Source organism: Paraburkholderia sp. 2C (assembly GCF_054589215.1).
Window position 1 is genome coordinate 110,896 of record NZ_BAAILL010000042.1, and the last position, 53,405, is coordinate 164,300.

54 protein-coding genes are annotated in these 53,405 nt (G+C 62.2%); 21 read left to right on the plus strand and 33 right to left on the minus strand.

Annotated elements, in window-relative coordinates:
• The 9 genes from ACYPXD_RS20530 to ACYPXD_RS20570 form a co-directional block, all read left to right on the plus strand.
• A partial coding sequence (locus tag ACYPXD_RS20530) for a hypothetical protein (protein WP_459715182.1) occupies nucleotides 1-234 on the plus strand: 234 nt, incomplete at its 5' end.
• 92 nt (nucleotides 235-326) lie between these two features.
• On the plus strand, nucleotides 327-1,943 hold the full coding sequence (locus ACYPXD_RS20535; protein WP_459715184.1) for a M85 family metallopeptidase: 1,617 nt from the start codon (nucleotides 327-329) through the stop codon (nucleotides 1,941-1,943).
• Between the two features lie 355 nt (nucleotides 1,944-2,298).
• On the plus strand, nucleotides 2,299-3,195 hold the full coding sequence (locus tag ACYPXD_RS20540) for an IclR family transcriptional regulator (protein ID WP_459715186.1): 897 nt from the start codon (nucleotides 2,299-2,301) through the stop codon (nucleotides 3,193-3,195).
• On the plus strand, nucleotides 3,188-4,513 hold the full coding sequence (locus ACYPXD_RS20545) for an MFS transporter (protein ID WP_459715188.1): 1,326 nt from the start codon (nucleotides 3,188-3,190) through the stop codon (nucleotides 4,511-4,513). The genes ACYPXD_RS20540 and ACYPXD_RS20545 overlap by 8 nt, the downstream gene beginning before the upstream one ends.
• A 42-nt stretch (nucleotides 4,514-4,555) precedes the next feature.
• The gene (locus ACYPXD_RS20550; protein ID WP_459715190.1) at nucleotides 4,556-5,581 is read left to right on the plus strand and encodes an amidohydrolase family protein; all 1,026 of its coding nucleotides are present in this window, start codon (nucleotides 4,556-4,558) and stop codon (nucleotides 5,579-5,581) included.
• Nucleotides 5,582-5,682: 101 nt separating this feature from the next.
• Nucleotides 5,683-6,366, plus strand: a complete 684-nt coding sequence (gene ligK, locus ACYPXD_RS20555; RefSeq protein WP_459715192.1) for a 4-carboxy-4-hydroxy-2-oxoadipate aldolase/oxaloacetate decarboxylase — start codon at nucleotides 5,683-5,685, stop codon at nucleotides 6,364-6,366.
• A gap of 109 nt (nucleotides 6,367-6,475) precedes the next feature.
• Nucleotides 6,476-7,243: a 2OG-Fe(II) oxygenase gene (locus ACYPXD_RS20560; RefSeq protein ID WP_459715195.1), complete on the plus strand. Its 768-nt coding sequence runs from the start codon at nucleotides 6,476-6,478 to the stop codon at nucleotides 7,241-7,243.
• Between the two features lie 225 nt (nucleotides 7,244-7,468).
• Nucleotides 7,469-8,680 carry an MFS transporter gene (locus ACYPXD_RS20565; RefSeq protein WP_459715198.1) on the plus strand — a complete coding sequence of 404 codons (1,212 nt, stop codon included), beginning with the start codon at nucleotides 7,469-7,471 and terminating at the stop codon, nucleotides 8,678-8,680.
• A 264-nt stretch (nucleotides 8,681-8,944) separates the two neighbouring features.
• Nucleotides 8,945-9,598: a CGNR zinc finger domain-containing protein gene (locus ACYPXD_RS20570; protein ID WP_459715200.1), complete on the plus strand. Its 654-nt coding sequence runs from the start codon at nucleotides 8,945-8,947 to the stop codon at nucleotides 9,596-9,598.
• Between the two features lie 37 nt (nucleotides 9,599-9,635).
• Here ACYPXD_RS20570 and ACYPXD_RS20575 read toward each other — a convergent pair whose 3' ends face one another.
• From ACYPXD_RS20575 to ACYPXD_RS20610, 8 genes are all read right to left on the minus strand, one after another.
• Entirely contained in the window at nucleotides 9,636-10,226 is a 591-nt protein-coding gene (locus ACYPXD_RS20575; protein ID WP_459715203.1) for a CGNR zinc finger domain-containing protein, read from the minus strand.
• Between the two features lie 489 nt (nucleotides 10,227-10,715).
• Nucleotides 10,716-10,895: an ester cyclase gene (locus ACYPXD_RS20580; RefSeq protein WP_459715205.1), complete on the minus strand. Its 180-nt coding sequence runs from the start codon at nucleotides 10,893-10,895 to the stop codon at nucleotides 10,716-10,718.
• Between the two features lie 55 nt (nucleotides 10,896-10,950).
• Entirely contained in the window at nucleotides 10,951-11,721 is a 771-nt protein-coding gene (locus ACYPXD_RS20585) for an SDR family oxidoreductase (protein WP_459715207.1), read from the minus strand.
• Between the two features lie 257 nt (nucleotides 11,722-11,978).
• Complete coding sequence (locus tag ACYPXD_RS20590; RefSeq protein WP_459715209.1) at nucleotides 11,979-12,878, minus strand: LysR family transcriptional regulator; 900 nt, start codon at nucleotides 12,876-12,878, stop codon at nucleotides 11,979-11,981.
• A gap of 206 nt (nucleotides 12,879-13,084) precedes the next feature.
• The gene (locus tag ACYPXD_RS20595; protein ID WP_459715212.1) at nucleotides 13,085-13,972 is read right to left on the minus strand and encodes an alpha/beta fold hydrolase; all 888 of its coding nucleotides are present in this window, start codon (nucleotides 13,970-13,972) and stop codon (nucleotides 13,085-13,087) included.
• Nucleotides 13,973-14,243: 271 nt separating this feature from the next.
• Nucleotides 14,244-15,209 (minus strand): LysR family transcriptional regulator, encoded by a 966-nt coding sequence (locus ACYPXD_RS20600; RefSeq protein WP_459715215.1) that lies wholly within the window; start codon nucleotides 15,207-15,209, stop codon nucleotides 14,244-14,246.
• Between the two features lie 44 nt (nucleotides 15,210-15,253).
• Entirely contained in the window at nucleotides 15,254-15,928 is a 675-nt protein-coding gene (locus tag ACYPXD_RS20605) for a haloacid dehalogenase type II (RefSeq protein ID WP_459715217.1), read from the minus strand.
• Between the two features lie 275 nt (nucleotides 15,929-16,203).
• Nucleotides 16,204-16,788: a CGNR zinc finger domain-containing protein gene (locus tag ACYPXD_RS20610; RefSeq protein WP_459715220.1), complete on the minus strand. Its 585-nt coding sequence runs from the start codon at nucleotides 16,786-16,788 to the stop codon at nucleotides 16,204-16,206.
• A 178-nt stretch (nucleotides 16,789-16,966) separates the two neighbouring features.
• Here ACYPXD_RS20610 and ACYPXD_RS20615 point away from each other — a divergent pair, with 178 nt between their 5' ends.
• From ACYPXD_RS20615 to ACYPXD_RS20635, 5 genes are all read left to right on the plus strand, one after another.
• Complete coding sequence (locus ACYPXD_RS20615; protein WP_459715222.1) at nucleotides 16,967-17,569, plus strand: TetR/AcrR family transcriptional regulator; 603 nt, start codon at nucleotides 16,967-16,969, stop codon at nucleotides 17,567-17,569.
• Nucleotides 17,570-17,578: 9 nt separating this feature from the next.
• On the plus strand, nucleotides 17,579-18,415 hold the full coding sequence (locus ACYPXD_RS20620; RefSeq protein WP_459715224.1) for an alpha/beta fold hydrolase: 837 nt from the start codon (nucleotides 17,579-17,581) through the stop codon (nucleotides 18,413-18,415).
• A 419-nt stretch (nucleotides 18,416-18,834) separates the two neighbouring features.
• A complete protein-coding gene (locus tag ACYPXD_RS20625) occupies nucleotides 18,835-19,422 on the plus strand; it encodes a CGNR zinc finger domain-containing protein (protein WP_459715226.1) in 588 nt (195 codons plus the stop codon).
• A gap of 465 nt (nucleotides 19,423-19,887) precedes the next feature.
• Nucleotides 19,888-20,625: a LysR family transcriptional regulator gene (locus ACYPXD_RS20630; protein WP_459715228.1), complete on the plus strand. Its 738-nt coding sequence runs from the start codon at nucleotides 19,888-19,890 to the stop codon at nucleotides 20,623-20,625.
• 229 nt (nucleotides 20,626-20,854) lie between these two features.
• Nucleotides 20,855-21,568, plus strand: coding sequence for a response regulator transcription factor (locus tag ACYPXD_RS20635; protein ID WP_459715788.1), 714 nt, complete (start codon nucleotides 20,855-20,857; stop codon nucleotides 21,566-21,568).
• Here the strand turns inward: ACYPXD_RS20635 and ACYPXD_RS20640 are convergent.
• On the minus strand, nucleotides 21,529-22,107 hold the full coding sequence (locus ACYPXD_RS20640) for a hypothetical protein (protein ID WP_459715230.1): 579 nt from the start codon (nucleotides 22,105-22,107) through the stop codon (nucleotides 21,529-21,531). The genes ACYPXD_RS20635 and ACYPXD_RS20640 overlap by 40 nt on opposite strands.
• A 107-nt stretch (nucleotides 22,108-22,214) precedes the next feature.
• On the opposite strand from ACYPXD_RS20640, the gene ACYPXD_RS20645 reads away from it, so the two are divergent.
• Together ACYPXD_RS20645 and ACYPXD_RS20650 are read left to right on the plus strand one after the other, a co-directional pair.
• Nucleotides 22,215-23,207: a helix-turn-helix transcriptional regulator gene (locus tag ACYPXD_RS20645; RefSeq protein WP_459715232.1), complete on the plus strand. Its 993-nt coding sequence runs from the start codon at nucleotides 22,215-22,217 to the stop codon at nucleotides 23,205-23,207.
• Nucleotides 23,208-23,342: 135 nt separating this feature from the next.
• Nucleotides 23,343-25,184 (plus strand): flavin monoamine oxidase family protein, encoded by a 1,842-nt coding sequence (locus tag ACYPXD_RS20650; protein ID WP_459715234.1) that lies wholly within the window; start codon nucleotides 23,343-23,345, stop codon nucleotides 25,182-25,184.
• Nucleotides 25,185-25,202: 18 nt separating this feature from the next.
• Here ACYPXD_RS20650 and ACYPXD_RS20655 read toward each other — a convergent pair whose 3' ends face one another.
• The 7 genes from ACYPXD_RS20655 to ACYPXD_RS20685 form a co-directional block, all read right to left on the minus strand.
• A complete protein-coding gene (locus ACYPXD_RS20655; RefSeq protein ID WP_459715237.1) occupies nucleotides 25,203-25,577 on the minus strand; it encodes a DUF59 domain-containing protein in 375 nt (124 codons plus the stop codon).
• A gap of 8 nt (nucleotides 25,578-25,585) precedes the next feature.
• Nucleotides 25,586-26,035 carry a Fe-S cluster assembly sulfur transfer protein SufU gene (gene sufU / locus ACYPXD_RS20660; RefSeq protein WP_459715240.1) on the minus strand — a complete coding sequence of 150 codons (450 nt, stop codon included), beginning with the start codon at nucleotides 26,033-26,035 and terminating at the stop codon, nucleotides 25,586-25,588.
• A complete protein-coding gene (locus ACYPXD_RS20665; protein WP_459715243.1) occupies nucleotides 26,032-27,276 on the minus strand; it encodes a SufS family cysteine desulfurase in 1,245 nt (414 codons plus the stop codon). The genes sufU and ACYPXD_RS20665 overlap by 4 nt, the downstream gene beginning before the upstream one ends.
• A gap of 35 nt (nucleotides 27,277-27,311) precedes the next feature.
• Nucleotides 27,312-28,646, minus strand: a complete 1,335-nt coding sequence (gene sufD / locus ACYPXD_RS20670) for a Fe-S cluster assembly protein SufD (protein WP_459715245.1) — start codon at nucleotides 28,644-28,646, stop codon at nucleotides 27,312-27,314.
• Nucleotides 28,643-29,431 (minus strand): Fe-S cluster assembly ATPase SufC, encoded by a 789-nt coding sequence (gene sufC, locus ACYPXD_RS20675; protein WP_459715247.1) that lies wholly within the window; start codon nucleotides 29,429-29,431, stop codon nucleotides 28,643-28,645. Before sufC ends, sufD begins: the two co-directional genes overlap by 4 nt.
• Nucleotides 29,432-29,479: 48 nt before the next feature.
• Complete coding sequence (gene sufB / locus ACYPXD_RS20680; RefSeq protein WP_459715250.1) at nucleotides 29,480-30,928, minus strand: Fe-S cluster assembly protein SufB; 1,449 nt, start codon at nucleotides 30,926-30,928, stop codon at nucleotides 29,480-29,482.
• Nucleotides 30,929-31,171: 243 nt separating this feature from the next.
• A complete protein-coding gene (locus tag ACYPXD_RS20685) occupies nucleotides 31,172-31,606 on the minus strand; it encodes a hypothetical protein (protein WP_459715253.1) in 435 nt (144 codons plus the stop codon).
• 93 nt (nucleotides 31,607-31,699) lie between these two features.
• On the opposite strand from ACYPXD_RS20685, the gene ACYPXD_RS20690 reads away from it, so the two are divergent.
• The gene (locus ACYPXD_RS20690) at nucleotides 31,700-32,053 is read left to right on the plus strand and encodes a DUF4148 domain-containing protein (RefSeq protein WP_459715256.1); all 354 of its coding nucleotides are present in this window, start codon (nucleotides 31,700-31,702) and stop codon (nucleotides 32,051-32,053) included.
• A gap of 57 nt (nucleotides 32,054-32,110) precedes the next feature.
• The gene (gene rclC, locus ACYPXD_RS20695) at nucleotides 32,111-32,731 is read left to right on the plus strand and encodes a reactive chlorine resistance membrane protein RclC (RefSeq protein ID WP_459715258.1); all 621 of its coding nucleotides are present in this window, start codon (nucleotides 32,111-32,113) and stop codon (nucleotides 32,729-32,731) included.
• A gap of 124 nt (nucleotides 32,732-32,855) precedes the next feature.
• On the opposite strand, the gene ACYPXD_RS20700 is transcribed toward rclC, so the two are convergent.
• The 4 genes from ACYPXD_RS20700 to ACYPXD_RS20715 all read right to left on the minus strand — a co-directional run bounded on the left by ACYPXD_RS20700 (nucleotide 32,856) and on the right by ACYPXD_RS20715 (nucleotide 36,406).
• Entirely contained in the window at nucleotides 32,856-33,392 is a 537-nt protein-coding gene (locus ACYPXD_RS20700; RefSeq protein WP_459715262.1) for a DUF3455 domain-containing protein, read from the minus strand.
• Between the two features lie 221 nt (nucleotides 33,393-33,613).
• Nucleotides 33,614-34,243, minus strand: coding sequence for an MlaC/ttg2D family ABC transporter substrate-binding protein (locus tag ACYPXD_RS20705; RefSeq protein ID WP_459715264.1), 630 nt, complete (start codon nucleotides 34,241-34,243; stop codon nucleotides 33,614-33,616).
• A 244-nt stretch (nucleotides 34,244-34,487) separates the two neighbouring features.
• Nucleotides 34,488-35,726 (minus strand): cytochrome P450, encoded by a 1,239-nt coding sequence (locus ACYPXD_RS20710; RefSeq protein WP_459715266.1) that lies wholly within the window; start codon nucleotides 35,724-35,726, stop codon nucleotides 34,488-34,490.
• A 161-nt stretch (nucleotides 35,727-35,887) separates the two neighbouring features.
• Nucleotides 35,888-36,406, minus strand: a complete 519-nt coding sequence (locus tag ACYPXD_RS20715) for a ProQ/FinO family protein (RefSeq protein ID WP_459715269.1) — start codon at nucleotides 36,404-36,406, stop codon at nucleotides 35,888-35,890.
• On the opposite strand from ACYPXD_RS20715, the gene ACYPXD_RS20720 reads away from it, so the two are divergent.
• Nucleotides 36,299-36,910 carry a hypothetical protein gene (locus ACYPXD_RS20720; protein WP_459715811.1) on the plus strand — a complete coding sequence of 204 codons (612 nt, stop codon included), beginning with the start codon at nucleotides 36,299-36,301 and terminating at the stop codon, nucleotides 36,908-36,910. The genes ACYPXD_RS20715 and ACYPXD_RS20720 overlap by 108 nt on opposite strands.
• 103 nt (nucleotides 36,911-37,013) lie before the next feature.
• Here ACYPXD_RS20720 and ACYPXD_RS20725 read toward each other — a convergent pair whose 3' ends face one another.
• From ACYPXD_RS20725 to ACYPXD_RS20740, 4 genes are all read right to left on the minus strand, one after another.
• Nucleotides 37,014-38,456: an aldehyde dehydrogenase family protein gene (locus ACYPXD_RS20725; RefSeq protein ID WP_459715271.1), complete on the minus strand. Its 1,443-nt coding sequence runs from the start codon at nucleotides 38,454-38,456 to the stop codon at nucleotides 37,014-37,016.
• A 117-nt stretch (nucleotides 38,457-38,573) separates the two neighbouring features.
• Nucleotides 38,574-40,226 carry an acetolactate synthase large subunit gene (locus ACYPXD_RS20730; RefSeq protein ID WP_459715274.1) on the minus strand — a complete coding sequence of 551 codons (1,653 nt, stop codon included), beginning with the start codon at nucleotides 40,224-40,226 and terminating at the stop codon, nucleotides 38,574-38,576.
• 281 nt (nucleotides 40,227-40,507) lie between these two features.
• Nucleotides 40,508-41,188 carry a type 1 glutamine amidotransferase domain-containing protein gene (locus tag ACYPXD_RS20735; protein ID WP_459715276.1) on the minus strand — a complete coding sequence of 227 codons (681 nt, stop codon included), beginning with the start codon at nucleotides 41,186-41,188 and terminating at the stop codon, nucleotides 40,508-40,510.
• Between the two features lie 128 nt (nucleotides 41,189-41,316).
• Nucleotides 41,317-42,219, minus strand: coding sequence for a LysR family transcriptional regulator (locus ACYPXD_RS20740; RefSeq protein ID WP_459715791.1), 903 nt, complete (start codon nucleotides 42,217-42,219; stop codon nucleotides 41,317-41,319).
• A gap of 133 nt (nucleotides 42,220-42,352) precedes the next feature.
• On the opposite strand from ACYPXD_RS20740, the gene ACYPXD_RS20745 reads away from it, so the two are divergent.
• Both ACYPXD_RS20745 and ACYPXD_RS20750 read left to right on the plus strand, forming a co-directional pair.
• On the plus strand, nucleotides 42,353-42,805 hold the full coding sequence (locus ACYPXD_RS20745) for an SRPBCC family protein (protein WP_459715278.1): 453 nt from the start codon (nucleotides 42,353-42,355) through the stop codon (nucleotides 42,803-42,805).
• A gap of 244 nt (nucleotides 42,806-43,049) precedes the next feature.
• Nucleotides 43,050-44,159: a helix-turn-helix transcriptional regulator gene (locus ACYPXD_RS20750; RefSeq protein WP_459715281.1), complete on the plus strand. Its 1,110-nt coding sequence runs from the start codon at nucleotides 43,050-43,052 to the stop codon at nucleotides 44,157-44,159.
• Here ACYPXD_RS20750 and ACYPXD_RS20755 read toward each other — a convergent pair.
• From ACYPXD_RS20755 to ACYPXD_RS20795, 9 genes are all read right to left on the minus strand, one after another.
• Nucleotides 44,114-44,341 carry a hypothetical protein gene (locus tag ACYPXD_RS20755; RefSeq protein WP_459715283.1) on the minus strand — a complete coding sequence of 76 codons (228 nt, stop codon included), beginning with the start codon at nucleotides 44,339-44,341 and terminating at the stop codon, nucleotides 44,114-44,116. The genes ACYPXD_RS20750 and ACYPXD_RS20755 overlap by 46 nt on opposite strands.
• A gap of 308 nt (nucleotides 44,342-44,649) precedes the next feature.
• The gene (locus ACYPXD_RS20760) at nucleotides 44,650-45,822 is read right to left on the minus strand and encodes an NADH:flavin oxidoreductase/NADH oxidase (RefSeq protein WP_459715285.1); all 1,173 of its coding nucleotides are present in this window, start codon (nucleotides 45,820-45,822) and stop codon (nucleotides 44,650-44,652) included.
• A gap of 73 nt (nucleotides 45,823-45,895) precedes the next feature.
• The gene (locus tag ACYPXD_RS20765; RefSeq protein ID WP_459715288.1) at nucleotides 45,896-47,377 is read right to left on the minus strand and encodes an amidase; all 1,482 of its coding nucleotides are present in this window, start codon (nucleotides 47,375-47,377) and stop codon (nucleotides 45,896-45,898) included.
• Nucleotides 47,378-47,603: 226 nt separating this feature from the next.
• Complete coding sequence (locus tag ACYPXD_RS20770) at nucleotides 47,604-47,792, minus strand: hypothetical protein (protein ID WP_459715290.1); 189 nt, start codon at nucleotides 47,790-47,792, stop codon at nucleotides 47,604-47,606.
• The gene (locus ACYPXD_RS20775; protein ID WP_459715292.1) at nucleotides 47,770-49,128 is read right to left on the minus strand and encodes an alkaline phosphatase family protein; all 1,359 of its coding nucleotides are present in this window, start codon (nucleotides 49,126-49,128) and stop codon (nucleotides 47,770-47,772) included. The genes ACYPXD_RS20770 and ACYPXD_RS20775 overlap by 23 nt, the downstream gene beginning before the upstream one ends.
• Nucleotides 49,125-50,423 carry an ABC transporter substrate-binding protein gene (locus ACYPXD_RS20780; protein ID WP_459715294.1) on the minus strand — a complete coding sequence of 433 codons (1,299 nt, stop codon included), beginning with the start codon at nucleotides 50,421-50,423 and terminating at the stop codon, nucleotides 49,125-49,127. Before ACYPXD_RS20780 ends, ACYPXD_RS20775 begins: the two co-directional genes overlap by 4 nt.
• 65 nt (nucleotides 50,424-50,488) lie before the next feature.
• A complete protein-coding gene (locus ACYPXD_RS20785; RefSeq protein WP_459715296.1) occupies nucleotides 50,489-51,328 on the minus strand; it encodes a carbohydrate ABC transporter permease in 840 nt (279 codons plus the stop codon).
• Nucleotides 51,325-52,329: a carbohydrate ABC transporter permease gene (locus ACYPXD_RS20790; RefSeq protein ID WP_459715300.1), complete on the minus strand. Its 1,005-nt coding sequence runs from the start codon at nucleotides 52,327-52,329 to the stop codon at nucleotides 51,325-51,327. The genes ACYPXD_RS20785 and ACYPXD_RS20790 overlap by 4 nt, the downstream gene beginning before the upstream one ends.
• The coding region (locus tag ACYPXD_RS20795) for an ABC transporter ATP-binding protein (RefSeq protein ID WP_459715302.1) at nucleotides 52,322-53,405 on the minus strand (1,084 nt) is incomplete at its 5' end. The genes ACYPXD_RS20795 and ACYPXD_RS20790, both read right to left, overlap by 8 nt.

Below are 53,405 nucleotides of genomic sequence, written 5' to 3' on the forward strand. Positions count from 1 at the left end.
AAGTATCCGTACGATCGCATCTGGCAAGGCTACGACCTCAAGTACTACAACAAGGGCGAAACAAAGCCCTTCTACACCCAGTACATGTACGCGTGGGACAGCGAATGGAGCAGGGTCGGCCTGCTATCCCGGCAGCCTGATTCAAACCTGTGGCCCGATTACGCGGACGCGAAACCCGATAAGAACTGGAACTGGTGGACATGGAAAACCGGTGACGCGCCGGCAAGAACGTAACCGGGTTAGACGACGGGCGACCTATTCACTACCCGTCGCACAACAATGCGCAGGATGATTGGCTATCCGATTCGAATGTGTCAGGACGGTATATGGACACGCTACACACACGGTCAGGTGGCTGGTCTGCTGCATCCGCTTATGGCATCAAGCCAGACAATTCCCGGCCGGAGAACCGGCCACTCCCGCAAAGCGGAGGCCTGGTGAAATCGCGTGTCAAGCGCGACGACGCCAGCCCGCCAGACCGATCAGCCGACGAATTCGCCGACTATGTGCTGCGTGCCGGCACGCAGGCGCCACTGAGCGAGGAACAGCTGTCTTCCGCGCGCATCGGTACCATGCGTTCTGTCGTGGCAAGCCGTCCGAGACTGGCAGATCGGCAAACGGCCGATATGATCAGCAACACCCTGATCGATGCCACGAATCGGTCGCCGACGTTCCGCGCGGTCATCAGTTACAGCGTAAATCGCGGTGGCGAACGTATCGAGAATCTCACCTACAGGAACGGATACAGCCGCAGGCCTTCCTACACCCGCGCATGGACACCCATCGGCCGAATGACGGTTTCCTACCTGCAATCGCAAAACGGAACTGAGCCAACACCCATCTTTCCCCTAACCCAGGCGACGCCCAGATGGAGAAACATCGGGCCGTTTGTGAATCTCGGCGCGGCACCGAACCCGGACACCCCCGCTTTCCAGGCGTGGCAGCAAACATTGATGCATGAAGTCACTCACCATCTGGCGGGTTCAGCCGATCCGACCGTAAGTACGGACAGCCACATGGGGCCTACCGAGATTATTGCGCAACGCATAGCAAGCGAGATGGGCTGGGACTTGCCGTCATTCCGGGGCTACGCTGATCCGGCTCGCACCGCCTGGTGCACGCAAGTAAACCGGACAGGGCTGCTCGACACCGCACAGCGCCACGCCGGGCATGAGCGCGCGTTTTTTGAACGACTCGAAAACATTAGCGATGCCCGGAACGCCAGCGACGATTTCCATGAACTCGATGCCCCCGGTGCAAGCGGCAGCGTGCCTCATAACACCTCGCTCGGGGTGCCGAATGGAATGCAGCCGGACGATGTCGCGCGTTTGCGCTTCCATGACGGCGAGGTATCGTTTTTCCCCTTCGCCGACAGCGCCCCTTTGGGCAAGCCCGAGGGATACCAGAGCGCGTACGCGGCCAGCAGCGCGGATTGGGACACGCAGGGCCGGTTCTTTCAGTATGGCGAACCGGTGGGCGGCAATCCGCACGTCCGGCAGTTCGATTTTACGGACGGCAGCAAGGCCGTCATTACCGCGCATCAGCCAGTACTGGCCAGCAGCGATCTGACCGGCTTCGAGAAGGCCATGACGGTCGGCGGTGCGACGGCCGCCGGCGCCGTCATCGGCTTTGTCGGCAGCGGCGCCAATCCGGCCGGCGCATACCTTGGCGGCACGGCCGGCGCCGCCGCCGGCGCGGCCATCGCCGCGCAGTATCCGTACGATCGCATCTGGCAAGGCTACGACCTCAAGTACTACAACAAGGGCGAAACAACGCCCTTCTACACCCAGTACATGTATGCGTGGGACAGCGACTGGAGCAGGGTCGGCCTGCTGTCGAGGCAGCCCGATTCAAACCTGTGGCCCGATTACGCGGATGCGACACCCGACACGAACTGGAACTGGTGGACATGGAAATCGGGGGATGCACCGGCACGAACGTGATCAGAATTTCCACGCAAGCCGCCTGAAATCGCGCTGTCGTGGCCGCGCGCGCTCAATGCGGTGATCGCAATCGGGCTCGCGTTTGCGTCGCTGCTCGTCGACCCGGACGCCGCAAGAGGCGTCGCACGGGTGCGAATCGCATCGCCCGCCGGACGATCGTTTTTCGGCCCGGCTGCTGAAGCGCGCTTAACGCGCTTTCGTCCGCCCCTCACCCCTCACTCCCGCCCTGCCTGATTGCCCTGAAAACGCGCGCGAGCGCGTTTGACACTGGCCAAAAGCGTGTATTAGCATTGTTCCATCCAATGAATTCTGGTTCTATCTGATAGAACATCCGGAAAATAAACGGGAGACCGATATGCCTCGTAGCAGCGAGACCGCGCGTACGCCGCAAGGCGTCACCGCCAGCGGCATCGATGTGCTAGATCGCGCGGCATCGATTCTTTTTGCGTTCCGGCGCGACGACGAACCGCTGACGCTCACTCAGTTGTCGGAGCGCACAGGGCTCTACAAAAGCACGCTGTCGCGGCTCGCGCAGGCGCTCTGTCATCATCATCTGCTGAACCGGCGCGACGACGGCCGCTACTGGATCGGCCCGTCGATCATGCATTTAAGCGCGATCTACGAGGCCGGCTTCGATCTGCGCGACGTTCTGCTGCCCGTCATGAAGGCGCTCAACGTCGAGACCGGCGAAGCGGTGTCGTTTCATGTGCGCGAGCGCGACCACCGCGTGTGTCTCTATCGCATCTCGTCACGCCACTCGATTCGCGCCGAAGTGCATCCGGGCGATGTGCAAGCGCTCGATCGCGGCGCCGGCGGCCGCGTGCTGCTCGCGTTTTCCGGCGAGCCCGGCGCGCCGTACGACGAGGTGCGCAGACGCCATGTGTATCTGTCGATCGGCGAGCGGGACCCGGAAACGGCCGGCATTTCCGCGCCGGTATTTCGCGTCGGACAGGAACTCGTCGGCGCGCTCGGCATTGTCGGGCCGATCACGCGCATGGGCATCGACGAAATGGAGCGCTATCGTCCACGGCTTTTGCAGTGCGCGGCGCAAGCCACGGCCGCGCTCGGCGGCGACCCTGCGCCGCTGCTCGCCGCCGCGGCGGTGCCGGCCACCGCCGCCGCGCGGTCCGCCGCATCTGCCGGCGCATCGCCCCACACAGGCGCCGACGCGCGAAAGCCGCGCGCGCGTCCTTCATCGAAGACAAGGCCTTCCTCGCCATCGGGGAAGCCGGAGGAGAATGAGCATGCTTAGCTGGTACAAGGATCTGACGAAGCCCGAGAAGCGCACATACTGGGCATGTTTCAGCGGCTGGGGCCTCGACGCGATGGACACGCAGATGTACGCGCTCGCCATCCCGACGCTGATCGCCCTGTGGGGCATGACGCGCGGCGAGGCGGGGCTGCTCGGCACGACGGTGCTGATCATGGCGTCGCTGGGCGGCTGGATCGCGGGCATTCTGGCGGACCGCTACGGCCGCGTGCGCGTGCTGCAAATTACCATTTTGTGGTTCTCGCTGTTTACGCTGCTTTCGGCGTTGACCCATTCGTTCGAGCAACTGATGATCACGCGCGGCCTGCAAGGGCTCGGCTTCGGCGGCGAATGGGCCGTCGGCGCGGTGCTGATCAGCGAGACGATCCGCCCGCAGGTGCGCGGCCGCGCGGTCGGCTCGCTGCAGGCGGGCTGGGCGATCGGCTATGGCCTCGCCGTGCTGCTTGCCACGCTGCTGTTCAGTTCGTTCGCACCGTCGCTTGCGTGGCGCGTGCTGTTCGCGGTCGGCATCGTGCCGACGCTGCTCGTGTTGTGGATTCGCCGCCATATCGAGGAAGCGCCGGTGTTCGCGCAGAACCTCCGCGCGCATGCGGCCGATCGCCCGAGCATCTGGGCCGTGTTCGAAGGCCCGACGCGCATGACCACGTTCAAGGCGATTTTGCTCACGTTCGGCATCTACGGCGGCAATTACGTGATGATCACGTGGCTGCCCGCGTATCTGAAGCTCGTGCTGCACCTGTCGATCACCAACGTCGGCGGCTATCTCGCGATCAATATTCTCGGCTCGTTCGCCGGCGCGTTTCTCAACGGCTGGATGGCCGACCGTTTCGGCCGCCGCCGCACGTTTATCGTGATCGCCTGTCTGCAGGCCGTTGCGGTCGCAACCTATACGCTCGCGCCGATTACGCTGCCCGTCACGCTCGTACTCGGCTTCGTGCTCGGCACGCTGCAATCGGGCACGGCCGCGGGCACCGGCGCCTATATCGCCGAACTGTTTCCGACGCGCATCCGCGGCTCGGCACAAGGGCTCTGCGGCAACGCGGGCCGCGCGATCGGCGCGATCATGCCGACCATGGTTGGCGTACTGAGCGCAAAGCTCGAGCTCGGCGCGGCGATGGGGCTGTGCGCGTGCGTATCGTATCTGCTCGTCGTGACCGCTGCGCTGATGCTGCCGGAGACGCGCGGACGCGATCTTACGCAGGTCAGCGATGACGCGACGCCGTCCGCCGATCATGTCGATCACGCGAGCCTGACGGCAAACCGCGCGGCTAACCGTGCGGACAATGCGGTCTCGCGCTAACAACATCCATGCAGCGTTAACAAGGCTAACAGGGTTAAGCGGATGATTATCGATGTACACGGGCACTATACGACCGCGCCGAAAGCGCTGGAAGTGTGGCGCAACCGCCAGATTGCCGCGCTCGGCAATCCGGCGGAGATGCCGAAACCGTCGGAGCTGCACATCAGCGACGACGCGCTGCGCGAATCGATCGAGACGAACCAGTTGCGCCTGATGCGCGAACGCGGACTGGACCTGACCGTGTTCAGCCCGCGCGCGAGTTTTATGGCGCATCACGTCGGCGACTTTGCCGTGTCGAGCACATGGGCCGCGATCTGCAACGAACTATGCTATCGCGTCAGCCAGCTGTTTCCCGCGCATTTCATTGCCGCGGCGATGCTGCCGCAAAGCCCCGGTGTCGATACGGCGACGTGCCTTCCCGAACTCGTCAAATGCGTCGAGCAGTACGGCAACGTCGCGATCAATCTGAACCCCGATCCTTCCGGCGGGCACTGGACGAGCCCGCCGCTCTCCGACCGCTACTGGTACCCGATCTACGAAAAGATGGTGGAGTACGACATTCCCGCGATGATTCACGTGAGCACGAGCTGCAACGCGTGTTTCCATACGACGGGCGCGCATTACCTGAACGCGGACACCACCGCGTTCATGCAATGCCTGACGTCGGACCTGTTCCGCGATTTCCCGACACTGCGCTTCGTGATTCCGCACGGCGGCGGCGCGGTGCCCTACCACTGGGGACGTTTTCGCGGGCTCGCTCAGGAGATGAAGAAACCACCCCTGCAGGAACACTTGCTGAACAATATCTTCTTCGACACCTGTGTCTATCATCAGCCCGGCATCGATCTGCTGACACGTGTGATTCCCGTCGACAACATTCTGTTCGCCAGCGAAATGATCGGCGCGGTGCGCGGCATCGATCCGGAGACTCACCATTACTTCGACGATACGAAGCGCTATGTCGAAGCCGCGGAGGTGAGCACCGAACAGCGCTACAAGATCTATGAGGGCAATGCGCGGCGCGTCTATCCGCGCCTGCATGCCGCGCTTCTCGCTCAGGGACGTTAGACGGGAACGTTGAGCGGGAACGTTGAGCGGGAACGTTGAGCGGGACGTTGAGCGGGAACGTTAACCGGACGTTGAGCAGGACGCTAAACAGGATACTGACCATGGAAGAACTCGGAGTCGTTTACCGTAACATCGCGCGCGCGGACAGCCGTGTCGCGGACGGTCTCGGCGCGCTCGGCAGCGCCACGGTGCATGAAGCGATGGGTCGCACGGGCCTGATGAAGCCTTATATGCGCCCGATTTACACCGGTGCGCATGCGTGGGGCACGGCGGTCACGGTGTTGCTGCATCCCGGCGACAACTGGATGCTGCATGTCGCGGCCGAACAGATCCAGCCCGGCGATCTCGTCGTGGCCGCCGTCACGGCCGATTGCACCGACGGCTATTTCGGCGACCTGCTTGCGACGAGTTTCAAGGCGCGCGGCGCACGCGGGCTTATTATCGATGCGGGCGTGCGCGACGTGACCGTGCTGACCGAGATGGGCTTTCCCGTGTGGAGTAAGGCGATTTCCGCGAAGGGCACGATCAAGGCGACGCTCGGGTCCGTCAACGTGCCCGTGGTATGCGCAGGCGCGCTCGTGAACCCCGGCGATGTGATCGTTGCCGATCAGGATGGCGTAGTGGTCGTGCCGTCCGCAAAGGCGCTGCAGACACTCGAAAAAGCAGACGCGCGAGAAGCAAACGAAGCCGAAAAGCGCGCAAAGCTCGCATCGGGCGTGCTCGGTCTCGATATGTACCAGATGCGCGAACCGCTCAAAACGCTCGGCCTGCGCTATATCGACTGAACCGTTTGCGCCGAATTGGAGCGCAAGACCCGGAGTGTGCGCACCTCACGGCATCGGTATACCAGGCTTTCGACAGTGAAAGTCTGGACAACGATACGGAAGGTACACGATGAACGTCGTTATGCAGGGGGCGCGGCGCGCCACTCGCGCCGCGGCAAACGTTTCAGGCGGGACCATCGACGAGCGCATCGCTTCGCTCGACTGGCCGCGCATCGAAGATGAACTCGACCGCTTCGGCTGCGCGACCGCCGCCGGCCTGCTCGACCCACGAGAATGCGATCGGCTCACTGCGCTTTACACACAAGACGATCTGTTCCGCTCGCGCATCGTGATGGAGCGGCACGGCTTTGGGCGTGGCGAGTACAAATACTTCGCGTACCCGCTGCCCGAGATCATCGGCAAGCTGCGCGGCGCGCTCTATCCTCACCTCGTCGACGTCGCGAATCGATGGAACGAGGCGCTGCGTATCGGCGTGCGCTATCCGTCATCGCATCGCGACTTTATCAGGCGCTGCCACGATGCCGGGCAGACGCGGCCGACGCCGCTGCTGCTGCAATACGAGGCCGGGGATTACAACTGCCTGCACCAGGATCTGTACGGCGAGCATGTCTTTCCGATTCAGGTAGCCATCCTGTTGTCGGAACCCGGCAAAGACTTCACCGGTGGTGAATTCGTGATGACCGAGCAGCGTCCGCGTATGCAGTCGCGCGCCGAAGTCGTGCCGCTTGGCAAGGGCGATGCCGTGATCTTTACGGTCAATAGCCGGCCCGTGCAAGGCACGCGTGGCATTTATCGCGTGAATTTGCGCCATGGTGTCAGCCGACTTCGCTCGGGGCATCGGCACACGATTGGCGTGATCTTTCACGACGCACAGTGAATGCGGGGTTCAGCATGCGTTTCCTCGCGCGAAACGCCTACACATTTTCTGCTATCGGGAGGAATGCGATCGGCAATAATTGACCACGACGATCGACCATCGCGCTTTGCGGTTCAGCCTGGGAATAGAACAGGGCCTTCGCCCGTTCGGCACTTAATACACGGAAAACGTGTTTTAACTGGAGCACCCCGCATGTCGAACGCTCCGCTCAGTCCCAGGAACAGAATGGCTCAAGTCACAGAAACACCCGCGTTCGATCGCCGCGTATGGCTATTGGCGCTTGCCTTTTTCGCAATCGGCACGGATTTCAATGTCGTTTCAGGCATTTTGCCGGCCCTTGCGCGAAGCCTCGATGTCAGTGTGCCGGCAGCCGGCCAGGTCGTCAGCGCTTACGCGGTGTTTTACGCGGTATGCGCACCCGTGCTCGCCGGACTCACCGCACATATCCCGCGCAAACCGCTCATCGTTATCTCGCTGACTGCGTTTGCTCTGGCCAACGCGGCATCCGCGCTGTCTCCAGGCTACGCATTCCTGATCGGCACGCGCATCGTCGCGGCCTTTGCGGCGAGCGTGTTCTCGCCGGCGGCTTACGGTCTGGCCGCAACACTCGCGAGACCGGACCGAAGAGGCGCCGCGTTGTCCGCGGTCTTGTCGGGTATCACCATCTCGCTCGTGGTGGGCGTGCCGATCGGCACGTACGTCGGAAACCGCTTCGGCTGGCCCAGTACCTTCTGGTTTGTCACGGCGCTCTCTCTGATCGGCGCAGCGGGACTCGCGATGCGGCTACCGCACGTCGACCCGCCCGCCGCAGCGCAAGCACCCGGTTTCGCCGCACGCTTTGCGCCTTTAGCCAATCGCGAGGTGCTGCTCGGCATGGCGCCTTCGCTCGTCTGGTATGTGGCCATGTTCTCGCTTTTCACGTATCTCGGCGCCGCGATGACCGAGCGCGGCATGAACAAGGAAGGGCTTAGCGCCATCTACGGCGCGTTCGGCGTGGGCTGCCTGCTGGGCAACCATGTCGGCGGCAAGCTAAGCGACCGGTTCGGATCGCAACGCGTCATCGCCATCGCACTCGTCTTGCAGATTGCGAATCTTGTGTGGTTAGGCCTTGCCGGTTCGTCGATTGTCGCAAACGCCTGCTCCGTGGCGATTTTCGGCATGAACATGTGGTTCCTGTTTCCGGCGCAACAAAGCCGGCTGCTCTCGATTGCGCCGCAGCATGGGCCGCTCGTGCTCGCCTTGAACAACTCCACGATTTATCTGGGCGGCGCGATCGGATCGGCGGCCAGCGCGCTGCTGATTCGACACGGCATTGCGACCGCGCATTTGCCCTGGGTGTCGTGTGTGCTTTTCTTTGCGGCGCTCGTGCTATTTGCGCTGTGCGCGTGGGCGCTGCGGCGCGACGCGTTGCGTGACCGGCGAGGCATGAGTGCATGAGCGGCCGCGAATCGCCGAACCAGTCGGTGCGTAACTAGCGAGTTTTCCGCTCCCTACCTGATCGGGCGCCGGGTGCCGGCGTTCTTCACCCCCCTCGTCTACTTCCCTTATGGCGCGGTTCGCGTTCCCGGCCCCTCCGCGAAGCACCGTCTGTGCGAAGACCCGCGCTTGCCTGCGGGCCGCAGTCCTTGCCGGTATCCTGGTCATGGAAAATCTTCAGCCCTGAGCCATTTTCACATCTGCGATGATCGAATATGCGCATCTATGAGTAACTTGTCATATCAACATTTAACAGTTACTCTTTACGGATGGCCTGTTACTGGAGAACCTGTTATGTCTACCCCATTCCTGGCGCTATCCGACCACACAGTGCTCGATTTCCTGAACACCTCCGCATCCGACGACACGCGTTCGTACGAGTATTTTGCGAGCGATCGGCACGTGGTCGAATGGATGCAGGCCAATCGGCTTGTCAGCACCACGAAGCTGCCGCCCTTTGCTGAAGGCACGTTGGTCGACGCCGCGCGCTCGCTTAGGGAGGCGATCAGAAAAGCGCTATTCGAGCGGAAAGCAGGTGCGAAAGTCGGCGTGGAATCGCTGAATGCGTTTTTGACGCAAGGTCACTACAGGCTCAATCTGGTCAGGCAGCCGAACGGCCAGGTGCGGCTCATGCATGAATACGATCATTCGACGCCCGAGCAGTTTCTGGCGCAAATCGCCAACGCGGCAGCCGAGTTGCTCGCTGCCGGCAACTTTACGTTAATCAGGAAATGCGAGTCCGATGCCTGCTCGCTATGGTTCTACGATCGAACCAAGGCCCACCGCCGCCGCTGGTGCAGCATGGCGAGATGCGGCAATCGCCGCAAGGTGGCGGCGTATCGCGCGCGCCGCAAAGGCCACGATGGCGGGGTTGCGTAACTTCTCTTTGCGGGCTCCCCAGCAAGAGCCCGCCCATTCATTGCTCGACGAGGCCGCCGCAAAGCAGCCGCGTGCGAAAGCGGGCCGCTTTCTGACGGTTCCCGCAAATCGTCATGTTGCACCAGCGGCGCCGATGCGATTTCGTTCTGTCGTAAAACCACAGAGGACAATCCGGCGATTCGCACTGACGAATCAGCAAGAAATCGCCTCGCGTGAGCAGTTCCGCTGCCGCGATCGCGACAGGCAACAGCACCTGTGTCGAGGTTTGCGCCGCAAACCGGTATAGCGCATTCAAATTGCCCTCGCTGTCCTCCACGAGTTCCATCTGATAACTGCCGGCGCTCAACACCGGGTTGAGCAACTCCGCATCCACGAGTTGGCCCAGCTTTCGCTGCAACACCAGCTGACGCACGTTCTCCCTCAATTGCCGCGCCTCGATCGCGAGGTCGCGATACATGACGTCTTCGCGCATGACGATCATATCGAGAAAACCAGCCCGTTCGAGCCAGGCAAGCACATCTTCGTCGGATTGAAAAAGATCCAGCAACTGCCCGTGACGCGGTACAACGGTATTCAGGAATTCGAGCACCGCGTCCTGGGCGCGTACTGATGCCAATGGCGAAGCCATTGAATCCTCCAAAAAAATGAATCGTGACTGTAACTGTTAACCATATATTTGACAAGTTACGCCTGAAATGAATCACTACCCATGCGCATCATTTCTTTAGCATAGGTCGGCGGTTCATCTCAACATAAAGATTCGAATCGGCTAATCAGGTATGAGTGCCCGCTCATACCTTGTGCTCATACCTCGTCGTCCTTCACAGCGACAAATGGTTGCGCTCTTCCAGAGGGCAATGAAATGACAACAATTAGGGAATCGAATGGATGTCGTTAGATAGAATGCGATAACGTGGAAATACCGGAGGGAAGCGATGGAGGGAAGAACACGGGGCCACGCGTATCGCCCCACAGAAAAGTACCTCTCGCATGCCGTATCTTCATCGCTGCGCGACGGCGACAAAACCGGCATGCGATTTCGAACGCGAGTTCAAGCGCGAGTTCAAGCGCTATTTCAAGCGCTAGTTCAATGCGACACAATCGTGACCGGCATTCACTACTGCCTGATTACACCGAGCTGTTTGAGCAGCGTCAGATTGTCTTGCAGGTGCCAGTTCTCGACGATCTGCCCGTCTTTCACGCGGCAAAGATCGAAGGCCTGAAAATCGATTGCCCGTTTCATACCTCGTGATCTCGCCATACTGGCTTCGAAACCCGACCGCGAATGGCAATGCATCCGCGACTCGGCCGTTGCGATAGCTAAGCGTCGATGTATCCTGACGCTTGCACTTTCAAAGACCCTTCACTTCGCCGCCATCCATCCGCAACGCCGCGCCGATCAGCCATTCGCCTGCGGGAGACAGGATGAAGGCCATCAGTTCCGCGATATCGTCCGGCTTGCCGTAGCGCGTAATACCCGCCAGTTCCGGGAATTTCTGCAGTGCCTCTTCCACCGCCATGCCGTGAGAAGCCGCATATTTCTCCATGTACGAGCGGCGGCGATCGGTCATCACCGGGCCGGGAAGCACGCTATTCACCCGCACCCCGTCGCCGATGCCGCGGTCCGCGAATGCCTTTGCCATGGCGACGATCGCCGCGTTGACCGTCGCGACGGCCGCAAAGCCCGACTTCGGCGCTTCAGCTGAATTGCCCGACGTAAAAATGACCGCACCGCGTGTCGCCTTCAACGCATCCCACGCACGAATCGCCAGCCTTCTCGCGCCGTGCAGCTTGAGCGCGAATCCGTCGTCCCATTGCGCGTCGGTCATTTCGAGCACGTCGACTTGCGGTACCGCGCCGGCGATGTTGACCACGGCGTCGATTCGACCGAACCGGTCAAGCGTCTTCGCGACCATGGCGTCGGCTGCCGCCGGATCGCGCAGATCGACACAGACCTCCAGCGATTCCGCACCAACCGCGATGATGTCTTTGGCCGTTACCTTCAACAACTCCGCATCGCGCGCTGCAATGACCACACCGCCGAAGTTTTGCGCGAGACGAATCGCCGTCGCGCGCCCGATGCCACGGCTCGCGCCGGTCACAATCGCAATTTTCCTTTCCATTTCTCATTACCTCCGCAAGTTCAGTGGTTGGGTTCGAATTGACCGATCTTCATATTGGTTCGCATGCCATATCGTTCTATATGGAGATCGTCTTATTTCGACGACATGAGGATATCTGAATGCTGCATGGTTGAATCGAGTATCGGAGAATCCCGCCGGACAAGCCATGAAGCCGGCGAGATAGCTGCTATGAACTGGCTGCTATGGCGGCTCAGTGTAGTCCGCTCAGTGAAGTCCGCTCCGTTCTGCGCCGCCAGCTAGGCCACGCTCATCACTTTCGATGCGCTTTCACGCGCGATTTCGAGCATCAGCGCGGTCATGCCCGACAGCGGGCGTCCGCGCCGCGTCACCGCCACGATCAAGCGGCGCATCAACGGCTGCTCGATCTTCACGCGCACGAGCTGATATTCCTGAAGAAGCTTTTCGGGAATCAGGGCCGGCAGGATGCATTGTCCGTTTGTCATTGACACGAGCTTGAGCATCGCATCGACGGTTTCGACCTCCGCCGCGACGGTCGCGTCGAATTCCTTCGTGTGCAGCATCTTGCGTAACGCGTAGCCCATCGGAAACGCAACGAGCGGCATGGACTCCGCGCGCAAGTCGACACTCGCTCTCGAAGCAAAGCGCGAACGCTCGTGTACGACGAGACACATCGTGTCTTCGAATAGCGGTGTGATTTCGAGCTGGTCGGATGCGACCGCCGAGTCGTACGCAAAACCAATCTCCGCCCTCCCACTCTCCACCAGTTCCACGACGCCCGTCGAACTGCGCCCCAACAACGCGAGGCTCGCGCTCGGCCTTTGCGCCATGAACTTCGCGGCGACTTCAGCCATGAAGTAATAGCTCAGCGTGTGGATCGTCGCGATATGAATGCTGCCGTCGGTCACACCGTGTTCGTTACGCAATTGCAGAATGGTGTTGTCCACGAGTTGATACGCAGCGCTGACCACTTCAAGCAGCTTGCGCCCTGCTTCAGTCAACTCGACCCCGCGCCCATGGCGAATGAACAACGGCTGCCCGATAAATTCCTCAAGGCTCGCCAGATGTCGACTCAACCCGGATTGCGTCAGCGACAAGGCTTCCGCCGCCGCGGACAGGGATTTGTGAGCCGCTATTTCTATGAAAAGTCTGGCCTGATAGTCAACGTTGGTTTTCATGGTTGCAGGTGCGTTGCTGTGTCGGTCGGCCAGCAGCCGAATTCTTATAAAAATAGTTGCACGAACATATTTAACTTGTCAAATCCATCATTACCGGTTACGCGATGTTGTATGCCTCATCCATCCGTCCCGTACATGCGTTGCCGCCTTCGCCCACGGGTTGCCTGACCGCGATGCGCGGGTCAGGCAATTCGCGGCGTCCAGCCTCAGGCCTTCAGGCTCTCCGCCAGAAAATCACGCATCGTCGACGCGATTTCGTCGACGTGGGTCTCCAGTGCGAAGTGCCCTGTATCGAGCATCCTAACCACCGCTTTCGGATTGTCGCGACGATAGGCTTCGGCGCCGGGCGGAATAAAGAACGGGTCGTTTTTCCCCCATATAGCTAGCGTGGGCGGCAGCTTTTCCCGGAAGAACTGCTGGAATACCGGATAAAGCTTCAGGTTCGACTGATAGTCGAGGAACAGGTCGAGCTGAATATCTTTCTGGCCGGGACGCTCGAGCAGCGCCGCATCAAGCGTGTACGACTCCGGCGCGACCGAATCGGGGTTCGAAACACCGTGCAAATATTGAAAGCGCGTCCCCTCGAAGTTAAGGATCGCGTCGTGCACGGTCTTGCGGTGAGCCGGCGTCGGCTGCGCCCAGTATTTGCGAATCGGGTCCCACGCATCGCCGAGGCCCTCTTCGTACGCATTGCCGTTCTGCGAGATCAGTGCACTGACGCGCTCCGGAAACTTCACGGCGAGCCGCAAGCCGACCGGCGCGCCGTAATCGAATACATAGACCGCGTAGCGTTTCAACGCGAGCTTGTCGACAAACGCCGCGATCGTCTGCGCGAGCGCATCGAATGAATACTTGTAGCCGCGCGCATCGGGAACATCGGTAAAGCCGAATCCAGGCAAGTCCGGCGCAATCACCCGGTAGCGATCCGCAAGGCGCGGAATCAACTCGCGATACATATGTGACGAGGACGGAAAACCATGCAACAGCAAAACCACCGGCGCCGTTGCAGCCCCCGCTTCCCGATAAAAGACATCGACGCCATCCGCCTCGATACGCTTGACGGAAACGGCTGGGACGTTATGACCTTTCGACATTGAAATCTCCATGAACGATGATCGACGGGTTGGCCGCCTCGCTTCAGGATCGATCGCGGCCAACCTGGCTAACTACTGATTTCTATTTTTATTAGTTACATTCCTGGATAATTTTCGTGGCACCCGATGCTGGATTCCGCGTTTCAAATCCCGTCGGTATCCTATCGAATCCAATGTATTGCAAAGTGCGGGGCGTACTTGTTCAAAACGCCCGCCAGGATGGCTTACGGTTCCTGCCGCGCAACGAGCGACGCGCGACAACGCGCAGGGGTTATGTCGCGGCTGCGCCCGAGTCCGACTGTGCGGTCACGCCACTGATCGAATCGATCGCCTGGTGCAGATCGTCGAGTGCCGGCGCGATATAGTCCTTCAAAGAATCGATCAGCTTCGACACCTTCGCATCGAGATATCGACGAGCCGGATACAACGCGACAATATTGAATGCGTGCAGACGGTACTGCGGCAGCACCCTGACGACTGCGCCACTGCGTAGATCGTCGATCACCGTGTAGGTGGCGAGCGTCCCGATCCCGATGCCCGAATGCAGCGCATAGCCGAGCGCCTTGGCCGAGTTCGCCTGAAACGGTGAAACCGGTACCGGTACGCTGACCTGGCCATCCGGACCGTCGAGAATCCATTCGTCCGTCGGACCCAGCGGACTCTCGAGCCTGAGCAGCCTGTGCTTCCTCAAGTCGGCGACATCCTTTGGTATGCCATGGCGCATCAGATAATCTTCCGACGCGACCAGAATTCCGTATGTCTCGCCGAACACGCGCGACACGTAACCGGAATCCGGCAATTTCGGCGCAGCGAGCAACGATACGTCGAATCCTTCTTCCACGAGATTCGGCATACGCTGCTCAACCCTGAGTTCGACGGAAACGTCGGGATTGGCGGCCTGATAAGCGACGATCGCGGCCGTCATATGGCTTTCCGCGAGCCCAGGCATCGAGTGGATGCGGATACGCCCCTGGGGAACCGTTGTCGCGTTACTCGCCTCGGCATTCGCATGGTCGATGTCCGCCAGAATCGCCTTGATGCGGCGGTAGTAGCGCTCGCCGACGTCGGTCATCGAAAGATGGCGCGTGGTCCGGTGAATCAGCGCGGCATTCAGATGTTCCTCGAGCGACGTGACGGCTCGCGAGATCTTGCCTGCTGTGGTGCCGAGCTCGTTTGCGACGGCCGTAAACGAACCGGACTCGACCACGCGCACAAAAATCCGGACGTTGTGAAGCATCTCAACCACACCGTTCTCCCGAGGTTCGCGGCCGGACCGCCCCCTTACCGGATCAGCGTCGCGAGTTCGACAAGCGACCGATGCTCGCTATGCAGCTTCGCGAACTCGTATTCGGGCGGCGACTGTGTCCGGTTGATACGCGCAGCCTTGAAGCCGAACGACGATGCGCCTGCCAGATCCCACGTATTGCTCGATACGAACACCACCTCACGCGGCTCGACGTTCAACGTGTCGCACGCGTACTGATAGACGCGCGGGTCCGGCTTATAGACTTTCAGATCGTCAACCGATAATGTCGCATCCATAAATTCCAGCAATCCGCCGGCTTCGAGCGCAGCCCTGATCATCTGATTCGTCCCATTCGACAGCACGGAAATTTTGACTTGCGAAGCTTTCAAACGGGTGAGCGCTTCACGGGCGTCCGGATGAGCGTCGAGCACAAAATACGCGCTTAGCAGGCGTTCTTTCAGATCCGTGTCGTGATCGATCCTGAACGTGCGCAACGTGTAGAGCAGCGCTTCTTCCGTCACCGTCCAGAAATCCTCGTAGCGATTCATCAGCGTGCGCGTCCAGCAATACTCGAGCTGGCGCGATCGCCACATCGCCGCGAAGGCGTCGGCCTTCTCCCCCACCGACACCGCGTTGCGTTTGACTGCCGCGTTGACGTCCAGCAGCGTTCCATATGCGTCAAACACAAAAGCCCGAATACCGTCCGACATATCCCGCTCCAGTTCATAGGTCAAAGTGCAATCCATATTAACCGGTTGATCCGGTTTATCCAAACGCAGACTCGCCCGCGTCCGAAGAAAACACTTTTCTATTTCCGTCCTGAATCGAGGCAGACGTGTCGAGCGCGGAGCGCGTCGTAGAACGATAAGGACTACCTTGGTCCGGTGAGCGGCGACAAAACTTCCCGCCGCCCAAACGCGGCTTCGGGCGGGATCCGGGAAACCTCATAACAGATATGCGCTCGCCGGATGGCTGAGCGTGACATTCAATGCGAACGCAACATCGCCGCCTGCTTGCGCTTGAACGCATGGACTTTCGCGCGGCTGCCGCAGCGCTGCATGGAACACCAGCGGCGCTGGCCGCTCGGCGATGTATCGACGAAGAGCATCCTGCAATCGGGCTGGTCGCAGTGCTTGACGCGCATTTTCAGTGGCCCCGTTACGAGGTCGATCGCATCTCGCGCGATGATCGAAATGGCCGTTGCCAACGGATCGTCGGAAACCACCGATACCGTACCGGTCGTGCTATCGAGTTGCGGCATGCCGAGCGGGTATTTCGCCGCGCGATTGACGATGCTCACGGCACGCTCCGGCAGTTTGCCGTGCATCGACCCCGTGACCATCTGCCAGATCGCTTCGCGCAGTTCGACAAGGCGAGCCTCTTCGTTTCTGGAAAGCGCCGGAACATCGGAGAATAGACCTGCGGCTTTGAGCCATCTGCCGCTCGCGCCCGTCGACGCCATCACATCGACCGGTTTGGACGCACGCCGCCGGATTGTCGCAGCGAGGTCCAGTGAGACGCGGCCAGAATTAAAACGGAACTCCGATTCCATCGCTCTCGCAATCGCCATACGAATACACCTTCCAGAACTGAAATAACGGTGCAACCAGTGTATCCGGTTATACCGGTTTCCACGCAACGTCAACCGAAGGCGATCCAGGCGCGCCTTGACCCTACCGGCTGTACTCAATAGTATGTACGCAGCAAGCAGACGGACATCATGCAGATCGATCAGGAGGCGCGTGGCGATGGGGCGGCGGGAAGACATCATCGAGGCAGCGAAGGATCTGCTTTGGGACAAAGGGTACGAAGCAACGAGCCCGCGCGATATTCAGCTGAAGAGTCATTCGGGCCAAGGCAGCTTTTATCACCACTTCCCGAGCAAACAGGCGCTGGCGCGTGCCGCAATCGTCGAAGTCGTCGACGAGCGCATAGCGGATTTCGACGAGGCGATGTCGCAGAGCGGAAGCTTCAAGGATCGGCTGCTGGCCTTTCTCGAGCAAAACACAAGGCCGTTGTCGGGTTGCCGCGTTGGCCGGCTCGTCTGGGATTCGGCGATTCAGGACGACGCACTACGGCTTCCTTTATCGCGCTACTTCGAACACCTCGAAATGCGGCTGCAGGCGATCCTCGAAAGCGAACAGGCAGCAGGATCGATCAGATTGACGCTGCCCGCGGCCCACATTGCGCTCACCATCGTCACCGTCGTTCAGGGCAGTTTCGCGATTAGCCGCGCCATGAACCGCTCACGCGCCGACGATTCGCGCACGGCGCTGATTGCCTGTCTCGACCTTGCGATTGTCCAATGCGGTGACGCACAGGGCGCATTTGCAGACTCATCCCATCACTGAAGGCCGGCCATGCACACGGCGCTCGAAGGCTCAATCAGCGTTGAAGGCCAGCGGATCGCCTATACGCGCTCCGCTCAAACGCCTACCGTCGTATTGCTGCACGGCATTCCGACGAACCGCCACCTTTGGCGCCACGTCGCACCGGAGCTGTCCGCGCAGCAATGCGGCTGGATTGCATTCGATCTGCTCGGATACGGCGATTCGTCGAAGCCCGAAGCGCTCGACATCGGTGTGCGTGCACAGGCGCATTTCGTGGCCGCCGCCATGCGTGAAACGGGATGGCAACGCGGCGCCGCGGTCGGCCACGATATCGGCGGCGGGGTCGCACAGTTGCTTGCGCTCGATGCGTCGCTGTCGATCGATCGAATGGCATTGGTCGACAGCGTCGCTTACGACTCGTTTCCCGAGCCGGGCATTGCACGCCTGAAAGACCCCGCATGGGATGCGATCCTCGGCGCGGAAGATTTCGACCTGAAGCGCGGCTTTGCCAAGGGCTTGAAGCAAGGGCTCGTGAAAAGCGAACTCGTCACGCCCGAACTCGTTGCCGGATACGAACGGCCTTTCCAGGGCGTTGCCGGGCGTCTCGCCTATTTGCGCGCGGCCCGCGCGCTGCGCAGCGAGGACCTCGCGGCACGAATCGCCGACATTGAAGCGCTCGACATTCCGGTCTTGCTGATCTGGGGTTTGCACGATCATTTTCAGCCCGTCGAATACGGCCATCGGCTCGCGAACGCGTTGCAAAACGCGAAGATCGAGATCGTGGAGACCGCTGGACACTTTTTGCCCGAAGACGAGCCCACGCTGTTAGGCAAACGGTTGGCCGATTTCGTATCGGAAGCGCGTTGAAGTGACGCGGGCGGCCTATTCGCTCCTTTCGTCATAGCGCCTACTCTCAGAAGCGAATGAACTTCGCACAGATGCCTTAGCGCGCCCATCATCACCCGTTACGCATTCATACCCGCTTCTGCGTCGCGCATGCTTGACATCCCACTTGCACTGGCATTCACTTATGTCATCAACCGTAAGCCGATTCGCCCGTCAAGGCGTTTGCTTACTGCGCCGCGTATATGCAACGCCTATTGCGCGCTTGCCTGAGCGCTGTTGGCAAAAACGCCGATCGCGAACGCTTGAATGCCCAGACTCCTGTATATTGCGAATACCGGTTACCGGAACCGCAAGCGCCGACGCCAGATATGACCGGTTAATAACTTGTCATTTACAGTTTTACCGGTTACAATCGGTTTCCCGGTTACTGGAGAAGACTGATGCTTGCCCCTTCCCAAGCGTTTCTGCAGCTTGCTGACCACCCAGCGCTCGACTTTGTCAATACGATCGCGACCAATGAGGGCGAGTTGTACGATTACCTCGAAACCGATGGCGATGTCGTCGCCTGGTTGCATGCAATGGAGTATCTCGACGCGAAGGAGCAGCCGTCATTCAGAAAGGGCGCACTGCTAGCCGCTGCCCGACACCTGCGCGAGGTCATCAAGAAGCTGGTCATTCAAAAGAAAGAGGGAAAGCGCGTGGATATCGCCGCGCTTAACTCGTTTCTCGGCCATGCGCGCTATCACGTGAATCTGGTTCGCAAAGCGCACGGGCATCTCGATGTCGTGCACGACTACGAGCGCTCCTCGCCGGAGCAGTTGCTGTCGCCGGTCGCGCAAGCAGCCGCGGAACTGCTCGCAACCGGAGACTTCGAGCTTGTCAGGAAATGCGAGGCCGACGACTGCGTGCTGTGGTTTTACGATAGAACCAAAGCACATCGGCGCCGCTGGTGCAGCATGGCGATGTGCGGCAATCGCCACAAGGTCGCGAACTTCCGCGCCCGTCAGAAGTACGCCGCGAGCGAATGAGCGATCGCGGCAGCGCGTTCACACAAGTACACCGGGAATGCACCGTGTCATCAGCACTTGCCGGCGCACGCGGATCGAAAAATAGAACAAGCGGCGCCGCCTGAGCGGCTGGGATAAACCAGCCGATACCATACGCGACCAGCAACAGCGTGTAGCACAACGCGCCCCTGCTATCGCAACCGCTTGCGCGATGGCTCGTTCCAGCGCAAACCACCCCACTCCCCGCCCGATAACACCTCAATCTCGTTCGTCGTCGGCTACGGCCGCACCGACACGCTTGCCGTTCACGTTAGACGGTCACTCATACCAGCTATTCCGAGCCTGACAGAACGTTGACTGTCATGCACTGTACCTACTACTATGTACGAACACCAAGTGCCGATTCGTTGAGTCGATTTCAGTAGGAGTTCTGTCCATCCCGGCACCTCGATTGTCTGTTTCCGGCTGTGCATGAGGAAATGCGGTATGAAGAACATCGACTATCAACTGCGTCAATTCGTTAAGGTTGCCTCCTATAAATCGCTGTCCGAGGCGGCCGTCGCACTCAATGTCACCCAATCGGCGTTGAGCAAACAGCTCAGGGAAATCGAGCTCGCCGTTGGCCAACGTGTTTTTCGCCGGCATGGCCGCGGCATCGAACTCACGAAACACGGCGATGCGCTCTGGCGCGCGGTACAAGCCGCGTACAAGCTCGTGGACGCGACCATTGGCCAGATCCGGTCGACGCACCACCGCGCGCCCGGCAAGACATTGCGAGTCGCCACGCTATATGGACGCTCTCAGGGCATCGTGAACGAACTCGTCGTGACCGTGCCTGGCAAGCGCCCCGAGATCAATCTGACGATGATGGAAGGCTCGGTGGGCGACGTATGCCGCCTCGTCGAAGCAGGTATTGCGGACGTTGGCTTTATCGAGCAGACCGCAGCGATTCCCGACACGTTAGAGATGAACAGCACTATGGCGAGTCGTGGGGAGCTGTCCTGGTGCGTTCATGCCGAGCGCGCGCCAGACGAAATGATAAATGCGGAAATACCGGTTACACGCGTAAGTTGTCTTTCCGGCAGCGGCAGCGGTGGAGAGATAGTTGCGAACTCCACGATCGTCCAGATAGCGGACCGAACGATCGGTCGGAGCCATTGCGAGGTTGCGGGAACATTGCGGCGCCTCGTCGCGATTACGCGAAAGGCCAAACGCGCGGCCTGATGTGGGCCTTGTACACCCGCCGTCAGCACGGTGTTTCGTCCATTCCTACGCATTCCTTCTCATGGTGAATCCCAAGCCATGAAATTCTCAACTCTTCGCGCTCTCCGTGACAACATATCTGTCATTGAGTAGACTTCTTGCCATTCGCAGGCTTCGCCCTTGCTGTCGCACCGTCAGCCACCCGCGAACTGTAACCAGTAAATCAGATATAGCCGGTTGTACAGAATCTATGAGCGAGACAGACAGCCGTGGCTCGGCGACCAACGACAGCAGCGGAATCGTCTATGTAATCGACGATGATTCGCCCATCTGCGAAGCAGTCGAATCCCTGTTCCGTTCGGTCGGAATACACGCGAAGACGTACTCTCACGCAGTGGACTTTCTGACCAGCGACCTGCCCGATACCCCTTCGTGTCTGCTGCTCGACGTGCGCTTAAGAGGCCCTAGCGGCTTCGTCGTTCAAAGCCAGATGCGAGAGCGGCAGATTCATATTCCGATCATCTTCATGACCGCGCACGGCGACGTCGCGATGTCGGTCAAAGCGATGAAAGCCGGTGCGTTCGACTTCCTGACGAAACCGGTACGAGACCAGGAATTGCTCGATGTGGTCACCGAGGCGCTCAAAGTCGACGAGAAGCGCTTGCGCTACGAGCGTTCGCTGACAACGCTGCGCCATCAGTACGATTCGCTGACGCCGCGACAGCGCGAAGTCATGGCGCTCGTGGTAAATGGCCTGATGAACAAGCAGATTGCCTCCCAGATGTGCCTGAGCGAGATTACGGTGAAGATCTACCGACGGGAAGCGATGAAGAAAATGGGCGCAACGACAGTGGCGGATCTCGTTCGCAAAGCGGTTCAGCTAGGCATACAGGAACCCGTGCCGGACGACCTCGTACAGTCCGTTCAGTTTGCGAAGGAGACGGTCGTTCCCGCACCTTCGTGAGCACCCGGCGTTGTATGCAAGAAATCGCATCCCAGACAATTTCCATCTCCTGCTCGCCGATGCCATGCTGGCGCAGAAACCCTGCTGCGGCATTGGCGCCGCCTTCTCAGTTCGCAAGGCGGATAGTCTAAAAGCAATGGTGCATTACTGATTCCGTTCACGGTGGCAGCAAACGCAGTGCGTTTGTCGCGGAGCAGCGGCCCGTTTCCGTTGAAGGTCCGCCTCCAGCGACGGGCGAGACGCTCGCCGACCTTGGCGATGCCGGCACCTGGCGCGTCGATGTGTTTTGCCCCGGATTCGCGGCCGATTGCATCGAAACGATCGAAGAGATCGGCATTGAAGGACGCGATACTTTCCTTGAATCCGGCGGCATGGAATTTCACTGCATCGATTGCCTCAATGAAGCGCCGGCCTTGATCGACACACTCGGCGGGATCGCACTCGATATCTTTCCGGCTGGTCCGGTCAAGCACCGCTGAAAAGCGGCACGATCGACCTGTTCGAGGCAGCTTAGGGCTTTCAGATGCGTAAACGACCACCGGACCTCGCAAGTGTGGAATAGAAGCGATCCATCGCGTGTCCAATAAAGCTGAGACTGTGCAAAGCCGATATGACCTGGCACAGCCGCATTCATTGAGACACTGCGATGACCACGCCATCCCGACACCTGTCCTATCACCGTGGCCCTGCCAGCGAGTACGAATGGCAGCAGAGTTTGCGCTCGCTCGGAATCGACTGCCGGGCGGATCCGCTACGTTCGGTCGATTCGGGCTTTACAAGCTGGAGCGCTGGGCAGGTTGCGATCCTGTCCGCCGATTTTCGTCATCAAACCATCACGCCCGTCTCTCCGGACGAGTCGCCGTTGACGCACGACCATCTCTTTCTTAAGGTCGTCAAAAGCGGCTCCGCCATGATCGAGCAGCACGGCCACACGCAGGTGATTCGCCAGGGCGACATCGTCGTGATCGATCCGAAAGAGCCTTACCGCGAAATGGTCACCGAACGCGCGACCGGCCTGGGCCTGCGCTTTCCTCGCTCCGCGTTGCGCGAACGCGGCTTTCGCTGCGCATTGCGCGGCTTCTATCTGCCTGATGTGTCTTCGCCGGATGTGCAAGCGGTCCGTGCGCTGATCGAATGCCTCGGCCAGCAATCGGGCGCATCGAGCGCCGACGTCAGACGGCGTCTTGGCGATCAGTTACTCGACCTGCTCGACATCGTCATCCACGATCCAACCGTGGTTCGCACAGGCCGCGGGCCGTCGGCCATCCTCTTCAAGGCGAAGCAGTTTATTTCGCGTCATGCCGGCAATGCGGACCTTTCGCCGTCGCAGATCGCCGCGCACGCATGCGTATCCGAAAAGTATTTGAGCCGTCTTTTCACGGCGCAAGGCATGTCGGTGATGCGCCATGCACAGTCGGTGCGGCTCGAACGCGCCGCACGGCTGCTTGCAGCGACACCGTGGCAGCGCAATCTCGTCGCACAGGTTGCATTCGAGTGCGGCTTTACGAGTGCATCGCACTTCAGCCGCGCATTCAAGGAGCGATTCGGTGTCGCGCCAAGCGAAGCGCGCACGCTTGCGCCGCATGATGCGCCATCACCGGACGGCATGCACGCAGCCAACACGACGCAAGCGGCCTGACTCGCAGGAAACAGGTAAAAAGCGGTTTCCGGACACGCATCTCGCGGTTCTCGTGAACGTAGGCCGGCGCAACGAACACTACCATCGGTTTAATCGAATCGGGTTCTCCCGCACACACTACCGATGAACGTTCGCATGAATAGTCCTGCTACGCCCGGCGCATGGCGCGTCGGTTATCCGTCTCCCGCCGACTTCAACTTCGACTTTTCGCGGTTGCTGCGCAACACGCAACGCGCCGGCATCGCGAGAAATACCTCGCCCGACTTGCGCGTCGCCATTGTTGGCGCGGGGGTGGCCGGCTTGACCGCTGCGCACGAGCTGTTTCGTTGCGGTGTCACGCATATCGACATTTACGAGGCATCCGGGCATATCGGTGGAAGGTTGCGCTCGCAACCGGTCGCCGGCCAGCACACCGTATTCGAACTCGGCGCGATGCGCATTCCAATGTTCACGCAACCGGCCGGCCCGGCCGCCACGCTCGCGCATTATGCGGAGACGTTTGGCGTCACCTCGCAGCCCTTTCCAAGCGCCGATCGCGCCGACATTTCGTTCGGCGCCTATTCGGAACGATTGTCGTCATTCAATCTGAAACCGCCCGGCGGCATTTTGCCGGACACGCCCGAACTTGAATCGGTGCCACAGAAGTGGCAGGCGTTCGCGTCCCGGGTCGTCACCGCGATACAAACGCTATTCGGTACACCGCAGTGGCCTGCCTTCTGGCATGCGGTCGAACAACGCTACTGGCGCGACAGCTTTCGCAACGTGATGCTGACGCCCGCGCTCGTGCGGCACGATTGGGCCACCACCGGCGACTTCGGCGGCGCGGGCATGAACGAACGCGAGCTGTGCGTGCTCGAACGCGCGGGCATCGGCGCGGGACCATGGGCCGCTTATCTCGACTTTGCCGCGATGATCGTATTCCGCATGCTGTTCTTCGGCTTCTTCGACGATTTGCGGCTGATTCAGGGACGCTTCGATACCGATGGCGATTATGCGGGCGGACCCCACGCCGACGACACATCGCTGAGCGATACCTTAGGGCACCCGCTTGCCGCACCGCGCTATCTCGGCGTGCAATCGCTCGCCGAAGCGATGCTGTATTGCCCGGTGCAAAGCGCGCATGTCGCGCCGATTTCCCTCTACGACGCCTTGCGCGACGCGCAATACCGCGTGCAACTCTATACGCACAGCCCCGTTGAATCGATTACGCGCGTCGGCAACGAAGTCCACATCGTGTGCCCCACTCACCAGCGCAGCTACGACGCGGTGCTGCTCACCGCACCGATGTCCGGCAACCGGTGCGCGATACGGATGGACGGGTTTTCCGAGGCCGAACTGCCATTCGATGTGATCGGCGGCGATCGCATGTCCAGCTGGTTCGCGTCCTCGAAGGTCTATGTCGGGTTGAAGAGGCGCTACTGGGAAAACACGGCGATCCCGCAGTTGATGGCATCGGACAATTATCTCGAGACCACATACGGATACGCGCTGCAGACCCCGCGTATCTCGGACCCCGGTGTTCTGCTGCTCAGCTATACGTGGGACGCGCAATCCATCAATCTGCTAAGCGAAGCCGACGATACCGAACTCGTCTCGCGCTGCGTCGCGACGCTCGACCGGATGCTCAAGCATAGCGGCCTTGCCGGAAAGATCTCCGATTACGTCGATGAAGGACAGTCCGCGGTGATCCACTGGTCCAGGCAGCCGACTATCCGCGGCGCCGGACGCGTCTATCGCGCGGGCATTCTGCAGCCGAACCATGCGCTCGTTGCTTATAACGAAGTACACAGCGCGAAATCGAAGCTCTATCTGGCAGGCGAAGCCTATGCGATAGACGGCGGCTGGGTCGAATCGGCGATACGCATGGGGCTCGATGCCGTGATGCATCTGCTGCACAACCATGGCGCCGAATTCACGGGCGGCTTCGTGTTCGATTCGATGTATCCGAGCCGGATTACGGAGCGTTTTACGGTGTAAGCAAGCGGCGGGCGCCCGCTAGAACATGCCAAGTTGCAAACGCGCGGCTTCGGTCATGCGCGCCTTCGTCCACGGCGGCTCCCACACGAGCTCTATCGTCACGTCGCGCACGCCCGCCAGCGAAAACACTTCTTCCTCGACCACCGATGGAAAGGTTTCGGCGACCGGGCATGCGGGCGCGGTCAATGTCATGCGGATTTCGACGCGCCCGGCTTCCTCGTCGACTTTCAGGTCGTAAATCAGACCGAGGTCGTAAATGTTCACCGGTATCTCCGGATCGTATAGCGTGCGCAATCCGTCGACCACGCGGTCCTTGAGCGGGCGTGTGCCGTCGTCGCCAAACGATTCACGGCCCACTTCATCGCCCAGTTCATCGCCCAATTCATCGCTCATGTTGCCGCTCATTCCTCATGCTCCTTGCGGCCGTGCAGCGCGGCCGATAGCGTGTGCCACGCGAGCGTCGCGCATTTCACGCGCGCCGGAAATTCGCGCACACCGGCGAGCACCCGCGTTTTGCCGAGGCCCTCGGTATCGCCCTGCGCGGCTGCGTGATCGCTCGTCACCATGCCCTGAAAGCGCTCGATGAGCTGCTCCGCTTCTTCAAGCGTTTTGCCCTTGACGAGATCGGTCATCATCGACGCCGATGCAGTCGCGATCGCACAGCCCTCGCCGTCGAATCCGACCTCGGTCACGATACCGTTCTCGACGCGTAACGCCAGTTTGACGCGATCGCCGCACAGCGCGTTATAGCCGATGGCCGTGTGGCTTGCATGATCGACATCATGCCGGTTGTGCGGCCGGCGGTAGTGATCGAAGATCACTTCCTGATACAGCTCGCGAATATCGCTCATGATCGAAACAGCTCCTTTACGCGCGCAAGTCCATTCACCAGTGCGTCGATTTCCTCGTGCGTGTTGTAAAGCGCCAGCGAAGCGCGCACCGTAGCCGGCACGTCGAAGCGCGCCATGGCCGGCATCGCGCAATGGTGGCCCGCGCGTACCGCAATACCGGCATCGCTCAGAATCGAGCCGACGTCGTGCGCATGAATTCCCTCGACGACAAAAGACAGAATGCCGGATTTCTGCGCCGCCGTGCCGATCAGCCGCACGCCGTCGACACGCTGCAATTCGCCGGTCGCATGCGCGAGCAGAGCATGCTCGCATGCCGCGATTGCGTCAAAACCGAGCGTGCGGATATAGTCGATGGCCGCCGCAAGCGCAATGGCGCCGGCAATATTCGGCGTGCCTGCCTCAAACTTCCACGGTAGTTCGTTGTACGTGGTCTTCTCGAACGAGACAGTGCGGATCATGTCGCCTCCGCCCTGCCACGGCGGCATTGCGTCGAGCCACTTGGCCTTGCCGTAAAGCACGCCGATGCCGGTCGGGCCATACAGCTTATGGCCTGAAAACGCGTAGAAATCGCAATCGAGCGACCGCACGTCCACGGGCATATGCGCGACCGCCTGTGCACCGTCGAGCAGCACGGGAATGCCGCGCTCATGTGCGGTGTCGATCAACCTCCTGACCGGATTGACCGTGCCCAATGCGTTCGACACGTGTGCAAGTGCAACGAGTTTCGTGCGCGGACCCAGCAGCGCTTCAAACGCTTCGACATCGAGCGTGCCGGTGTCGTCGACCGGTACGACCTTCAGCATCGCGCCCGTCTGCTCGCACGCAAGCTGCCACGGCACGATATTCGAATGATGTTCGATCGAGGAGATCACGATCTCGTCGCCAGCCTGCAAACGCGGCCGCGCGAAGCTGTTTGCCACCAGATTGATCGCTTCGGTCGTGCCGCGCACGAAGACGATTTCCGACGTCTGCGCCGCATTGATGAACTCCGCGACCGTCGCGCGCGAGCGCTCATACGCTTCGGTTGCACGTTCGGCAAGCCAGTGCACGCCGCGATGCACGTTCGAATTGGTGTGGCGGTAATAGTTCGATTCTGTCTCGATCACGCAATGCGGCTTCTGCGTCGTCGCCGCATTGTCGAGATAGACGAGCGGCTTTCCGTTCGGACGGGTGTCGAGAATCGGAAAATCGCGCCGCCACACGCGCACGAGGTCTTCACGTTCCAGATCGATGCGTTTCATATGCATGCGCCCTCTTTAGCGTCCTTGTGAGTCCTTCAGGCATCCTTTGCGTCGACCGGTGCATCGGCCATACGCGTCAGCAATGTGGCTTCAAGACGCGCTTTCAACGCGTCGATCGCCACGCGGTCGATCACGTCGCGCGCAAAGGCGAAGGTCAACAGCGCACGCGCGGCCCGTTCGTCGATGCCGCGCGCGCGCAGATAGAACAGTTGTGTTTCGTCGAGCTGTCCGACCGTCGTGCCGTGCGTGCAGCGCACGTCGTCGGCGAAGATCTCGAGTTGAGGCTTCGTATCGACTTCCGCCTTGCGCGACAGCAGCAGGTTGTGATTGGCCTGATCGGCATCGGTCTTCTGCGCATCCTGACGCACGACGATGCGTCCGTTGAATACGCCGTGCGCGGCGCCGTCGAGCACACCACGGTACGTCTCGCGGCTCGAGCATTGCGGGTGTGCATGGTCGATCATCGTGTAGTGGTCGAGATGCTGCTTGCCGCTGCCGACGTAAAGACCATCGAGCGTCGTGTGCGTGCCCGGTCCTGCGAGCTTCGCGGTAATCGTCGAGCGGGCGAGCGCGGCGCCGAATGAAAACGCATAGGACGAGAAGCGGCTCGCGCTGCGTTGCTCGGCAAGCACCGTTCCGGTATGAACGGCGCCCGGTGCTTCCTGCTGCACACGGTAGTGCTGCACGTCCGCGTTCTCATCCGCATGGATGTGCGTCACCGCGTTCGTGTAGTACCCGTTATCCTGCGCGCCGACATACTGTTCGACGACCGCGCAGTGCGCATGCGCGCCTGCGACGATCAGGTTCAAGGGCTGAACGGTCAGATCGCTTTCGCCGCCGCCGATAAAGAGCACGTGCAGCGGCTTGTCCAACGCCGTATGCGGCGGGATCAGCATAACGAAGCCGTCGCGCGCGAATGCTGCGTTAAACGCAGTCATTCCATCGGGCTCGCCGCCACGCTCCAGCTGCACGCGGATTTGCTCGGGAATCTGTTCGAGCGCGCTCGCGAGGCTGCCGATAAACACACCTGGCGGCAGCCCCCTGACGTCGGACTGCTGCTCGGACCACGCGCCGTTCACAAATACCAGCCGGTGCACGCCTTCCAGCGCATGCGCATTGACGAGCTGTTCAAGGCTCGTTCGAGGCGCTTGAGGATCGAGAGCCGGGGCAACGCCCAGCAGCTTGCCGTTCAATACGTCGAGATTCGTGTACTTCCACGCTTCGTCGGCACGCGTCGGAAAACCCTGCACGCGAAACTGCTCGAATGCCCGCAAACGCCGCTCGTTCATCCACGGCAGCGCCGCACCCGGCAGCGTCGGCGCAAGCGCCGCAAACACCTGCGTCAGATGGTCGAGGGATTCGCTTTTCATACCATCACCTGCGAAGCATGCCGCGAAGACTCGTCTTCTCCGGAATCCTGCACGAGCCAGCCATAACCGCGTTGTTCGAGTTCGAGCGCCAGTTCGCGCGTACCGGACCGCACGATTCTGCCTTGCGACAGCACGTGCACATAATCGGGCACGATGTAGTCGAGCAGACGCTGATAGTGCGTGACCAGCACGATCGCTCGCTCGGGGCTGCGCATCGCGTTGACGCCTTTCGCCACGAGTTGCAGCGCATCGATATCGAGTCCCGAATCGGTTTCGTCGAGAATCGCGAGCTTCGGTTCGAGCACCGCCATTTGCAGAATCTCGTTGCGCTTCTTTTCGCCGCCGGAAAAGCCTTCGTTCACCGCCCGATGCAGCAGATCGTCGTTCATCTGCATCACATCCATCTTGCCGCGCAGCAACTCCAGAAAGTCGATCGCGTCGAGTTCCGGTTCGCCACGATGCCGGCGTTGCGCATTCAGCGCTGCGCGCAACAAATAGACATTGCTCACACCGGGAATTTCCACCGGATACTGGAACGCGAGAAAGATCCCTTCGCGAGCGCGCTCTTCCGGCGCAAGCTCGAGCAGATTCGAGCCGAGCCACGATACCTCGCCGCCCGTCACCTCGAACTGGTCGCGGCCAGCCAGCACATTCGCGAGCGTGCTTTTGCCCGAGCCGTTCGGCCCCATGATCGCGTGCACTTCGCCCGGCTTCACATCGAGGTCGATGCCACGCAAAATGTCCTTGCCTTCAACGCTTGCACGCAGATTTCTGATTTTCAGCATGATTGAATGCTCCTTGCTGTTCTTTCGCTGTGACCGTCACTTCCTCTGTTAGCCGACGCTGCCTTCGAGGCTGATGCCCAGCAGCTTCTGCGCTTCGACCGCAAACTCCATGGGCAGCTGGTCGAACACTTCCTTACAGAACCCATTGACGATCATCGACACGGCATCTTCCGCCGATAGTCCGCGCTGCATGCAGTAGAACAGCTGGTCTTCGCCAACGCGCGATGTCGAGGCTTCGTGCTCGACCTTCGCAGTCGGATTCTTCACTTCGATATACGGAAACGTATGCGCGCTGCAGCGGTCGCCCATCAGCAGCGAATCGCATTGCGTGAAGTTGCGCGCGCCCTCCGCCGAGCGCGCAATGCGCACGAGACCGCGATAGGCATTGCTGCCGCGGCCTGCGGAAATCCCTTTCGACACGATCGTGCTGCGCGTATTCGCGCCGATATGAATCATCTTCGTGCCGGTATCCGCTTGCTGCAGGTTGTTGGTCAGCGCGACCGAGTAGAACTCGCCGATCGAGTGATCGCCGCGCAGAATCACGCTCGGGTATTTCCATGTAATGGCCGAGCCGGTTTCGACCTGCGTCCACGAGATCTTCGAATTTTTTCCGCGGCAGTCGCCGCGCTTCGTCACGAAGTTGTAGATGCCGCCGCGCCCGTTCTCGTCGCCCGGATACCAGTTCTGCACCGTCGAATAGCGGATCTGCGCGTCGTCGAGCGCGACAAGCTCCACCACCGCCGCATGCAGCTGATTTTCATCGCGCATCGGCGCCGTGCAGCCTTCGAGGTAACTGACTTGCGCGCCCTTGTCCGCGATGATCAACGTGCGCTCGAACTGACCGGTGTTTTGCGCATTGATGCGGAAGTAGGTCGACAGTTCCATCGGGCAGCGCACACCCGACGGCACGTAGACAAACGAGCCGTCGCTGAACACCGCCGAATTCAGCGCCGCGAAGAAGTTATCCTTGTGCGGCACGACGGACCCCAGATATCGCTGCACGAGATCCGGGTGATGGCGCACTGCATCCGAAAACGAACAGAAGATAATGCCGAGTGCGGAAAGCTTTTCGCGGAACGTCGTGGCGACCGAGACGCTATCGAACACCGCGTCGACCGCCACACCCGCGAGCATTTCGCGTTCCTTGAGCGGCACACCTAGCCGCTCGTAGGTGCGCAACAGCTCGGGATCGACTTCGTCGAGGCTTTTCGGCCCGTTATTGCGTGCCTTGGGCGCCGAGTAATAGACGATCGACTGGTAATCGATCGGCTCGCGCCGCACTGTCGCCCATTGCGGCTCGGTCATCGTCAACCAGTGGCGATAGGCCGCGAGGCGCCATTCGAGCAGAAACTCCGGTTCGCCCTTGCGCGCCGATATGGCGCGGATCACGTCCTCGTCCAGTCCGGGCGGCAGCGAATCGGCCTGCACGTCCGACACAAAACCATGTTGGTACTGGCGGTTTACGAAGGGGTCGAGTTCGGTCATCGTGTCTGCCATGTGTACTCTCCGTCTGAATCTCTGTGCGTACCTTCAGCATCGTGTGATGCATGTTCCGTACCGCATCAATCCTAGTTTAGGCTTTATCAGGATCCCTTTATGTCGATACGGTTTTATGGTCTTCGAGGGTCATGTCTTCGAGGGTCATAACCATGAGCGCCCCAGGCCTTTCGATACCTGGGCCTTTCGCCGATATCGCACGAGGGCCCAAGGCGTGCGTTTATTACGCAGGCGGGAGCTGAGTCAGGGCCCGAGCCATCGGTCCGTGTCCCGCATGCGGCGCTCGAGCTCGTCGATCGTCTTTGCCTGCGCGAGGTATTCCTCGCGACCTTCAAGCGATGCGCTCAAGAACCATCGGGAGATTGAATCCACAAAATGACGAAGCATGATTTCACCCATCCAACGATGTCGATCACATTCCGGATCGCGCAGCCCTGGCGATGAGTTCTTTTCAAACAGCGAGGCGAGAGGTGTGTTTCCGGTGCCGGGAAAGCGCTGCGTCGTGATACCGGCAATGCTTCCTTGTCTCGGTAAATGGGTGCAAAGCCTCGCTTTGCAAAGGGTATGGCACGGCGGATCGTGCCAGCGAATCGTGCCAGAAAAGCGGCGCTTGCTGCCAATACAGACTGTGTGCAGGCTCTGCGCAGCCTGATCCGAACGAGCATGTGTTTGATCCATCCGGACTGCAAGCCGCTACATGTTCCCTCCTGGAGTGGACGTACGCCATCGCCGATGGCCACGCGTTACACACCACCTCAACAGGAGAACACAATGAAGATCCGATTCGCCACGCCCCTTATCGCCGCGGCTGCACTTGTCATTTCCGCGGGGGCGGGTACTGCTTCGAACGTCGCGCAAGCCGGCGAACTGACGCGTGCCCAGGTGCGCGCCGAACTCGCGCAATTGCGCGCAGCCGGATACGACCAGTCGATCGGCGAAGACGCGCACTATCCCAACGCATTGCAACAGGCAGCGGCACGCGTCAATGCGACGCAGCCGGTCGTGCACGCGCAGTCTCACGACAGCTCGGGTGATGGCGCCGACACCGCGGGCACATCGGCGTCCGGCAACCGCTTCGCGCAACCGGGCAACGACGGCATGAAGCCGGTCTATTTCGGGCAATGATCAAGCCATGCGGGCCGCTCGTGCGGCCTTCTCCGACTTTTCTGGTGAAACACAGTCATGAACCTCTATACCGACTTTTTGCGAGTCGCGAGCCGTGGTGAAGGCCTTGGCGCGAATCTCGTCCGCATCGCCATTGCGATCGTCTTTCTGTGGATCGGCGCGCTAAAGTTCGTTCCGTACGAAGCGGACAGCATTACGCCGCTCGTCGCGCAAAGTCCCGTCATGGCGTTCTTCTACGCGCATCCGAAAGAGTACGCGCAGCATATGACGAAGGAAGGCCAGCTCGTGCCCGAGCAGCGCAAATGGCAGCAGGCCAATCATACGTACGGCTTCTCGCGTGGCCTCGGCACGCTCGAAATCATCATCGGCCTGCTCGTGCTGTCGAACTTTGTATCGCGCAATCTTGGGCTGCTCGGCGGGGTGTTGTCGTTTCTCACGCCGTTCGTCACCCTGTCGTTCCTGATAACGACACCGCAGACGTGGGTGCCCGCGCTCGGCGATGCGCAGCACGGTTTTCCGTTTCTATCCGAACACGGCCGGCTGATTATCAAGGACACCGTCATACTGGCCGGCGGCGTCGTGATTATCGCGGATTCGGCAAAGCGGCTGCTGCTCGAACGCGAGCGGCTCACGCCGTCGGGAGTGCGGTCGCTGCTTGCGAAACGCACACAGTCCTGAGCAGCACCGATGCGGCCGTCTTCGCGTGTGACCCGCGGCGGCCGCACTACACGCAGCGCCCGCTTCCAGCTCGTCCCGGCTCGTTTCCAGCTCGTTTCCAGCTCGTTTCCAGCTCATTTCCAGCTCATTTCCAGAACACGTAGTTCGCAAAATACGGCGAGTAAGCAACCTGATGTTCGGCCGTGCACATCTGGGCCGGCGCGCTGCCGCCCACTGTGTTCAGTCGCTGCACGTAGCGCACGTCCGACAGCTCTCCACTTTTATCGCCGCTCTTATCGTCGCTCTTCGTTTCGAGCAGCAGTTGCGGAATGCTGCCCGCCGACGCACTGGCCATCTGGGCGATCGGGTGGCCGACGATACGGCTGCCGTCTTGCGCCTGCCATGACGGCCCCGCGTCGTGTTGAAACACCGCTCGCCCGACGGGGTCGTATAGCGTTGCCTGCGGGTTTTTGAAGAGCCACGTGAGATGGTGCGAGCCGTCGTACTCGCACATATAGACCTGAACGCCGGTCGCGGTCGTGGACGTGAACGGCTTCGCGTTCAGCGGCGTAAGCGACGAGGACATCGAAACAGCGGATTGCGCGGGCGCCGAACCGGCCGCCAGACAGGCGGCGGCCACCACGGCAAAGACGCGGAAAGACGATAAACGATTGCGGAACATGGCAAGGATCTCCTGGCATAAAAGCCTGCTCCGGAAACATTCGAGCCACCGTTTCTATTCCGTACGACGCAAAGCCTTCCAGCGCCCGCTCAAAAATTGCGACTTTTCCGCGCCGCGTGATGCATTCTGCCCTCCCTATGCTGCGCGTACCGGCTTATTCACCTGCTTATTCACCTGCTTATTGCCAGCTTATTGCCAGCTTATTGCGTGCTTACACGCTTTCACTGCTGCTTGCCAGAAGCGAGCTGCTGATTGCGCTCGGTCAGGAACTGGATGAGTCCATCGATACCGCTTTGCGCGATCTTCTCGCCGAACTGCTGCCGATACGTCTGCACAAGCCACGCGCCGACCACGTTCAGATCGTAGACGCGCCAGCCTTCGGGCGTCTTGTGCAACCGGTAGTCGATTTCGACCGGTTGAGCGTTTGTCACCGCAATGGTGCGTACGACGGTGTCCGTATCGCTCGGCGAGATCCGCATCGGCGGGTACTCCATTTTCTGATCCGGGCGCAATTGCGCGAGCGCCCCCGCATAGAGGTGGATCAGCAGCATCTGGAACTGACGCACGAGCGTTTGCTGCTGTTCGGGCGTCGCGGTACGCCAGTAACGGCCGATCGCCAGTTGCGTCGTATAGCGGAAATCGATGTACGGCAGGATGTCCCGGTTCACGATATCCATGATGCGCGGGATGTCGTTCGGATCGATCGACTGCTGGCGCACTTCGTCGAGCACCTGCTGCGTGACAGTTTTGATCAGCGTCTGCGGGTCGGATTTGTCGTCGATCTGCGCGGAGGCGCTGCCGGAAAAAACGAAGGAGGTGGCGAAGACGGCGATCAGGAATAGTTTTTTCATGGGGGTCGCGAATCCTGTGCAAATGCGTGGTGGTCACGCTTCACCGCGCACGCGTTGCAACGGCAACATGCAGCATGCAGCAACATGCAGCAACATGCAGCGGCAAAAAGAGCGGCAGCGGCAAGAGCGCGGCGCAGCGCCAGCTTAGCATTGCGCAAGAAATCGCGACGGCGATCGCGGCAAAGCACCGCCGTAGCGGCATGGCCCTTCTGCCGCTACGTTGTCGCCTCGCTGAAAGGGCGGCTTATGCGACCGCGCGCGCCATCGTGGCGGGGTGCTCGCACCAGAGCGCTTCGACGCCGCGCAAAGTATTGTTATGCCGCCAGTGCAGATCGTGCAGATTCAGCACGCGCAAATCCGGCAGGCGCGTGAGCAGCGTTTCGAGCGCGATATGCAGCTCGAGCTGCGCAAGGCGTGCGCCGAGGCAATAGTGCAGGCCGCCGCCGAACGACAGGATGCGCCGGTCGTTTTCCGTGCGCTCGAGAATCAGCTGGTTCGGGTCGTGAAATTGCGCGGGATCGCGATTGGCGCCGCCCAGCATCAGCGTGACGATCGAACCGCGCGGCAAGGCGACGCCTTCGATTTCGACGCCGTCTTCGAGCGTCGTGCGCAGCGCCGTTTGCACCGAGCTCTCGTAGCGCATGCACTCGATAATCGCCTTTTGCAGCAGTTGTGGTTGCTCGCGCAACTTCTGCAACTGCTGCGGATACCGATGCAAGCTCACTACCGCATTGCCGATCATATTCGACGTGGTTTCGTGCCCGGCAAAAAAGAGCAGCAGCACATTCGACACGATCTCGTCGTCAGTCAGCCGTCTGCCTTCCGCTTCGACCGAGATCAGCATCGACACAAGGTCGTTGCCCGGCTGCCTGCGGCGCGCTTCGAGCACACCGTGGAAGTACTGCTCGAGTTCGAGCGTCGCCTCGTTTGCCGCGGCGAGCGTCGGCTCGTCCATCGCGATCGTTTCGAACGCTTTCGCAAAACGCTCCATCTTCAGCCCGATCGCAGCGGCTTCCTCGAACGGCAGACCGAGCACGCCGGCAATCACCTGCACGGGCAGCGGCAACGCGTAGGCGCTGACGAGATCGAAAGGCTTGTCGTGCGGCAGTTCGTTGATGAGCCGTTCAGCCGTCGCGCGCGCGACCGCGCGCAACCGCTCGACCTGGCGCGCGTTGAACGCCTGCATCAGCAATGCGCGCAACGGCGTATGTTCGGGCGGATCCATCGTGATGAACATGCGGCTGAGCGCCTGGAAGGTCGGCTGCGACGCACGTTCTTCACCGTAGCGGCGCACGACGCCCGGCATGTAACGGCGGCCCATGCGGCGGTCGTCGAGCAAGGCGGTGACGACCCCATAGCGCGCGGTCGCGAAACGCTTGCCGTCCGACGTCAACGCGACGAGCGGCCCTTGCTCGCGCAGTACTTCGTAGTACTGGTACGGATCGTCAAAAAAAGCGGGGGACTGGAATGCGGGAGCGTTCATCAGCGAGGGCCTCCGTTGAGCGGAAACTGAGCGGAAACTGGCGTAAAAACAGAGGACGCCGCACGACGCCCTTGTTCCGATTACAGCGCTCGCTGTGCTTTTATTCCTTTTTGCTTTTTATTCCGGATTTATTTCGCTTTTATCCAGCCGCTATTTAGCCGCTATTCGGTTGCGGCTTTGGTCGAGGTCGACGAAGCCTCGCTTTCAGTGGCTGGTTGGGCGGCGGCTTCGATTTCGCCGGCGGCTTGCGAAACCGCTTGCGATGCTTCGGCCGCTTGCGCATTATCCGCAGCTTGCGAATGCGCGGGCGCTTGCACGTCGCCCGCTGCCGCCTGCTCCTGCGGCTTATCCGACGTTTGCGCCGCGCCTTCGGCATGGCGCGGTCGACGCGGGCCGCCACGCTGCAAGCTGCGCGCGAACGCGGTATCGCGCGAACTCACCTGGCCCGCCGGCTCGCCGTTCAGATCCACGCGCGCTGCGCCTTCGGTCAGGCACGCCCAATAGCGGCTGCCGCGGCACCATGTGGCGATCGCTTCGCGGATTTCGGCTTCGTTCAGCGCGAGTTCCTGCGCATGCGGCAACAGATCCTGAAGAATGCCGATTTTCAGCGGCAGTTTCGGCGCCGGCTTTTTCGGGAAGGCAGCCGGAAAACGCTTCTGCAATTTGCCGATTGCGTGCACGACCGGATCGACCGGCTCCTGCGGCGGCCTGCTTTTCTGGCGGTTGCGCGCCTCCGCCTGATTTCCGGGCTGATGCCCGGCGTGCTGGCGCGCCTCGTGGCCCGCGTGTTGACCGGCTTGCTGCCCGCCACGTGCTTCTCCGCGTGCTTCTCCGCGCCCTTCGCCGCGCCCTTCGCCGCGCTGCGGCCGCCCCTGCTGCCGGCTGCGCGCATCGCCGTGCCGCGCGTGCTTCTGCGCGCCAGCGGGCTGGCCCGCCGGCGGGTTGCCGGGTTGGGCGGCGGCTTGACCGCCACCGGCCTGTCCCGCGTCGCCGTGCTGATCCGCCGCGCGGCCACGGCCTTCGCCGTCTTTGCGCGGTCGATGCGTCGAGCCATCCGCGGATTTTTCCGCCGCTCTTTCCGCAGCCTTTTGCTGCCTTTGTTGACGCGCCTGCTGCTCGAGTTGCTTCTTCAACCCGGCCAGTTGTTCGAAACCCATACTGTGTCCTGCAAAAATGACGCGTGATTCTACCAGCCTCGCGTGATGCCCACGCGGTGTGGCGTTACCGCACACCGCGCCGCCCGCTCGACACCAGCGGCCTTGCGCCGCCGATTGAACCCGACACCCGTTACTTGCGCCACGTCTCGCGCATGACCATCAGCCGCAATTCGGTCATATCCTCGATCGCGTAGCGGATGCCCTCGCGGCCGAGGCCCGAGTCCTTCACGCCGCCGTACGGCATATTGTCGACTCTGAACGACGGCACATCGTTGATCACTACACCGCCCACCTCGAGTTCATCCCACGCCTCGTGCGCATGCGCGAGCGAATCGGTGAACACGCCCGCCTGCAAGCCGAAGTCGCTGTCGTTGACGGTCGCCAGTGCTTCGCTGTACTGCTCGAAACGCTCGAGAATCGCGACTGGCCCGAACGCTTCCTTGCGATAGAGGTCCGTCTCGCGCCCGACGTTTTCGAGCAGTGTCGCTTCGAAGTTCGCGCCCTCCACCTTTCCGCCCGCGACGATCTTCGCCCCGGCCTTCACCGCGCTTTCCATCCAGCCGGCGAGGCGCTTTGCCTCGGATTCGGAGATCATCGGCCCGACGAAAGTCTGTTCGTCCTTCGGATCGCCCATCTTCAACGACTTCGTTTTAGCGATCAATTTTTCGCGCAAGGCGTCGTAAATCTCGGCGTGCGCGAGGATGCGCTGCACGCCGATGCAGCTTTGTCCCGATTGATAGAACGCGCCGAATGCGAGCCGGTCGACCACGTAGTCGAGCTTGTCGCGCTGGTCGTTGTCGACGATCGCCGCCGCATTGCCGCCCAGTTCCAGAATGACTTTCTTCTTGCCCGCTTTTGCCTTCAGATCCCAGCCGACCGCCGGCGAGCCCGTGAACGAAAGCAATTTGAAACGTTCGTCGGTCGTAAACAGGTCGGCGCCATCGCGGTGCGCGGGCAGAATCGAAAACGCGCCCTTCGGCAGATCCGTTTCCGCGAGCACTTCGCCGATAATCAGCGCGCCGACCGGTGTGCGGCTGGCCGGCTTCATCACGAACGGCACGCCCGCTGCGATTCCGGGCGCGACCTTATGCGCGGCCAGATTCAGCGGAAAGTTGAACGGCGAGATAAACGAGCATGGCCCGATCGGCACGCGCTTTACGTAGCCGTGATAGCCCTTCGCACGCGGCGAGATTTCCAGATTGATCACTTCGCCGTCGATGCGCACGGCTTCTTCGGCCGCGACCTTGAAGGTATCGATCAGCCGCGTGACTTCGCCGCGCGAGTCGTTGATCGGCTTGCCGGCTTCGATGCAGAGCGCCATCGCGAGTTCGTCGTAGCGCTCGCGAAAGCGCTTGACGCAGTGTTCGAGCACCGCTTGCCGTTTGAACGGCGCAAACGCGCGCATCGCCGGCATCGCGTCGGCGGCGCGGCCGATCGCCGTATCGATGGCCTTCGCATCGGCGAGCGCGACGCGCGTCGCCACTTCGCCGGTGAATTTGTCGGTCACGGCGAGATCCGTGTTCGCGGCGACCGGTTCGTTCGCGAGGTAGTACGGGTACGTTTTTTTCAGCATCACACGTCTCCTTGAGAACGCCTGTCATTCCGATCGGGCCAAGCAATAGGCGTGCCGCAGGCCGGTCGCCGGCTGGCGGCGCAGTGCCGCGCTCGGCCACCGCGCGCGCGGCCTCTCTCAAAGCTGTGCCGACAGCCGCTTGATCTCGCGATTCAGCACGCGCTCGTTGTCAGAGTAGTCGATCGGCAGATCGATGACATGGACGCCCGGTGTCGCGAAACAATCGCGCACGAGCGGCGCGAACTCGGCCGCCGACGTGATGCGATGCCCGTGCGCGCCATAGCTCTTCGCGTAGTCGACGAAATCCGGATTCGAGAGCGTCATCCCATAGTCCGGAAAATTCATGTTTTCCTGCTTCCAGCGAATCATGCCGAATGCGTCGTCGCGCAAAATCAGCACGACGAGATCGAGCTTCAAACGCACCGCTGTTTCGAGTTCCTGCGAATTCATCATGAAGCCGCCGTCGCCGCAGACGGCCATTACCTTGCGCTCCGGATGCACGATCCTGGTGGCGATCGCCGACGGCAGCCCCGCGCCCATCGACGCGAGCGCGTTGTCGAGCAGCAGCGCATTCGGTTCGTGCGCGCGGTAGTAGCGTGCGAACCAGATCTTGTACATGCCGTTGTCGAGACAGATGATGCCGTCCTGCGGCATCGTCTCGTAGACGTCGTTGACGATGCGCACCGGGTACATCGGAAAACGCTCGTCGTGCTGGCCCTTCGCGAGATGCGCGTCGAAGTGTGTCTTGATCTCGGTGAAGCGCGCGAAGTCCCAATGCTCGCCGCGCCCCTTGAGCGCTTCCTTCAATTGCCACACCGCGTTCGCGATATCGCCGACCACTTCGATTTGCGGGAAATACACGGCATCCACTTCGGCGCCGAGAAAATTCACATGAATCACGGTCTTGTCGCCGGCATCCGCGCCGCGCATAAAGAACGGCGGCTTTTCGATCACATCGTGGCCGACATTGATGATGCAGTCCGCGTGATCGATCGCGCGGTGCACGAAGTCGCCGTCGGACAAGGTCGCATTGCCGAGCCACATCGGATGCGATTCGTCGATCACGCCCTTGCCCATTTGCGTCGTAAAGAACGGAATGCCGACCTGATCGACGAATTCGCGCAGCATGTTGCAGGTGGTCTTGCGGTTGCCGCCCGCGCCGATCATCAATAGCGGATGCCGCGCCGCGGCGACCGCTTCGACCGCGCGCTCGACCGCCTTTTCCTCGACCACCGGCCGGCGGCTGTAGCTCTTCGGAATCGGCTTGCCGTCGCCTTCCTCATGCGCAACGTCTTCGGGCAATTCCAGATGCGTGGCGCCGGGGCGCTCCTCTTCGGCGCGGCGGAACGCTTCGCGCACCGACGCCGGAATATTGCCGATCGACACGATCTGGCGCGTGTATTTCGTGAGCGGCTCCATCATGCGCACGACGTCGACAATCTGGAAATGCCCCTGCTTGCTCGACTTGATCGGCTTCTGCCCGGTGACCATCAGCATCGGCATGCCGCCTAGCTGCGCATACGCGGCCGCGGTGACGAAGTTGGTCGCGCCCGGCCCGAGCGTCGAAATACAGACGCCCGTGCGGCCCGTCAAACGGCCATAGGTTGCCGCCATAAATCCCGCCGCCTGCTCGTGGCGCGTCAGAATCAGCTTGATGCGCGAACGGCGCAACGATTCGAGCAGATCCAGATTTTCTTCTCCGGGAATGCCGAACACGTATTCGACGCCTTCCGCTTCCAGCGACTTGACGAACAGATCCGATGCTTTCATACAAGGAGCCTCGTTTGAATTCAGGATTAAAGCGTGGGATATCGAGCGGGATGCCGGGCCGACACGCAAACGCCGAGGCCGCGAACATGGCATTGAATGAAAGCTTACTCTTTCGTGAGCGATCGTGCGCCAAAGGGGTTAGACAAATCACGCAGCGGCGCGCGCTGCAACGACGCATGCCATCAATAGGAAAAGCCGCTGCGCGTGATCGATCCACGATCCGTCGCAACGGCCCTCTCTTCTCTCTGATTCGATTGTCAAACGATGCGGTGCCGGCGCACTCAGCGCTTGAACTGCTTGAGGAGTTCTTTTGCAGCGGGACCCGAAGAGGCCGGATTCTGTCCCGTTATCAACAGACCATCGACGAGTACATAAGGCGCCCAGTCCGGCCCCTTCGAATACTTGCCGCCCTTTTCCTTCAGCATGTCTTCGACGAGAAACGGCACGACCCGGGTCAGTTGCACGGCCTCTTCCTCGCTGTTCGAAAAGCCCGTTACCGGGCGGCCCGCAACGAATGGCTTGCCGTCCTTGCCCTTGACGTTTTTAAAAGCGCACGGTGCGTGACACACGGCCGTCACGGGCTTGTCGGTGGCGATCGCGCGCTCGATCAACGCGGCCGAGTCCTTATCTTCGGCGAGGTCCCACATCGGGCCATGTCCGCCGGGGTAGAACACCGCGTCGAAGTCATCCATCGACAGGGTCGAGAGCTTGTGCGTGTTCGCGAGTGTGTGCGTCGCTTCCGTGTCTTTCTCGAAGCGGCGGGTCAGATCGGTTTGAAACTCGGGTTCGTTGCTTTTGGGATCGAGCGGCGGCTGGCCGCCCTTTACCGAGGCAAGCGTCAGCTCCGCGCCTGCGTCCTTGAATACGTAATAGGGTGCCGCGAGTTCTTCGAGCCAGAAACCGGTTTTCTTGCCGGTGTCGCCCAGCTTGTCGTGCGAAGTCAAAACAATCAGGATCTTCATGTCGATCGCTCCGGGATGTGCCTGCCGTTGCCGTAGACCAACCTGCCTGCCGCTACCGGCATTCAAGCAAACGACGTGAACGACCGGCAAGCCATCTTTCGACGTTCTTGTCGAATACGCAAGCGGCGTTACAAGTGCTCGACCACTTGCGCTTCAAGCAGTGTTTTTCTGAAATGCTCGACGAGCGGCCGCAGATTGATTCGATGCCATGCGGCCCAAAGCGGCGTGTGATAGGTGAACCACGCAAGCTCGCGCAGCACGACGCCGGCAGGCGCCTGATCGCGCAGACTCTGCTGGATCATTGTCATGCCGAGCCCTGCCGCGACGAGCCCCATTGCCCCCAGCGGTTCGGTGGCTTCCATCGTGATGTCGGGTTTGAATCCGGCTCGCGCGCATGCTTCAATGAAATCGTCGTGACGCGATGCATGTTCGTTCCGCAGCACACCGATCCATTTTTGTGCGGCGAGATCGCCGCGCGCCGGCGACGCATTGCGTGCCAACGGATGGTCTTCCGGTATGGCAAGCAGCATCGGATCGCTGAGCACGAGCGCGGTGTCGAGATCCGCATCGTTCTGGGGCGGATCGCGCACGAGCGCGATATCGAGGCTGCGTTCGCGCAGCCCTTCCAATTGTTCTGCGGATTGGTAGTTATACAGCGCGATATGCACATTGGGCCGCGTCACGCGCAATGCGCGCAGCGCTTGCGGCAGCACGCCCGAATGCATCGCGTTCTCGACGTAGCCGATGCACAGGCCGCCTTCATCGCCGCGACCAAGACGTTTGCCGAGCGATTCGAGCCGGTTCGCGTGGCGCAAGAATGCCTTTGTTTCTTCGAGGAAGGTGCGGCCATCGCGCGTCAGGCGGATGCGTTGCTGCGAACGTTCGAAGAGCACCAGACCGAGCCGTTCCTCCAGTTGCGCGATCTGCCGGCTCAACGGCGACTGCGAAATATGCAGGCGCTCCGCGGCGCGCCCGACATGTTCGTCTTCCGCGACGGCGACGAAATAGTGGAGTTGGCGAAGGTCGAGCATCGGATCGGGACGATGGAGCGGATGAGGATCGAGACGATAAAGGACTGAAGTCATCCCTATTATGTCTTGGACACGCGCGATGCGCCAACTTACCCTGCCGTCACCTGAACAGACAGCGTACAAGGAGCGCATCATGGCACAAGCTTTAGCGAGCATCGAGATTGCGGCGCCGGCCGAGCGCGTGTGGCAACTGATCGGCGGGTTCGGCTCGTTGCCGGACTGGCTGCCGTACATCCCGAGCAGCGAACTGACCGAAGGCGGACGCGTGCGGCGCCTCGCGAATCCCAATGGCGAACCGATCGTCGAGCGGCTCGAAGCGTTCGATGACGCGGCACGCAGCTATAGCTATTCGATTCTGCAGGCGCCGTTTCCGGTCACCGGCTATGTCTCGACCTTGCGCGTGGTCGCGGCCGGCGTCGACACGACAGGCACCCCAGGCGCGCATGGCGGCACGTCGCAGGTGATCTGGTCCGGCCATTTCACGCCGGCCGGCGTGACCGACGAAGCAGCGACGCAGCTTTTTCAGCGCATCTACGAAGACGGCCTCAAGGCGTTAGCCGAACGCTTCGACGCGAAGAACGGCTAGTCGCGATCGATACGCGTGCGCGAACCCACCTCGGGGCATACCTTCGTATAGGTACCGCAGACGGTGATTTGCTCATTGGACACCACCGTACGATGTTCACTGCGCCCGACCAACGATATGTTCGAGGCGTCTGGTTTTTTTCGTGGGCCTCGCGCTCGTCTCGGCGACGCGGCCCCTCCCCGTGCCCGGCTGCATCCGACACGACCTGCTCGTAGTTCCGTCCTCCATGACGAGGTGATCCGCGATGTCGTCGTTCATATCCTTGACCGTAGAGCCGTCGAACCTTGCCGCAGCCGGCAGCGGCGTGCGCACGCCGTTGATGCCGCCGGCCCGGCCGCGCACGCTGCTTCGTCACGAGGCGAGCTGGCGCCGCATGCCGCAGGAACGCGCCGACGATCCCGCGCCGCATGGCGAGCGCGCGATCGTGCTGGCGCGCTGGACCACCTGCTCCGAAGGCGAAGGCGACGCGGTCGGCCCGCCAGGCTATTACGTGATCGCGCTCGCGCTGCGTCCGACGCTCATGCGCCTCTCGTCGAATGGCGATGTGCTGCACGACGGTCCGATCGATCGCGGCATGGTGCAAGTGACCGCGCCCGCGACGCAGATCGACTATCGCGCGCATGCGCCGGCCGATTTCCTCCATATCTACCTGTCGGCCCAGTATGTCGCGCAATGTCCCGACTCTGCGCTCGCGATGCGCACGCAGCAGGCGCACCACGCGTGCTTCCCCTTCATGCGCGATAGCGTGATCCGGCAACTGATGCACGTGCTCGTCGAAGCGCTCGATAGTCCGGACCTGGCAAGCCGCGCATGCGTGGACGCGGTGGCGCGCGCAATCGCCGCGCGCGCGCTCGGCATCGCGCTGCAACCGGCCGACTCCGGCCAGCCGGAATCCGGCCGGACTCCCGCGCTCGAAAGCTGGCGCCTGCAACGCACGGTTGCGTATATCGACAACCATCTCGACCAGCCGATTTCGTTGCAGCAACTGGCGCAGGCGGTCGGGCTCTCGCCGACTTATTTCGCCGCGCGCTTTCGCGCGGCGGTTGGCGCGTCACCGCGTCTTTTCGTGATGCGGCGGCGTATCGAGCGCGCGAAGGCGCTGCTCGCGTCGACCCAGATGAGCATGATCGACGTTGCGCTGAACGTGGGCTTCCGGACGCAGTCGCACTTCACGACCGTATTCGGCCGCCAGGAAGGCGCGACACCGCACCAATGGCGCATGCGTTGCGCGACCATGGACGACGCGGTGAACGCGCAGGGGCTCGTGCATGCCGCGCACGACACGCTGACGTTGCCGGAGCGCTGCGCTCAGTCCGGCATCACGAAGCAATGCAGCGCGGCGGCGTCATCCTGAAGCACGAACTCGGTTGCACGCCCCACGCGCACGTCGAGCAGCAGGCGCTCGAGTTCGGCACGCTCCGCGCGCAAGATGTCCGCATTGGCGACATGCCGGTCGTCGAGCGCATCGGAGACAATGCGCCGGCGCACCATAATCTTTTCTATTGCGCGTGCGCGCGTCAAAAACAGGTGTTCCATACTGGTTCGTCGATTCATCAAGCCTGCGTGCGGCCGGCCCGGCCGCACGCGCTACGATTCGACTACGCACCGCTTGCATGATTCCTTGCTGCGTGGAAAAAAGATCACCGCGCACACCCGGCATTTTTTGCGGCGTTTTATGTGTCAGGCGTACCGCACGTCCAAATACTGCATCGAGCCGCCTGCTTCGGGCCGCTCGATTCGCGCTGCTCGATTCGCGCTGCTCGATTCGCGCTGCTCGATTCGCGCTGCTCGATTCGCGCTGCTCGATTCGCGCCGCTCGATTCGGGCCGCTCGATTCGGGCCACTTATTCGTCTTCGATGCTGAGCAGGCACTCGTCGGCTTCGGTCCAGATCGGCTCGGGGCGCACGATGCGCGCGTCGCCGAACAGCGACTTGAAGCGACCCGGCTGGGCGCGCAGATACTGCTTCGGCGCACGCACCTGCGCGCCCAGCTCCGCGGCCGCATGCCACGGCCAGCGCGGATCGTATAGCACCGTGCGCGCGAGCGCGATCATATCGGCGTCGCCGTTCGCGACGATGCTTTCCGCATGTTCGGCGCTGCTGATCAAGCCCACCGCGACGACCGGCATACGGACGGCCGCCTTTACCGCGCGCGCAAGCGGCACCTGGTAGCCGGGAGACACGGGAATCTTCTGCGCCGGATGCAGGCCGCCGCTCGACACGTGTATCGCATCGCAGCCGCGCGCTTCGATGGCCTTCGCGAAGGCGATGGTCTGCTCGAGATCCCAGCCGCCTTCGACCCAGTCGGTAGCCGACACGCGCACACTGACGGGCCGCTCTTGCGGAAAGGCGGCGCGTACCGCATCGAATACTTCGAGCGGGAAACGCATACGGTTTTCGAGCGAGCCACCGTATTCGTCGGTGCGTTGATTCGAAAGCGGCGACAGGAATTGATGCAGCAGATAGCCGTGCGCGCAATGCAGCTGGACGAGGTCGAGATCGAGTCGCGCGGCGCGCCGTGCGGCCGCGGCGAATGCCTCGCGCACGCGTGCGAGTCCGTCGCGGTCGAGCGCGACCGGCGGATGATCGCGCTCATCGAACCGTATCGCCGACGGCGCCTCGGTCTGCCAGCCGTTCGGCTGGCCCGGCGCGAACTGCAGCCTGCCGGCCCACGGCACTTCGGTCGACGCCTTGCGCCCCGCATGATCGAGCTGCACGCCGATCGGCATAGTCGACCAGCGCCGGATATGCGCGAGCGTATCGCGCATTGCGGCTTCGCACGCATCGTCGTAGAGACCGAGGTCGCCATACGTGATACGGCCTTCCGGCACCACCGCGGTCGCTTCGATTGTCAGCAGCGCGGCGCCCGATAGCGCGAGCTGCCCGAGGTGAATCAGATGCCAGTCGTTCATGCAGCCGTCTTCGGCCGAGTACTGGCACATCGGCGCGATCACGATCCGGTTCGCCAGATGCACGTTGCGGACCTGCGCCGGTTTGAATAGAGCGGATTGAGCCACAGCGAACTCCTTGGCGTGCACAGGCACGTCAAGGAGTGTAGGTGATCGTCGCGCGAATACCCATCCCCCGGCGTCACACGGCGGGGGCCGCTGCCACGATCGACTTCAGCTCCGGCACCGGTCGCGCCAGCTTCGCGAGATCGGGACGCGGCCGGCGGCGCGCCGCATCGCGTTCCCACAGCGTTTCGAGCGACTGCGCGATATCGAGCAGCCTCGCATCGCCGCGATACGCGCCGACTACCTGCAGTCCAAACGGCATGCCCGCGTAATCGGTGCCGCACGGCAGCGAGATCGCGGGGTTCGTCGCGAGCGTGACCAGATAGGTCAGCGCGAGCCAGCGGTAGTAGTTCGCGAGCGGCTTGCCGTTCATTTCGGCGAGATAGACCTGCGACCACGGGAACGTCGTGACCGGCGTGGTCGGCGACACGATCACGTCGTAGCGGTCGAACACGCGCTGGAAGCGGCGGAACAGTCGGGTCTGCTCCGCGTGCGCCCACACGACATCGGCCAGCGACATTGCGCGGCCCATCTCGTAGTTCGTGCGCGTGTTCGATCCGAGCGAGTCGGGGTCGCGCTCGTAGATCTCCCGGAAGCCGGCCACGAAATTCTGCGCCCGCATGATGTCGAAGCAGCGGTCCGCTTCACCCATGTCGAGCTCGAGCGGTTCGCACACTTTCACGTCGCGCGACAGCGCCTCGATCTTCGCGCGGAAGGTCGCGCGCATTGTGTTATCGACAGCGGCCACGCCGAAGTCTTCCGTATAAGCGACGCGCAAGGTTGCGATGTCGACGGGCTTGAACTGCGCAAACGCGGCCTTGTCGCTCGCCACGCTCAACGGATCGCTCGGCTCGAAGCCGACGGTCGCAGCGAGTTGCAGCCGCGTGTCGGCAACGTTGCGGCCCATCGGGCCGACCACGGTCAGCGGCGTCCAGCCGAGCGGCAGACGATCGTTCGGCACGAGCCCCGGCGACGGACGAAGGCCGACCACGCCGCACAGCGCGGCAGGAATGCGCAGCGATCCGCCCGTGTCCGAACCGGTGCACAGCGGCAGCATGTCGGTGGCGAGCGCGACGGCCGAACCGCCCGACGAGCCGCCCGCGTTCAGCAACGGATCGAACGGATTGCCGGTCGCACCCCATACGACGTTGCGCGTGTTCGCACCCGCGCCGAACTCGGGCACATTGGTCTTCGCGGCGACGATCGCGCCCGCCGCCCGCAAACGCGCGACGAGCACATGGTCGTGCTGCGGCACATGCGCGCGATAAAGCGGCGAGCCGTAGGTGGTCAAGAGGCCTGCCGTTTCCTCGAGATCCTTGATGCCGATCGGCAGGCCATGCAGCGCACCGAGCGCGTCGCCGCGCACCACGGCCTGCTCGGCGACGCGCGCGGCTTCGCGCGCGCGCTCGAAGTCGGTTGCCGCGATCGCATTGACGGCCGGGTTCAATGCCTCGATGCGCGCAATGCAGGCGTCGAGCAACTCGACCGGCGAGAGCTCGCGGCTGCCGATCATGCGTCGCGCCTCGACGGCCGACAGCGCCACAATTGATTCGTCCATATCCCGTGCAATCCTTGCGATTCGTTGAATGGGGGCGGTGTGCAACGCGCGGGTGTACAGCGGCAACTTGCACAACGATAGTGCGGGAAACAGGCGTCCCGAGATGTGCCAGGCGGCGTACTGGCGGCGCCGCGGCGCCGTCATGATGCCATGTCCGCCGCATCGCTGCGCGCGCCGCGCACATTGCCTTACAGCTCGTGCGTGGAAGGAGATACGGAAATGACGCTCAGTGCAGGCGACGCAGCCGCACCGCCCGGCAGCGCGTGGCGGGACGCAATGCGCTTATCAGCGCGGCTAACACGCGCATGTGCAGCAGGCGCTCGCGCTGCTCGCTGTGCGCAAGCAGCCAGCCGTCGCGGCGCCACCGGTTCAGTTCGCGACGGCGGGTGATTTCACCGAGACGTAGCGCGCGCATGGTGGCCCGGAAGCAGCGAACGGCCATCGACACCGTCATACGGCAAGCCCAGAAAATCGAGCACCGTCGGTGCGATATCGACGAGACCCGTCGGCCGGTCGATCACCGCGGGCGCCGTGCCCGCACGATCGATAACCAGAAACGGACGCGTCTCGTCGGCGCCCCAGCCGCCGTGCTCGCCGTGGCCCGGCACTTTGGTCTTGCCCGGTTCGTCGACGGTCCAGCGCATGCCGCGCACCCCGTGCGCGTTGGTGCCGGGCACACACGCCATATTCACCGCGGCCTCGATGCTATTGCGTGCGTCGAGGCCGCGCGCACGCAACGCGTCGCCGGTTTCGACCGTATCGACCCACGGCTCGGCGCGCAGACGTTCGAGCACGCCGTGCAGCGCGGGCCGGCCCGCTTCGGTCGCGTACAGCAGGGCGGCCGTGCCCTGCCCAGCCACCGCGATCTCGCCAGCCTCGACCTCATGCGCGAGTCCTTGCGCGCGCAACCACGCATCGAGATCGATGCTGCCCGCGATCGTCTCCTGTCCGTGGTCGGAGCCGGCCAGCAGCAGAACGTCATCGCCCTCGTCGCGCAACCGCCGCACCGTGCGCAGCACTTCGGCGACGCAGCGATCCGCATGACGCAGCGCATCGCGATGCGCGGGCGAACCGAGCGGCGCGCCATGCAGCGTCGCGTCCGGATGCGCGAGCCATAGCACCGCGACCGCGGGCCGCCGCCACGTCAGCACTTCGGTGCAGAAGCGCTGCGTCATCGCCCGGTCGCCGGCGAAGTCCTGGCCGATCCCGAGCGCCGCCGGGCCAGCGATCGGCTCGCCGCCCGGCGCAAACGAACCGGCGCGGTGATACACGTGACCGAAGTGCTCGGGGTCGAGAAAATACGCGGCGCCCGGCGACACATTCGACATCGCGATCAATCCGCCATGCGCGACCACGCGTTCCGCAAGCGTCGGCACGCGCAATGTCGTGCCCGTCGCGCGCCGCAGATGCGTGCGGAAATCGGGCGCGCCGACGTCGTACACGCGCAGCTTGCCGCTTTCGGCGAGGCCCATGCGATTGCCGTGCAGGCCATGCCGATACGGCAGACATCCGGTCGCCACCGAAGCGGCCGACACGCGCGTCACCGACGGAAACACCGCATGGTGATCCGCGCACCACCAGCCCTGTTGCGCGAGCGCGTGCAACGTGGGCGTCAGCTCCGCATCGATCCAGTCGCGGCCGAGCGCGTCGCAGCAGACGAACACCGCGCGGCGCGCATGCGGCGGCGTGGATTGGGTAGCGCCTTCGCCCTGCCGATCCGGCGGGCAGGCATAATCGTTCGCCGCCTTCATGCCGGCAACAGCGCAGCGACCTGCGACGCCATCTCCGCGAGCACCTTGTCCGGTTCGTGCGCGCGCTTGCCGCTCGCCACCGACTCGAGGTTGTCCTTGATCACATCGATGACCTTGAGCCCGTTCGGCCCCGGGAACGCGTACCAGCCGGTCGCGAAGCCGCGCTCTCCGACGGCCACCGCGTAGTTCGGATTGGCCGCGTAGAAGTCCTTCATCAGCACGGCCGCCTTGTCGTTCGGCGGGAAGTAGCCGGTGCGCCTGGCGACGTCGGCCGCCTGTTCCGCGCGCGTGGCGAAGCTCAGGAAACGCCATGCGGCCTGTTGTCTGGCCGCGTCCTTCGCGGTGATCATGAGCCCGTTGCCGCCGGTCGGCAGCTGCGAGGTGCCCGCCCGCAGGTCCGGATACGGGCCGACCACCACGGGAAAGCGCCCGGCCGCGAGCTTCTGGATGGTCGCGAGTTGCGCCGTCGATGTCGCGACGATGCCGAGGCCGCCGGCCGCGAACTGCTGGCGCGCGGCCAGATGCGTCAGATACGGCATGCGGCCTTCATTGACGAAGCGCGCGAGCTGGTTGATTGCCCAGCGCCCTGCGCTGCCGTCGAAGGCAAGCTTGCGCTCGCTGCCATCGAGCATCGTGCCGCCGCGGCTGAAGACGAGCGCTTGCCACATCCAGTTGCCGGTTTCGTCCCACGCGTAGAACATGCCGCCCGTATTCGCGTCGAGGCTGCCGATCCTGCGTGCGAGCGCGATAACGCCGTCCCATGTGACCGGCAGATGCGCGGGGTCGCCGCCTGCGCGTTTCACGAGGTCGGCGTTGTAGTAGAGCACCGGCAAGGACACCGCAAACGGCAGCGCGAAACTTTTGCCTTTCACGGTGCCTGCGTGCAGCAGCGCGCCGTCGAAGCCTTGCGTCGCGAAGCCTTTGTCCGTTGCGATAAAACTGTCGAGCGGCGCCGCAATCTGCTGGTCCGACAGCGTGCGAATGCCGTTCAGGCCCTGCATCACGACATCGGGTTGCGTGCCCGCGACCGCTTCGCGCAACACCGTTTGCAGCACCTGTTCGTACTCGGGCGCGGGCGCGCGGTACACCACGCGCACATCGGGATTCGCCGCCATAAAGCGCTGCGCGAGGTCTTCCATGGCGGGGCGAAACACATCGGGAAAGGCGTACAGCACCGCTAGCTCGGTCTGCGTGGCGGCCGCCGCGCGCGACGCCATGCCGAATGCGGCTGCGCCGGGGCCGATGAGGCCAAGCAGACCGATCATCTGTTTGAGGCGAGTCCTGCGTGCGTTCAAGCCGATACTCCTTCTGCGTGATCGTCTAATGGGGCGGGGGCTGCGTTGCCGGGTGTCGGCCGGCGTCAGCCTTTGATGCCGGTCAGGGCAATACCTTCGATAAACCTGCGCTGCGCAAGCAGAAACGCGGCGACGAGCGGCGCGATGACAATCGCGGCGGCCGCCATCAGCGCGCCGTAGTCGGTGCCCGCCTCTTCGTTGCGGAAGAACGCGATGCCAAGCGGCGGCGTCAGCTTCTGCGGCGACGACAGCACGATCTGCGGCCAGAAGAACTCGTTCCAGTGCGTCGTGACCGAGAAGATGCCGAATGCGGTGACGGCCGGCATCGCGATCGGCAGCATCAGCCGGAACACGATGCCGAATTCGCTGAAGCCGTCCAGCCGCGCGGCGTCGAGCAGCTCGTCGGGAATCGTGCGGAAGTACTGGCGCATCAGAAAGATGCCGAACGCGGACACGCCATACGGCAGCGCCATCGCCCACAACGTATCGACGAGTCCGAGGCGCTGCGCGAGCAGGAATTGCGGAATCGCGACGACCTGCGGCGGCAGCATCAGGCAGAACACGACCGCGCCGAACAGCAGCCGGCGTCCGCGAAACGGCACCTTCGCGAGCACATAGGCGCACGGCAAGGCGATCGCGAGTTGCAGCGCGAAGATCAGCACGACCACGAGCGCGCCGTTCGCGAGATACGTGAGCATCGGCACGCGCGCGAATACCGCGGCGAAGTTGTCCCAGCCGGCGAAGTGCGTGGGCCACACGTGCAGCTCGCGGCTAAAGATTTCATTCGCGGGCTTGATCGCCGTCAACAGCATCCAGAAGAAAGGCGCGAGCGCAACGATGCTGGTCGCGATCAGCACGATGTGGCGCAGCAGCGAGCCGATCGGGCGTGGACGGGGCGCGCTCATGACAGGCGGGCAGCTTGCCCGGTTGCGTCCGCTGACGGGTCCGCCGCTGCGTCCGCTGACGTGTCCGCAGTTGCGGCGGAAGCCGCGCGAGGGGCGGCCACACGGAACTTCAACAGCGTCAGCACACCGACGAGCACGAGGAACACTACCGCAATCGCCGCCGCGCGCCCTGTGCGGAAAAATTCGAATGCCTCGCTGAACATCGTATACAGCAGCACTTCGGTCGATTTCTGCGGGCCGCCGCCTGTAATCACGTAGACGGTTTCGAACAGCTGGAACGAGCGGATCACCGAGATCACGACGACGAAACCGGTAATCGGCCGCAGCATCGGCCATGTGACGAGCCAGAAGCGATCCCAGGCGCGCGCGGCGCCATCGACGGCGGCCGCTTCGTAGTACTGCGCCGGAATCGCCGTGAGGCCGGTCAGGAACAGCACCATGTTGAAGCCGGCCATCTGCCAGACGCCGATGATCGCGAGCGAGATCAAGGCCGTCGACGGGTCTTCGAGCCAGCGCGGCCCTGCGATGCCCGCTTTCGCAAGCAGCAGGTTCACAAGGCCGAAGCTCGGATGCAGCATGAACTCCCAGACCACGGCGATCGCGATCGTCGCGGCCATGACAGGCAGGAAGTGGATCGTGCGGTACAGGCCTTTCAGGCTCGCGCGCGCATCGATCAGCATCGCGAGGCCGAGGCCGATCGCGGTCGAAGCGGGCACGACGAGCGCCGTGTAGGCGAGCGTGTTCGCGAGCGAACGGCGCATGACCGGGTCGCTTGCGAGGTCGATGAAATTACGCGCGCCGACGAACGAGAAGGTCGACTCGCCGAGCCGGTAGTCGGTGAACGACAGGCCCAGCACGACGGCGAGCGGCACGATCAGTGTGATGAGGCCGAGCACGATCGCGGGGCCTGCGTAGAGCGCGACCACGGGCCAGTGAGGGCCTGCGCCGCCGCGCACGGCGACGGTTCGGCGGCGGGCGTCTGCGCGGATCACGTCAGCCATGCGCGAACTGCCGTGTCGTCGCTACGCTGCTCGCGATCACATCGTGCGCGATGCGGCGCCCTGCTGCGTCGAACACCAATGCGCGCGATAAATCGGGCAGCACGCCGATCGCGTCGCCGGGGCGCGGCAAAGGCGTCGTGTCGGACAGGCCGCGCAGGGCACGTACGACCAGACGCGCCGGCGATTCGCCGGGCACGTCCGCTCCATACAGGCCGGCGTGCACCAGCGTGTCCGCACCGAGGCACTCGACATGCAGCACGCGCGCCGGCAGCGCGCCGTGCTGCCCGATTCCCGTCAACGCGAGATGCTCGGCGCGCAACCCGACACTGACGGCCGCCCCTTGCGCCGCGTCCACCGCGAGCGGCAGCACAAAACCGCCGGCTATCGTGAGCCCGCGCGACGCCTCGCGCACCGTCGCCTGCAACACACCGATGCCCGGCGTGCCGAGCGTGCGCGCGACATCGAGCGTCGCCGGCTGCGCATACAGCTCGGCCGGTGTGCCGAACTGCAGGATGCGGCCGCCACGCATGACGGCGATCCGGTCGGCCATCGTCATCGCTTCGACCTGGTCGTGCGTGACGTAAATCGTCGCGACATTCAGGCGCCGATGTAGCTCGACGATCTCGCTGCGCATGCTCGCGCGCAACTCGGCGTCGAGGTTCGATAAAGGCTCGTCGTAGAGAAACACGGCGGGCTGCCGCACGATCGCGCGTCCGAGCGCCACGCGCTGGCGCTGGCCGCCCGACAGCGCGCCGGGCTTGCGGTCGAGCAGCGCGCCGATGCCGAGCGCGCCGGCCGCGGCGCCAACGTCGGCGTCGATCCGCGCGTGCCGCTGCCGGCTCGCCGCCGACAGACGCCAGAAGAACGGCATGCGCTCCCATGCGCGCAAGCGGCGCAAGGCGAGCGGTGTCGCGAGGTTTTGACGGATCGTCAGATGCGGATACAGCGCGTAGTTCTGGAACACCATCGCGACGTCGCGATCGGCCGCGGCGAGCCCGGCCACGTCGCGCCCGCCGATGCGGATCGCGCCCGCGTCAGGCCAGTCGAGGCCCGCGATCAGGCGCAGCAGCGTCGAT

Bases quoted from the DNA above. Each gene is read 5' to 3' on its own strand.
- ACYPXD_RS20535 (WP_459715184.1), top strand. From the start codon at position 327: ATGGACACGCTACACACACGGTCAGGTGGCTGGTCTGCTGCATCCGCT.
- ACYPXD_RS20540 (WP_459715186.1), top strand. From the start codon at position 2,299: ATGCCTCGTAGCAGCGAGACCGCGCGTACGCCGCAAGGCGTCACCGCC.
- ACYPXD_RS20545 (WP_459715188.1), top strand. From the start codon at position 3,188: ATGCTTAGCTGGTACAAGGATCTGACGAAGCCCGAGAAGCGCACATAC.
- ACYPXD_RS20550 (WP_459715190.1), top strand. From the start codon at position 4,556: ATGATTATCGATGTACACGGGCACTATACGACCGCGCCGAAAGCGCTG.
- ligK (WP_459715192.1), top strand. From the start codon at position 5,683: ATGGAAGAACTCGGAGTCGTTTACCGTAACATCGCGCGCGCGGACAGC.
- ACYPXD_RS20560 (WP_459715195.1), top strand. From the start codon at position 6,476: ATGAACGTCGTTATGCAGGGGGCGCGGCGCGCCACTCGCGCCGCGGCA.
- ACYPXD_RS20565 (WP_459715198.1), top strand. From the start codon at position 7,469: ATGGCTCAAGTCACAGAAACACCCGCGTTCGATCGCCGCGTATGGCTA.
- ACYPXD_RS20570 (WP_459715200.1), top strand. From the start codon at position 8,945: ATGAGTAACTTGTCATATCAACATTTAACAGTTACTCTTTACGGATGG.
- ACYPXD_RS20575 (WP_459715203.1), bottom strand. From the start codon at position 10,226: ATGGCTTCGCCATTGGCATCAGTACGCGCCCAGGACGCGGTGCTCGAA.
- ACYPXD_RS20580 (WP_459715205.1), bottom strand. From the start codon at position 10,895: ATGCATTGCCATTCGCGGTCGGGTTTCGAAGCCAGTATGGCGAGATCA.
- ACYPXD_RS20585 (WP_459715207.1), bottom strand. From the start codon at position 11,721: ATGGAAAGGAAAATTGCGATTGTGACCGGCGCGAGCCGTGGCATCGGG.
- ACYPXD_RS20590 (WP_459715209.1), bottom strand. From the start codon at position 12,878: ATGAAAACCAACGTTGACTATCAGGCCAGACTTTTCATAGAAATAGCG.
- ACYPXD_RS20595 (WP_459715212.1), bottom strand. From the start codon at position 13,972: ATGTCGAAAGGTCATAACGTCCCAGCCGTTTCCGTCAAGCGTATCGAG.
- ACYPXD_RS20600 (WP_459715215.1), bottom strand. From the start codon at position 15,209: ATGCTTCACAACGTCCGGATTTTTGTGCGCGTGGTCGAGTCCGGTTCG.
- ACYPXD_RS20605 (WP_459715217.1), bottom strand. From the start codon at position 15,928: ATGTCGGACGGTATTCGGGCTTTTGTGTTTGACGCATATGGAACGCTG.
- ACYPXD_RS20610 (WP_459715220.1), bottom strand. From the start codon at position 16,788: ATGGCGATTGCGAGAGCGATGGAATCGGAGTTCCGTTTTAATTCTGGC.
- ACYPXD_RS20615 (WP_459715222.1), top strand. From the start codon at position 16,967: ATGGGGCGGCGGGAAGACATCATCGAGGCAGCGAAGGATCTGCTTTGG.
- ACYPXD_RS20620 (WP_459715224.1), top strand. From the start codon at position 17,579: ATGCACACGGCGCTCGAAGGCTCAATCAGCGTTGAAGGCCAGCGGATC.
- ACYPXD_RS20625 (WP_459715226.1), top strand. From the start codon at position 18,835: ATGCTTGCCCCTTCCCAAGCGTTTCTGCAGCTTGCTGACCACCCAGCG.
- ACYPXD_RS20630 (WP_459715228.1), top strand. From the start codon at position 19,888: ATGAAGAACATCGACTATCAACTGCGTCAATTCGTTAAGGTTGCCTCC.
- ACYPXD_RS20635 (WP_459715788.1), top strand. From the start codon at position 20,855: ATGAGCGAGACAGACAGCCGTGGCTCGGCGACCAACGACAGCAGCGGA.
- ACYPXD_RS20645 (WP_459715232.1), top strand. From the start codon at position 22,215: ATGACCACGCCATCCCGACACCTGTCCTATCACCGTGGCCCTGCCAGC.
- ACYPXD_RS20650 (WP_459715234.1), top strand. From the start codon at position 23,343: ATGAATAGTCCTGCTACGCCCGGCGCATGGCGCGTCGGTTATCCGTCT.
- ACYPXD_RS20655 (WP_459715237.1), bottom strand. From the start codon at position 25,577: ATGAGCGATGAATTGGGCGATGAACTGGGCGATGAAGTGGGCCGTGAA.
- sufU (WP_459715240.1), bottom strand. From the start codon at position 26,035: ATGAGCGATATTCGCGAGCTGTATCAGGAAGTGATCTTCGATCACTAC.
- ACYPXD_RS20665 (WP_459715243.1), bottom strand. From the start codon at position 27,276: ATGAAACGCATCGATCTGGAACGTGAAGACCTCGTGCGCGTGTGGCGG.
- sufD (WP_459715245.1), bottom strand. From the start codon at position 28,646: ATGAAAAGCGAATCCCTCGACCATCTGACGCAGGTGTTTGCGGCGCTT.
- sufC (WP_459715247.1), bottom strand. From the start codon at position 29,431: ATGCTGAAAATCAGAAATCTGCGTGCAAGCGTTGAAGGCAAGGACATT.
- sufB (WP_459715250.1), bottom strand. From the start codon at position 30,928: ATGGCAGACACGATGACCGAACTCGACCCCTTCGTAAACCGCCAGTAC.
- ACYPXD_RS20685 (WP_459715253.1), bottom strand. From the start codon at position 31,606: ATGGATCAAACACATGCTCGTTCGGATCAGGCTGCGCAGAGCCTGCAC.
- ACYPXD_RS20690 (WP_459715256.1), top strand. From the start codon at position 31,700: ATGAAGATCCGATTCGCCACGCCCCTTATCGCCGCGGCTGCACTTGTC.
- rclC (WP_459715258.1), top strand. From the start codon at position 32,111: ATGAACCTCTATACCGACTTTTTGCGAGTCGCGAGCCGTGGTGAAGGC.
- ACYPXD_RS20700 (WP_459715262.1), bottom strand. From the start codon at position 33,392: ATGTTCCGCAATCGTTTATCGTCTTTCCGCGTCTTTGCCGTGGTGGCC.
- ACYPXD_RS20705 (WP_459715264.1), bottom strand. From the start codon at position 34,243: ATGAAAAAACTATTCCTGATCGCCGTCTTCGCCACCTCCTTCGTTTTT.
- ACYPXD_RS20710 (WP_459715266.1), bottom strand. From the start codon at position 35,726: ATGAACGCTCCCGCATTCCAGTCCCCCGCTTTTTTTGACGATCCGTAC.
- ACYPXD_RS20720 (WP_459715811.1), top strand. From the start codon at position 36,299: ATGCGGCAACAGATCCTGAAGAATGCCGATTTTCAGCGGCAGTTTCGG.
- ACYPXD_RS20725 (WP_459715271.1), bottom strand. From the start codon at position 38,456: ATGCTGAAAAAAACGTACCCGTACTACCTCGCGAACGAACCGGTCGCC.
- ACYPXD_RS20730 (WP_459715274.1), bottom strand. From the start codon at position 40,226: ATGAAAGCATCGGATCTGTTCGTCAAGTCGCTGGAAGCGGAAGGCGTC.
- ACYPXD_RS20735 (WP_459715276.1), bottom strand. From the start codon at position 41,188: ATGAAGATCCTGATTGTTTTGACTTCGCACGACAAGCTGGGCGACACC.
- ACYPXD_RS20740 (WP_459715791.1), bottom strand. From the start codon at position 42,219: ATGCTCGACCTTCGCCAACTCCACTATTTCGTCGCCGTCGCGGAAGAC.
- ACYPXD_RS20745 (WP_459715278.1), top strand. From the start codon at position 42,353: ATGGCACAAGCTTTAGCGAGCATCGAGATTGCGGCGCCGGCCGAGCGC.
- ACYPXD_RS20750 (WP_459715281.1), top strand. From the start codon at position 43,050: ATGTCGTCGTTCATATCCTTGACCGTAGAGCCGTCGAACCTTGCCGCA.
- ACYPXD_RS20755 (WP_459715283.1), bottom strand. From the start codon at position 44,341: ATGGAACACCTGTTTTTGACGCGCGCACGCGCAATAGAAAAGATTATG.
- ACYPXD_RS20765 (WP_459715288.1), bottom strand. From the start codon at position 47,377: ATGGACGAATCAATTGTGGCGCTGTCGGCCGTCGAGGCGCGACGCATG.
- ACYPXD_RS20770 (WP_459715290.1), bottom strand. From the start codon at position 47,792: ATGCGCGCGCTACGTCTCGGTGAAATCACCCGCCGTCGCGAACTGAAC.
- ACYPXD_RS20775 (WP_459715292.1), bottom strand. From the start codon at position 49,128: ATGAAGGCGGCGAACGATTATGCCTGCCCGCCGGATCGGCAGGGCGAA.
- ACYPXD_RS20785 (WP_459715296.1), bottom strand. From the start codon at position 51,328: ATGAGCGCGCCCCGTCCACGCCCGATCGGCTCGCTGCTGCGCCACATC.
- ACYPXD_RS20790 (WP_459715300.1), bottom strand. From the start codon at position 52,329: ATGGCTGACGTGATCCGCGCAGACGCCCGCCGCCGAACCGTCGCCGTG.